48 protein-coding genes and 2 riboswitches (2 of these 50 running past the window's edge) are annotated in these 55,288 nt (G+C 69.7%); of the genes, 15 read left to right on the forward strand and 33 right to left on the reverse strand.

Features of this window, described 5'->3' with window-relative positions:
• Positions 1-354, reverse strand: the 5' portion of a protein-coding gene (locus MLJ35_RS00275) for a type II secretion system protein (protein ID WP_243286864.1). It extends 51 nt beyond the left edge of the window; the window shows 354 of its 405 coding nt (coding positions 1-354); it begins with the start codon at positions 352-354; its stop codon lies beyond the left edge, outside the window.
• Between the two features lie 105 nt (positions 355-459).
• Here MLJ35_RS00275 and MLJ35_RS00280 point away from each other — a divergent pair, with 105 nt between their 5' ends.
• Together MLJ35_RS00280 and MLJ35_RS00285 are read left to right on the forward strand one after the other, a co-directional pair.
• The gene (locus MLJ35_RS00280) at positions 460-1,473 is read left to right on the forward strand and encodes a guanosine monophosphate reductase (RefSeq protein WP_243382015.1); all 1,014 of its coding nucleotides are present in this window, start codon (positions 460-462) and stop codon (positions 1,471-1,473) included.
• A 46-nt stretch (positions 1,474-1,519) separates the two neighbouring features.
• Positions 1,520-1,996 (forward strand): DinB family protein, encoded by a 477-nt coding sequence (locus MLJ35_RS00285; protein WP_243382017.1) that lies wholly within the window; start codon positions 1,520-1,522, stop codon positions 1,994-1,996.
• Here MLJ35_RS00285 and hppD read toward each other — a convergent pair.
• The 4 genes from hppD to MLJ35_RS00310 all read right to left on the reverse strand — a co-directional run bounded on the left by hppD (position 1,993) and on the right by MLJ35_RS00310 (position 8,352).
• Entirely contained in the window at positions 1,993-3,102 is a 1,110-nt protein-coding gene (gene hppD / locus MLJ35_RS00290) for a 4-hydroxyphenylpyruvate dioxygenase (protein ID WP_243382020.1), read from the reverse strand. The genes MLJ35_RS00285 and hppD overlap by 4 nt on opposite strands.
• 179 nt (positions 3,103-3,281) lie before the next feature.
• The gene (infB, locus tag MLJ35_RS15750) at positions 3,282-6,395 is read right to left on the reverse strand and encodes a translation initiation factor IF-2 (protein ID WP_275976275.1); all 3,114 of its coding nucleotides are present in this window, start codon (positions 6,393-6,395) and stop codon (positions 3,282-3,284) included.
• 57 nt (positions 6,396-6,452) lie between these two features.
• Entirely contained in the window at positions 6,453-7,781 is a 1,329-nt protein-coding gene (gene nusA / locus MLJ35_RS00305; RefSeq protein ID WP_243319517.1) for a transcription termination factor NusA, read from the reverse strand.
• Between the two features lies 1 nt (position 7,782).
• A complete protein-coding gene (locus tag MLJ35_RS00310) occupies positions 7,783-8,352 on the reverse strand; it encodes a ribosome maturation factor RimP (protein ID WP_243319520.1) in 570 nt (189 codons plus the stop codon).
• Between the two features lie 243 nt (positions 8,353-8,595).
• On the opposite strand from MLJ35_RS00310, the gene folD reads away from it, so the two are divergent.
• Entirely contained in the window at positions 8,596-9,510 is a 915-nt protein-coding gene (gene folD, locus MLJ35_RS00315) for a bifunctional methylenetetrahydrofolate dehydrogenase/methenyltetrahydrofolate cyclohydrolase FolD (protein WP_243382022.1), read from the forward strand.
• 14 nt (positions 9,511-9,524) lie between these two features.
• Here the strand turns inward: folD and MLJ35_RS15755 are convergent, their stop codons facing one another.
• Complete coding sequence (locus MLJ35_RS15755; protein ID WP_275976276.1) at positions 9,525-9,656, reverse strand: hypothetical protein; 132 nt, start codon at positions 9,654-9,656, stop codon at positions 9,525-9,527.
• Between the two features lie 160 nt (positions 9,657-9,816).
• The gene (locus tag MLJ35_RS00320; protein WP_243382024.1) at positions 9,817-10,575 is read right to left on the reverse strand and encodes a 3-oxoacyl-ACP reductase family protein; all 759 of its coding nucleotides are present in this window, start codon (positions 10,573-10,575) and stop codon (positions 9,817-9,819) included.
• Between the two features lie 46 nt (positions 10,576-10,621).
• On the opposite strand from MLJ35_RS00320, the gene MLJ35_RS00325 reads away from it, so the two are divergent.
• The gene (locus tag MLJ35_RS00325) at positions 10,622-10,930 is read left to right on the forward strand and encodes a 4a-hydroxytetrahydrobiopterin dehydratase (RefSeq protein ID WP_243319526.1); all 309 of its coding nucleotides are present in this window, start codon (positions 10,622-10,624) and stop codon (positions 10,928-10,930) included.
• A 15-nt stretch (positions 10,931-10,945) separates the two neighbouring features.
• On the opposite strand, the gene MLJ35_RS00330 is transcribed toward MLJ35_RS00325, so the two are convergent.
• The 3 genes from MLJ35_RS00330 to MLJ35_RS00340 form a co-directional block, all read right to left on the reverse strand.
• Positions 10,946-11,389: a hypothetical protein gene (locus MLJ35_RS00330; RefSeq protein WP_243382026.1), complete on the reverse strand. Its 444-nt coding sequence runs from the start codon at positions 11,387-11,389 to the stop codon at positions 10,946-10,948.
• Between the two features lie 34 nt (positions 11,390-11,423).
• Entirely contained in the window at positions 11,424-13,244 is a 1,821-nt protein-coding gene (locus MLJ35_RS00335) for an RluA family pseudouridine synthase (RefSeq protein ID WP_243382028.1), read from the reverse strand.
• Positions 13,245-13,376: 132 nt separating this feature from the next.
• Complete coding sequence (locus MLJ35_RS00340; RefSeq protein ID WP_243382030.1) at positions 13,377-16,175, reverse strand: M16 family metallopeptidase; 2,799 nt, start codon at positions 16,173-16,175, stop codon at positions 13,377-13,379.
• 215 nt (positions 16,176-16,390) lie between these two features.
• Here MLJ35_RS00340 and MLJ35_RS00345 point away from each other — a divergent pair, with 215 nt between their 5' ends.
• Genes MLJ35_RS00345 through MLJ35_RS00355 form a run of 3 tightly spaced genes read left to right on the forward strand, consistent with a single transcriptional unit; the run spans position 16,391 to position 17,751 of the window.
• A complete protein-coding gene (locus tag MLJ35_RS00345) occupies positions 16,391-16,864 on the forward strand; it encodes a hypothetical protein (RefSeq protein ID WP_243382033.1) in 474 nt (157 codons plus the stop codon).
• Positions 16,861-17,379 (forward strand): permease, encoded by a 519-nt coding sequence (locus MLJ35_RS00350; protein ID WP_243382035.1) that lies wholly within the window; start codon positions 16,861-16,863, stop codon positions 17,377-17,379. Before MLJ35_RS00345 ends, MLJ35_RS00350 begins: the two co-directional genes overlap by 4 nt.
• Before the next feature lie 21 nt (positions 17,380-17,400).
• Positions 17,401-17,751, forward strand: coding sequence for a PadR family transcriptional regulator (locus MLJ35_RS00355; RefSeq protein WP_243382037.1), 351 nt, complete (start codon positions 17,401-17,403; stop codon positions 17,749-17,751).
• Here MLJ35_RS00355 and MLJ35_RS00360 read toward each other — a convergent pair.
• Positions 17,718-18,347 carry a uracil-DNA glycosylase family protein gene (locus MLJ35_RS00360; RefSeq protein WP_243382039.1) on the reverse strand — a complete coding sequence of 210 codons (630 nt, stop codon included), beginning with the start codon at positions 18,345-18,347 and terminating at the stop codon, positions 17,718-17,720. The genes MLJ35_RS00355 and MLJ35_RS00360 overlap by 34 nt on opposite strands.
• 109 nt (positions 18,348-18,456) lie before the next feature.
• On the opposite strand from MLJ35_RS00360, the gene MLJ35_RS00365 reads away from it, so the two are divergent.
• Positions 18,457-19,707, forward strand: a complete 1,251-nt coding sequence (locus tag MLJ35_RS00365; RefSeq protein WP_243382041.1) for an FG-GAP repeat domain-containing protein — start codon at positions 18,457-18,459, stop codon at positions 19,705-19,707.
• Between the two features lie 7 nt (positions 19,708-19,714).
• On the opposite strand, the gene MLJ35_RS00370 is transcribed toward MLJ35_RS00365, so the two are convergent.
• Both MLJ35_RS00370 and MLJ35_RS00375 read right to left on the reverse strand, forming a co-directional pair.
• Positions 19,715-20,305, reverse strand: a complete 591-nt coding sequence (locus tag MLJ35_RS00370) for an isochorismatase family protein (RefSeq protein ID WP_243382043.1) — start codon at positions 20,303-20,305, stop codon at positions 19,715-19,717.
• Positions 20,306-20,321: 16 nt separating this feature from the next.
• On the reverse strand, positions 20,322-22,364 hold the full coding sequence (locus MLJ35_RS00375) for a M13 family metallopeptidase (protein WP_243382045.1): 2,043 nt from the start codon (positions 22,362-22,364) through the stop codon (positions 20,322-20,324).
• A gap of 163 nt (positions 22,365-22,527) precedes the next feature.
• Between MLJ35_RS00375 and MLJ35_RS00380 the strand changes: the two genes are divergently transcribed.
• Entirely contained in the window at positions 22,528-25,821 is a 3,294-nt protein-coding gene (locus MLJ35_RS00380; protein WP_243382047.1) for a S41 family peptidase, read from the forward strand.
• A gap of 45 nt (positions 25,822-25,866) precedes the next feature.
• Here the strand turns inward: MLJ35_RS00380 and MLJ35_RS00385 are convergent, their stop codons facing one another.
• On the reverse strand, positions 25,867-26,805 hold the full coding sequence (locus MLJ35_RS00385; RefSeq protein WP_243382049.1) for a DUF4126 domain-containing protein: 939 nt from the start codon (positions 26,803-26,805) through the stop codon (positions 25,867-25,869).
• Complete coding sequence (locus MLJ35_RS00390) at positions 26,805-27,059, reverse strand: GlsB/YeaQ/YmgE family stress response membrane protein (protein ID WP_243382051.1); 255 nt, start codon at positions 27,057-27,059, stop codon at positions 26,805-26,807. Before MLJ35_RS00390 ends, MLJ35_RS00385 begins: the two co-directional genes overlap by 1 nt.
• A 13-nt stretch (positions 27,060-27,072) precedes the next feature.
• On the opposite strand from MLJ35_RS00390, the gene MLJ35_RS00395 reads away from it, so the two are divergent.
• On the forward strand, positions 27,073-27,621 hold the full coding sequence (locus tag MLJ35_RS00395) for a YidB family protein (protein WP_420843014.1): 549 nt from the start codon (positions 27,073-27,075) through the stop codon (positions 27,619-27,621).
• A 12-nt stretch (positions 27,622-27,633) separates the two neighbouring features.
• Here the strand turns inward: MLJ35_RS00395 and MLJ35_RS00400 are convergent, their stop codons facing one another.
• On the reverse strand, positions 27,634-28,191 hold the full coding sequence (locus MLJ35_RS00400; protein ID WP_243319556.1) for a hypothetical protein: 558 nt from the start codon (positions 28,189-28,191) through the stop codon (positions 27,634-27,636).
• Between the two features lie 240 nt (positions 28,192-28,431).
• Between MLJ35_RS00400 and MLJ35_RS00405 the strand changes: the two genes are divergently transcribed.
• A complete protein-coding gene (locus MLJ35_RS00405) occupies positions 28,432-28,662 on the forward strand; it encodes a hypothetical protein (RefSeq protein ID WP_243382055.1) in 231 nt (76 codons plus the stop codon).
• Between the two features lie 21 nt (positions 28,663-28,683).
• Here MLJ35_RS00405 and MLJ35_RS00410 read toward each other — a convergent pair whose 3' ends face one another.
• From MLJ35_RS00410 to MLJ35_RS00430, 5 genes are all read right to left on the reverse strand, one after another.
• The gene (locus MLJ35_RS00410; RefSeq protein ID WP_243382059.1) at positions 28,684-30,027 is read right to left on the reverse strand and encodes an aspartate kinase; all 1,344 of its coding nucleotides are present in this window, start codon (positions 30,025-30,027) and stop codon (positions 28,684-28,686) included.
• On the reverse strand, positions 30,024-30,959 hold the full coding sequence (gene metA, locus MLJ35_RS00415; RefSeq protein ID WP_243382061.1) for a homoserine O-acetyltransferase MetA: 936 nt from the start codon (positions 30,957-30,959) through the stop codon (positions 30,024-30,026). The genes MLJ35_RS00410 and metA overlap by 4 nt, the downstream gene beginning before the upstream one ends.
• A 15-nt stretch (positions 30,960-30,974) precedes the next feature.
• The gene (locus MLJ35_RS00420) at positions 30,975-32,279 is read right to left on the reverse strand and encodes an O-acetylhomoserine aminocarboxypropyltransferase/cysteine synthase family protein (RefSeq protein WP_243382064.1); all 1,305 of its coding nucleotides are present in this window, start codon (positions 32,277-32,279) and stop codon (positions 30,975-30,977) included.
• Between the two features lie 121 nt (positions 32,280-32,400).
• Positions 32,401-32,509, reverse strand: a riboswitch (SAM riboswitch).
• Positions 32,510-32,608: 99 nt separating this feature from the next.
• Positions 32,609-33,265 (reverse strand): hypothetical protein, encoded by a 657-nt coding sequence (locus MLJ35_RS00425; RefSeq protein WP_243382066.1) that lies wholly within the window; start codon positions 33,263-33,265, stop codon positions 32,609-32,611.
• A gap of 240 nt (positions 33,266-33,505) precedes the next feature.
• Entirely contained in the window at positions 33,506-33,805 is a 300-nt protein-coding gene (locus MLJ35_RS00430) for a hypothetical protein (protein ID WP_243382068.1), read from the reverse strand.
• Between the two features lie 217 nt (positions 33,806-34,022).
• Here MLJ35_RS00430 and MLJ35_RS00435 point away from each other — a divergent pair, with 217 nt between their 5' ends.
• The gene (locus MLJ35_RS00435; RefSeq protein ID WP_243382070.1) at positions 34,023-34,505 is read left to right on the forward strand and encodes a hypothetical protein; all 483 of its coding nucleotides are present in this window, start codon (positions 34,023-34,025) and stop codon (positions 34,503-34,505) included.
• Positions 34,506-34,529: 24 nt separating this feature from the next.
• On the opposite strand, the gene metH is transcribed toward MLJ35_RS00435, so the two are convergent.
• The 10 genes from metH to MLJ35_RS00485 form a co-directional block, all read right to left on the reverse strand.
• Positions 34,530-37,952: a methionine synthase gene (gene metH, locus MLJ35_RS00440; protein ID WP_243382072.1), complete on the reverse strand. Its 3,423-nt coding sequence runs from the start codon at positions 37,950-37,952 to the stop codon at positions 34,530-34,532.
• Between the two features lies 1 nt (position 37,953).
• Entirely contained in the window at positions 37,954-38,241 is a 288-nt protein-coding gene (locus MLJ35_RS00445; protein WP_243382074.1) for a 2Fe-2S iron-sulfur cluster-binding protein, read from the reverse strand.
• 128 nt (positions 38,242-38,369) lie between these two features.
• A complete protein-coding gene (locus MLJ35_RS00450; protein ID WP_243382077.1) occupies positions 38,370-40,226 on the reverse strand; it encodes a bifunctional homocysteine S-methyltransferase/methylenetetrahydrofolate reductase in 1,857 nt (618 codons plus the stop codon).
• A 69-nt stretch (positions 40,227-40,295) separates the two neighbouring features.
• A riboswitch (SAM riboswitch) is annotated at positions 40,296-40,400 on the reverse strand.
• Positions 40,401-40,473: 73 nt separating this feature from the next.
• On the reverse strand, positions 40,474-41,916 hold the full coding sequence (locus MLJ35_RS00455) for a glycosyltransferase family 2 protein (protein ID WP_243382079.1): 1,443 nt from the start codon (positions 41,914-41,916) through the stop codon (positions 40,474-40,476).
• Positions 41,913-43,064, reverse strand: a complete 1,152-nt coding sequence (locus tag MLJ35_RS00460; protein ID WP_243382081.1) for a HEAT repeat domain-containing protein — start codon at positions 43,062-43,064, stop codon at positions 41,913-41,915. The genes MLJ35_RS00455 and MLJ35_RS00460 overlap by 4 nt, the downstream gene beginning before the upstream one ends.
• A 12-nt stretch (positions 43,065-43,076) precedes the next feature.
• Positions 43,077-43,481, reverse strand: a complete 405-nt coding sequence (locus MLJ35_RS00465; RefSeq protein ID WP_243319581.1) for a response regulator transcription factor — start codon at positions 43,479-43,481, stop codon at positions 43,077-43,079.
• A 20-nt stretch (positions 43,482-43,501) separates the two neighbouring features.
• The gene (locus MLJ35_RS00470) at positions 43,502-45,199 is read right to left on the reverse strand and encodes a tetratricopeptide repeat protein (protein WP_243382083.1); all 1,698 of its coding nucleotides are present in this window, start codon (positions 45,197-45,199) and stop codon (positions 43,502-43,504) included.
• On the reverse strand, positions 45,196-47,322 hold the full coding sequence (locus MLJ35_RS00475) for a hypothetical protein (protein ID WP_243382086.1): 2,127 nt from the start codon (positions 47,320-47,322) through the stop codon (positions 45,196-45,198). Before MLJ35_RS00475 ends, MLJ35_RS00470 begins: the two co-directional genes overlap by 4 nt.
• A 274-nt stretch (positions 47,323-47,596) precedes the next feature.
• Positions 47,597-48,559: an alpha-ketoacid dehydrogenase subunit beta gene (locus tag MLJ35_RS00480; protein ID WP_243319586.1), complete on the reverse strand. Its 963-nt coding sequence runs from the start codon at positions 48,557-48,559 to the stop codon at positions 47,597-47,599.
• Positions 48,556-49,557, reverse strand: a complete 1,002-nt coding sequence (locus MLJ35_RS00485; protein ID WP_243382088.1) for a PLP-dependent cysteine synthase family protein — start codon at positions 49,555-49,557, stop codon at positions 48,556-48,558. Before MLJ35_RS00485 ends, MLJ35_RS00480 begins: the two co-directional genes overlap by 4 nt.
• A 262-nt stretch (positions 49,558-49,819) precedes the next feature.
• On the opposite strand from MLJ35_RS00485, the gene MLJ35_RS00490 reads away from it, so the two are divergent.
• Complete coding sequence (locus MLJ35_RS00490) at positions 49,820-50,374, forward strand: hypothetical protein (protein WP_243382090.1); 555 nt, start codon at positions 49,820-49,822, stop codon at positions 50,372-50,374.
• 160 nt (positions 50,375-50,534) lie between these two features.
• Complete coding sequence (locus MLJ35_RS00495) at positions 50,535-50,786, forward strand: MerR family transcriptional regulator (RefSeq protein ID WP_243382092.1); 252 nt, start codon at positions 50,535-50,537, stop codon at positions 50,784-50,786.
• A 147-nt stretch (positions 50,787-50,933) separates the two neighbouring features.
• Here MLJ35_RS00495 and MLJ35_RS00500 read toward each other — a convergent pair whose 3' ends face one another.
• The gene (locus MLJ35_RS00500) at positions 50,934-51,437 is read right to left on the reverse strand and encodes a hypothetical protein (RefSeq protein WP_243382095.1); all 504 of its coding nucleotides are present in this window, start codon (positions 51,435-51,437) and stop codon (positions 50,934-50,936) included.
• A 1,877-nt stretch (positions 51,438-53,314) separates the two neighbouring features.
• Here MLJ35_RS00500 and MLJ35_RS00505 point away from each other — a divergent pair.
• Positions 53,315-54,997: a DNA repair protein RecN gene (locus MLJ35_RS00505; protein WP_243382097.1), complete on the forward strand. Its 1,683-nt coding sequence runs from the start codon at positions 53,315-53,317 to the stop codon at positions 54,995-54,997.
• A gap of 57 nt (positions 54,998-55,054) precedes the next feature.
• Here the strand turns inward: MLJ35_RS00505 and MLJ35_RS00510 are convergent, their stop codons facing one another.
• Positions 55,055-55,288 carry the 3' portion of a M4 family metallopeptidase gene (locus MLJ35_RS00510; RefSeq protein ID WP_243382099.1) on the reverse strand. 2,193 nt of this gene lie beyond the right edge of the window, so the window shows 234 of its 2,427 coding nt (coding positions 2,194-2,427); the start codon falls outside the window, past its right edge; the stop codon is at positions 55,055-55,057.

A 55,288-nucleotide genomic window follows, 5' to 3' on the forward strand; every position in this document is an offset into this window, starting at 1 on the left:
GCTGCGGACGCGCCACACGCCCAGGTCGGCATCAGGATTGTCGGGATCCGGGGGCTCTGTTTCGAGCTGCCAGGTGTCCCGGGACTGGGTCATGGGATCCCAGGGGATGTCCCGCAGGTAGCCCAGCTCCCGGAGGGGCGCCAGGCTCGAGGGGTACTTGCCGCGATCCGCCCGGTACTGCTCGAGGGCGTGGTTGATCTGGAACAGGTTCTCCTTGAGGACGGCCTCACGGGCCACGGTCGTCTTGTACCGGTAGCCCACCAGACCGATCGTGGCCAGGAGGGCCAGGATGGTCATGACGACCAGCAGTTCCATCAGGGTGAACCCGCGCTGGCGGGAGGGGACGAGGCGCATGGCATTACCTTAGCGCAGCCCAGGCCGGCCGGGGGGCGGTTGCGGGATTGCCCGGGCCCGGACGGCAGGATCGACGTATGCTGGGCCCGTCCGGAAGGGGGCCCCATGCCCGAAACCGCCATCACCTTCGACGACGTTCTCCTCATTCCGGCCTACAACCATCACGAGTCCCGGCGGATCGTGGACATCAGCATGACCGACAAGACCGGGAGGCTCCGGCTGGAGCTGCCCGTCCTGACGGCGAACATGGACACGGTGACCGAGGAGGCCATGGCCGACTTCATCGGCGAGCGGGGCGGCATGGGCGTCCTCCACCGGTTCATGTCCGTGGAGGAGAACGTCGCCATGTTCCGGCGCTGCCGCTTCCCCACCTTCGTCTCCGTGGGCACCGCCGAGGCGGAGATGGAGCGGGTGGAGGCCCTCCGGGACGCCGGGGCCCAGTACTTCTGCGTGGACGTGGCCCACGGCCACGCCAAGTACGTCGGCAAGATGGTCAAGCGCATGCGGGCCATCCTGCCGAACGAATGCATCATGGCGGGGAACGTGGCCACCTATGCCGGGGCGGACTACCTGGCCAGCGTGAAGGCCGACATCGTGAAGGTGGGCATCGGCCCCGGCAGCGTCTGCACCACGCGCATCAAGACCGGCTTCGGCGTGCCCCAGCTCACGGCCATCAAGGAGTGTTCCCGGGCGGACCGCTCCATCGTGGCCGACGGGGGCATCCGCACCCCGGGAGACGTCGTGAAGGCCCTGGCCTTCGGCGCGGACTTCGTGATGATCGGCGGCATGCTGGCCGGAACGCGCCCCACGCCGGGCGAGCCGCTCCTGGACGCCGCGGGAACGCCGACCCGCAAGGTGTACCGGGGCATGGCCAGCCAGGAGGTGGCCGACGACCACCTGGGCGGGCTCACCGGCTGGAAGACCGCGGAGGGCGTGGCCACCGAGGTCCCCTATCGCGAAGACGAGGAGGAGATCCTCGCCGATATCGTGGGCGGCCTGCGCTCGGGCCTGACCTATGCCGGCGCGAACACCATCCGCGAGCTCCAGCGGAAGCTCAACTACGTGCAGGTCTCCCCCGCCGGATGGGTTGAGGGGCTGCCCCACAAGACGCTGCGCTGAGGCGCCAGGGGGCTGGCATGCTGGGGGCACCTTGCCTGGAGGTGACGTGTCCCGCGAGATCGAGCTGATTCTCCTGAGCCTCGACCAGGCCTACGACCGCAAGTCCTGGCACGGGTCGAACCTGAAGGGCGCGGTGCGCGGGCTGGACGCGGAGGCCGCCTCCCGACGCCCGGCCCCCGGCCGGCCCTCCATCCAGGAGCTGGTGGTCCACCTGGCCTACTGGAAGTACGCCGTGCTGCGCCAGCTGGCCGACCTCCCTCGGGGTGCCTTCCCCCTCAAGGGGTCGAACTGGTTCCCGCGGGGGGACGCCGATGCGACCCAGTGGAAGGTGGACCTGGCCTTGCTGGATCGCATGCACCGGGACCTGCGCGCCGCCGTGGCCGCGCTGGACCCCGCCGATCTGGACCGCCCCTCCGCCAAGGCCCAGTACCGGATCCGCGACCTCATCCTTGGCACCGCCGCCCACGACCTCCACCATGGGGGCCAGATCCAGCTCATCAAGCGGCTGGGGACGCCGCGTTAGAGCACGCCCCTCTTCTTCTGATCCAATTCAATGGAGTCGTACAGGGCCTGGAAGTTGCCCTCGCCGAAGCCCATGTTCCCCCGCCGCTGGATGATCTCGAAGAACAGCGGACCGATCTGGTCCTCGGTGAAGATCTGCAGGAGGTAGCCGGTCTCGTCGCCGTCGATCTGGACGCCCAGTTCCTGCACGGTGGCCAGATCCTCCCGCACGGTGTAGCCGCTCGCCGCGATGCGCCCCGGCAGCAGCTCGTAGTAGGTGTCGGGAACCCGCAGGAACTTGAACCCCTGGTCCCGCAGGGTGCGCAGGGTGTGGAAGATGTCGTTGGAGGAGAGGGCGATGTGCTGCACGCCCTGGCCCTTGTGGCGGTTCACGTACTCCTGGACCTGGCTCTTCTCGTCCGTGGGCTGGTTGATGGGGATGATCACCTGGTTGTTGGCGCTCTGGACCACCTTGGAGTCGAGGCCCGTGCCCAGGGCGCCGCGGATGTGGAACTCGCGGGTGACGACGAAGCCGTAGACGCGCTCGTAGAAGTCCACCAGGGCATCCATCTCGGCAGGGCCCACGTTGTTGGTGAGGTGATCGACGCGCACCAGGCCGGGATCGCAGAAGGCCGGGGCCGGGTCGGGCGCGAGCCCGGGCCAGAAGGAGGCCAGGTTGCCTGTTCGTTCCACCAGGAAGTTCCAGACGTCGCCCACGCCCTGGATGGCCGCGAAGCGGAGTGTGCCGTCGCCCAGGGTGTGCGTCTCGGGCTCTCGCATGACGCGGGCGCCCTGGGCGCGGGCCTGGGCCATGGCCACGTCGAGGTCGTCCACCAGGAAATTCAGCGCGCAGACGCCCTCTCCGTGCGCCTGGGCGTAGCGGCCGGCCGGATGAGAAGCCATGGCCTCGAAGATGAGGATGTCCATGCGCTGCTGGCGCAGGTGGACCATCCGTCCCCAGGCGTGGGATCCGCTGGCCACGCGGGCGAACCCCAGACCGCGGTAGAGGGGTTCCAGGCGCTCGACGGAGCCGGTCAGCTGGAAGTGGTCGATGCGCTGCAGCCCCATGGGATTGCCGCCGGGTTTCCGGTTGGAGGGGGCGGTCAGGGCGAAGCTGGGAGCGGGCATGGAAACCTCATCGGAGCAGACCGCCCAGTCTGGGCCCGGGGGAGCGTGACGGGGGTCACATAAATGATGTTTACCCCAATGTATTCAATATTTAAACACCATTGAGTCAATTATGGAAATCAATAAAAACGGGCCCGCAAAGCGGGCCCGTTTCCGATCTGCGCGAAGCGCGGATCGCCTCAACTCAGTGACGTCGCGATCACCTTCTCCTTGCTGAAGAACTCGAGGATGTCCCCTTCCTTCAGCTCGTCGAAGCCGTCGAGGGAGATGCCGCAGTCGAGGCCGTTCTTCACCTCGGTCACGTCCTCCTTGAAGCGCTTGAGGTTCTTGATGCCGCCCTCGAAGAGGACCTCCTCGCCGCGCTTCACGCGGACCTTGTTCGCCTTCTGGACCTTGCCCTCGGTGACGAAGGACCCGGCGATGACGGCCTTGCCGATCTTGAAGAGCTGGCGAACCTCGGCCTGGCCGTGGACAGTCTCCTTCTCGGTGGCGTCCAGCATGCCGACCATGGCCTGCTCGACCTCCTCCGTGACCTTGTAGATGATGTCGTGGAAGCGCAGGTCCACGCCCTCCTCGTGGGCGAGCTCCTCGGTCTTCTTCTCGGCCCGGGTCTGGAAGCCGATGATGGTGGCCTTGGAGGCCTCGGCGAGGAGCACGTCGTTCTCGGTGACGGTGCCGGCGGCGCTGTGGATGATGCGCACCCGGACCTTCTCGGTGCTGAGACGCTCCAGCTGGCCCACCAGCGATTCGACCGAGCCCTGGGTGTCCGCCTTGATGATGAGGGGCAGTTCCTTGACCTGGCCGTCCTTGAGGGTGCTGAACAGGGTCTCCAGCGTGGCGCGCTGCTTCTGCTGGGCCGCCTGCTTGGCCTTCTCCTGGCGGAAGGAGACGATGGTGCGGGCCTTGCCCTCGTCCTCCACCACCTGGAAGTTGTCGCCGGCGCTGGGCACTTCCTCGAAGCCGAGAATCTGCACCGCGGTGGACGGCTCGGCCTCGGTGACGCGCTGGCCCAGGTAGTCGAACATGGCGCGGACGCGGCCCATGGTGGCGCCGGCCACGAAGATGTCGCCGGCCTTCAGAGTGCCGCGCTGCACGAGCACGGTGGCCACGGGGCCGCGGCCCCGGTCCAGGCGGCCTTCGATGATGGACCCGGCGGCCGGGCAGTCGTAGACGGCCTTCAGCTCCTTGAGGTCCGCCACGAGGAGCAGCGTCTCGAGCAGGTCATCGAGGCCCTGCTGGGTCTTGGCGCTGACGAGGACGGCCGGCACGTCGCCGCCGTAGGCCTCGGTCTGGACGCCGTACTGGAGCAGGCCCTGCTGGACCTTGTCCGGATTGGCGCCGGGCTTGTCGATCTTGTTGATGGCGACGACCAGGGGGACGTCCGCGGCCTTGGCGTGGTTGATGGACTCCACGGTCTGGGGCATGACGCCGTCGTCGGCGGCCACCACCAGGACAGCGATGTCCGTGACCTTGGCGCCCCGGGCGCGCATCTTGGTGAACGCCTCGTGGCCCGGCGTGTCGAGGAAGACCACCTTGCGCTTCTCGCCGGTGTTCGGGTCCTTCACGGCCACGTGGTAGGCGCCCACGTGCTGCGTGATGCCGCCGGCTTCGCCCGCGGCCACCTTGGTCTTGCGGATGGCGTCGAGCAGCGAGGTCTTGCCGTGGTCGACGTGGCCCATGATGGTGACGACCGGGGGACGGGACAGCTTCTCGCCCGCCACCTCGCCGGACTCATCCGCGGCGATCTGCACGTCCTCCTCGAAGGAGACGATGTCGGCCAGGTAGCCGAACTCGCGGGCGATGTCCTTGGCCATCTCGGTGTCGAGGGGCTGGTTGATGGTGGCGAAGATGCCCCGATGGAGCAGCTTGGCGACCACATCCTTGGCGGGCCGATTGCACTTCTCGGCGAGTTCCTTGACCGTCACGCCTTCGGAGAGCATGACGATGCCGATCTCCTCCTCGATGTACTCGCTGGCGACCTGCTGGGCGCGGGAGCGGGGCTGGCGGAGCTTGAGGTCGAGTTCCTCCTCCTTGCTCCGGACGTAGCCGCCCTTCTTCTTCTTTCCGCCCACGTGGGCGCCGCGACCGGGGCCCTTCTGGCTGTTGGGGTCGATGGGGCCCGAGGCCGGGATGGAGGGGCCGCGACCGGGGCCGCCGGGGCGGGAGCCCATGCCGGGACGGCCGGGGCCGCCGGGACGGGGACCCATGCCAGGACGGCCGGGACCGCCGGGACGGCTGCCGGGACCGCCCGGACGACCGCCGGGGCCGCTGGGGCGGCTGCCGGGCGCAGGGCGCGCCTGGGGCAGCTGGATGTAGCGGGCAGGTTCCGTGGACCGGGGCGCCGGGGCCGGGGTGTCCGAGGTCTTGATGCGGCTGAAGCCCTGGTCCGGGCGCAGCTCGGTGATGGCGGGCGGAATGTAGGGACGCCGGCTGGGGGTCACGGGGGCGGGGGCGTCGTGGCGCACCTCGCCGCGGCCCGTGTTGGTGGCCATCTGGAGAACGGCCTTCTCCTTCTGGGGCATGCCGGAGCGCTGGACGTCCCGAGGCGCGGGGGCCTGGCCGGGCCGCTGGACAATGGGCCGGGCGCCCGCTTCGGGGCGGGGACCGGAGCCCTGGGCCGCGGAGGGCTGGGCCGGACGCTGGGGCGCCGGGGCGCCCGCGGGCCGGGTGGGCGGAAGCTGGATGTAGCGGGCAGGCTTCTCTTCGCGAGGGGCGGGCGCGGCGCCCGTGGACACCTTCAGGCGGGAGAAGGTCTCCTTCGGCGCCTCTGCCTGGGCCGTCTGGGCCTCGGCTGGGGCTGGCGCGGCGGCCGGAGCCGTGACGGCCGGAGCTGCGGGCGCGGCCGGAGCGGGCACCGGAACCGGGGTGGGCTCGGCCGACTTCGTCTGGGGGGCGGGCGTGGCTGCGGGCGTGGCGGCAGGGGCCGACGCCTGCGGCTCGAGGCTCGGTTCGGGCTGGGGCTCGGGCCGGGCTTCAGGCTTCGGCTCGGCCTTCTTCACCAGCACGGCAGGCGCGGCCTTGGGGGCCTCGACCGGGGGCTCGGGACGGGGGGAGACCGGAGCGGGCCCCTTCACCACCTTCACGGCGGCGGAGGGCTTGTGCAGCGCGAGGGGGGGCGCGTCGCTCTCTCCCTTGTGCTTGCCCTGGAAGGCCCGGCGCAGCTGGTCCGCCTGGTCATCGGTGAGGTTGGAGCTGTGGCTCTTCCCTTGGAGGCCCAGACGCTTCTCGCAGGCCTCGATGACCTCCTGGTTGGCGACTCCGAGCTCTTTGGCGAGTTGGTTGATACGCAGCATGTAAGGGGATTACCTCGGCCTGGGGGTGGGAAACGGGAAGGGCTGCAGGACTACAGCCTACTCCCCGAAGTACGCCTGCACGGCATCGATGAGACGGAAGGCCAGATCCTGATCCATGCCTTCCACCTGCATGAGCTGCTCGGCAGTGACAGTGTAAAGGGATTTGGCATCGGAATAGCCCGCGGCGGCCAGTCGGTCGGCGAGGGCGGCGTCCAGCCCCTCGGCCTGGATCTCGTCCAGCAGGGTGGAGGCGGGGGCGGCGGCTTCGGCGGCGGGGGCCGCCTCGGCGCCCATCTCCGGGAGGGCCAGGCCCATGGCGACTTCGGCCTCGCGGCGCTTGTCGGCCTCGCTGCGGACGTCGATGTTCCAGCCCGTGAGCTTGGCGGCCAGGCGGACGTTCTGGCCCCGCTTGCCGATGGCGACGCTGAGCTGCTCGTCGTCCACCACCACCTCGACCCGGTGGGCCTCGGGGTCCACCAGGTTCACCCGGATGGACTTGGCGGGGTTCAGGGCGTTGGCGATGAACTGGGCCGCGTCATCCGAGAAGCGCACGATGTCGATCTTCTCGTTCTTCAGCTCGCGGATGATGGCCTGCACGCGGCTGCCCTTGAGGCCCACGCAGGCGCCCACGGGATCGACATCCGGATCGAGGCTGTGGACGGCCACCTTGGCGCGGTCGCCGGCCTCGCGCACGCAGTTGCGGATGACCACGGTGCCGTCGTGGATCTCGGGCACCTCGTTCTCGAAGAGCTTGATGAGCAGCCGCGGATCCGTGCGGCTGACCTGCACCTGGGGATCCTTGGCGCTGCGGTCGACGCTCACGATGACGACCTTGATGCGCTGGCCCTTGTCGAAGCGGTCGCCGCGCAGCGCCTCGGAGCGGCGCAACATGGCCTCGACGCGGTCGATTTCAAGGATGATGGCGCTCTTTTCGAAGCGCTTGACCTCGGCCACCACCACCTCGCCGATGCGATCGGCGAACTCGGTGAAGATGCGCTCGCGTTCGGCCTCGCGGACCTTCTGCACCAGCACCTGCTTGGCGGCCTGGGCGGCGATGCGGCCGAGCTGGCTGGTGTCCTGGGGCAGCCAGAGGGTGTCGCCCTCGGCCGCGTCCGGGTTCAGCGTCTGGGCTTCCGCCAGGCTGATCTCCAGGTCCTCCTCCTCGACCTCGGCCACCACCTGCTTCAGGGCGTAGACGTGGAACTCGCCGGTCTCCCGGTCCATCTGGGCCTGGAAGTTGCCGTAGAAATCCTGGGCATTGAAGAACTTGTCCGCGGCCTTGGCAAGGGCTTCCTCCACCGCCGCGAAGACATCTTCCTCGTTGATGCCCTTCTCGGCGGCGATCATCTTCACGCTGTCGAAAAAGGTCGTTGCCACGTTCGCCATCTCAGGCCTCCTCGTCCTCGACGGCGCTTGTCTCTACGCCATCGGCATCGGGTACTTCAGTCAAACGGGCGGCCAGGTGCTTCGGCCGCGGGGTCTTGTCCTCATCGAAGGGCGCCAGGCGCGCCTTCTGGATGGACTCAAGGGGAATGCTCTTGAGGACGCCGTCCTCTTCCAGGGTGACGCTGGCGCCCTCCACGGGGCCGATCCAGCCCTTGAAGCGCTTCTGGCCGTTGATGGGCGCGGCGGTCTGAACGCGGCAGAGCCGGCCTGCGAAGCGGCGGAAGTGCTCGGCCTTGACCAGGGGGCGCTCCATGCCTGGGCTGCTGACCTCGACCCCGAGCTTCTCCCGCAGGTCGGGGAACTCCACGTCCATCCAGAGCAGCAGGCCCTCATGGGCGGCGGTGCAGTCGTCCAGGGTGACCCTGCGGCCGCTGGTGGCGCCGTCCAGGTGGTCGATGTAGAGGCGCAGCACCTCGTCCCGGCCTTCGCGGGCCAGCTCCAGGTGCACCAGCTCGTAGCCCAGCAGGGCCAGCTGACGCTCGAGGAGGGGTTGCGCTTTCTTCAGATCCACGAAGGCTCCGGGTCAACAACAAAAAAGGTGGGCCGAACCCACCCAGTCTTGGCACCCGAGTCCGGGAGGCCATGGCCGAATTGACCTATGAGTCTAGCGCGATGTGCAAGGGTTCTCAAGGCCGGGAACGCATCCGGGGGTGCCGGGCCCCGGCCCTCGGCGGGCCCGCCCTCGGACGGGCGGGCTGGCTGGTAGGCTGGATTGGGGGCTGGCGGGCCCCCTTTTACCCGGGAAGGATGGCCCATGGCTCAGGTGCTGGACGGCAAGGCGCATGCGGACCGCATGCTGGAGGTGGTTCGTCAGGGCGTGGAGGCCCGGCTGGCTGAAGGGAAGCGCGCCCCGGCCCTGGCCGTGGTGCTGGTGGGCGACGATCCCGCCAGCCACGTCTATGTGCGGAACAAGTCGGCGGCCTGTGCCAAGGTGGGCATCACCTCCCTGGAGCACCGGCTGGCCGCGGACACGCCCCAGGCCGTGCTGGACGACCTCATCGACCGCCTGAACGCCGATCCCGGGGTGGACGGGATCCTGGTGCAGCTGCCCCTGCCCAAGGGCCTGGATTCCAAGCGGGCCCTGCACCGCATCAGCCCCGCCAAGGACGTGGACGGCTTCCACCCGGTGAACCAGGGCCTCCTGCTGGAGGGCCTGCCGGGCCTGCGCCCCTGCACGCCCAGCGCCTGCATGTCCCTCCTGGCCCACCATGGCCTGGAGCTGAAGGGCCTGCGGGCCGTGGTGCTGGGCCGCAGCGAGATCGTGGGCAAGCCCATGGCCCTCATGCTGCTCGAGAAGCACGCCACCGTGACCATCGCCCACAGCCGCACCAGGGATCTGCCCGCCGTCTGCCGCGAGGCGGACCTGCTGGTGGCCGCCGTGGGCAAGCCGGGCCTCGTGGAGGGCTCCTGGATCAAGCCGGGCGCCGTGGTGGTGGACGTGGGCATCAACCGCGTGGACGACCTCGTCCTGGGCGAGCGTATCTTCGCCGCCGAGCCCAAGAAGCTGGAGACTCTGATGGCCAAGGGCGCCGTCCTCTGCGGCGACGTGCGCTACGGCGAGGCCATGCAGGTGGCCTCCGCCGTGACCCCCGTCCCCGGCGGCGTCGGCCCCCTCACCATCGCGGGCCTGCTGACCAACACCCTGCAGGCGGCCAACGCGCTGTCGTAACTGGGTCGAATGGCTTAAAGGCGGAACGCGAAGAGCGCGAAGAAAAAGGCAAGGGCGCGAAGGATGTCCATCGCTTCGTTGCAGGACATCCGGGCCTTCGGCCCCAGGTCGCGCACGGCGCGACCTGCTTCACGGGCGGCGGCCATGGCGGCCCCCAGAAGCCGCCCGGAGCCGCCGCCCGTGAAGGGATGTCCGGGGTGGGTCGGGCCCCATTCGCGTCCTTCGCGCGCCCGAAGGGCGTTTTCGCGCCATTCGCGTTCGTCTTTTTCGTCTAAAACCGCGCGTTGACGGGGGCTGCCTTCCAGGTCACGGGCAGAGCCCGCCATCCACGTTGATGATTTGGCCGCTCATGTAGCTGGCCCAGTCGGAGCAGAGGAAGGCCACGACGCTGGCGACCTCCTCGGGCTCGCCTTCGCGCTTGAGGATGGTGGGGGCGAGGAGGTCGCGCTTGGCCTCCTCCGAGACGTCTGCCGTCAGCTCGGTGTGGATGAACCCGGGATTCACGGCGTTCACCAGGACGCCGAAGGGGGCCACCTCGCGGGCCAGGCTCTTGGTGAGGGACATGACGGCACCCTTGCTGGCGCCGTAGTTGGTCTGGCCGGCCATGCCGATGATGCCGGTGGGACTCACGATGTTGACGACGCGCCCCCACTTGCGGGCCATCATGCCCCGCACAAAGGCCTTGGTGGCGTACACGGTGCCCCGGAGGTTCACGTCCATGACCTCCTCCCACTTCGCGTCGCCCATGAGGATGAAGGGGCCATCCTTCCGCGTCCCGGCGTTGTTCACGAGGATGTCCACGGGTCCCAGTTCGGCCTTCACGCGGTCGGCGGCAGCTTCCAGCTCGGCCTTCACGCGGACGTCGGCCAGCACGGCCATGGCCCGGCGGCCCATGCCGCGGACCTCCGCCGCCACGGCCTCTGCCAAGTCCTGGTTCTTCTGGGCGTGCACCACCACGTCCGCGCCCCATCGGGCCAACTCCACGGCGATGGCCCGGCCGATGCCCCGGGAGGAACCGGTGACGAAGGCGATGCGGCCGAGCAGGGGTGGCTGGTTGAAGGGCATGGCGCGATTCCAGGGCAACGGATTAGGATGCCCCATGGGGGAAAGCATGTCCAAGGATCTGGTCAGCCCTGACGCCATGGAGGCCTTCCTGAAGGCGCATCCCGACTGGGTCGCGCAGGGGGATGCCCATGGCTTGACCCTCCGGCGCCGCTATGTTTTCTCCGCCTACCCGCGAGGCCTGGGCTTCGTCATGGCCGCCGCGGAGCATGCCGAGAAGGTGAATCACCACCCGGACCTGACCCTCGGCTACCGCTGGGTCGTGGCGGTCCTCACCACCCATGTGAGCCGCGGGGTCACCCAGCGGGACCTGGACTTGGCCGAGGCCCTGGACCGGATGTACCAGGAGCACATCTAGGCCGGAGACACGGTCTCACTGCGCCGGTGAGGTTCGGGGCGGTGGATTGAACCGCTCCTGCATGGACTGCACCTTGGTGAGGTCCAGCTGCTGGGGGTTCGAGGGATCCGACGCGACCAGCTCGCTCAATTCGATCTTCCCGTGGCTGGGCGGCGGGGCCGCAAAGGCCCGGATCAGGCGATCCCGCAAAGCCTTGAGGGTGAGGTTGAAGGCCTCGCGCCGAGGTGTGTCCTGGTAGGCCAGATCCCACACCTCCACCGTGGCCCCAGCGTCACCCCGCTGGGGGGCCCGCAGGGGCTGGGGGGCTGCGTGCAGGATCAGGCTGTCCCAGCACCCGGGATGGACGAGGCGGAGATGCACGATGGGATCGGTGCCCAGATCCGTGCGCAGATCCAGAGTTCCCACCTCCTGGGCCGCCAGGAAGGGCGTGAGGATGACACCGAGCCAGCAGAGGCGCATGGAAGAGGGGTGAGCCGAGTCGGGAGGCAGTTCCTCAGGACTTCCGGGGCTTGGGTTTCCCGGTACGCGGACCGAGCTTGCTTGCGGGACGTCCACCGGGGCCTTCGCGGCGCGGGCCTGCCGGGCGGCTGGTGGCGCTGTAGCTGCGGCGCGGACGCTCGTCGCCCTCGTCATGGCGGGGCCGGGCCGGGCGGTTGCCGGGGGTGAAGGGACGGCGGGGCCGCTCGTCGCCTTCGTCGCGCCGCGGGCGGGCGGGGCGCTCGGCGGAACCGAAGCTGCGGCGCGGACGTTCGTCGCCCTCGTCACGGCGGGGCCGGGCCGGGCGGTCGCCGGGGGTGAAGGGACGGCGGGGCCGCTCATCGCTGTCGTCGCGCCGGGGGCGGGCGGGGCGCTCGGTGGAACCGAAGCTGCGGCGCGGACGCTCGTCGCCCTCCTCACGGCGGGGCCGGGCCGGACGGTCGCCGGGGGTGAAGGGACGGCGGGGCCGCTCGTCGCTGTCGTCGCGCCGGGGGCGGGCGGGGCGCTCGGTGGAGCCGTAGCTGCGGCGCGGACGCTCGTCGCCCTCGTCACGGCGGGGCCGGGCCGGACGGTCGCCGGGGGTGAAGGGACGGCGGGGCCGCTCGTCGCTGTCGTCGCGCCGCGGGCGGGCGGGGCGCTCGGTGGAGCCGAAGCTGCGGCGCGGACGCTCGTCGCCCTCGTCACGGCGGGGCCGGGCCGGGCGGTCACCGGGGGTGAAGGGACGGCGGGGCCGCTCATCGCCATGGATGGGGCGTGGGCGGACGGGCGCTTCCCGCTCATCGAACCGCTTGGCGCGGGCCACGCGCTTGAGCTTGTGGTCGCGGCTCTCGGTGGGCTGGAAGATGCCCTCCTCGCCCTTGGCGCCCGTGGCGGCGCGCTGCAGGCGGGCGGAATTCCGCAGGGCCTTGAGGGCCGCCTCCATGTCCGCGGGCATGGGGGCCGTCACCGTGACCTGCTCCTCGGTGACGGGATGCTTGAAGCCCAGCAGCTCGGCGTGGAGGGCCTGGCGATCCAGCAGGGGGCTCTCGGTGCCGTAGACCTGGTCGCCCAGCAGGGGGAAGCCGCGGTCCGCGAACTGCACGCGGATCTGGTTGCGGCGGCCGGTCTCCAGGCGCACTTCCACCACGGTATGACCGGGCAGACGCTCGATCACGCGGTAGTGGGTGACGGCCTCCTTGGCGCCGGCGGGCATGCGCTTGCCGCCGCCGGGGCCCTTGCGGACCTTGGCCACGGACATCTTCAGGGACTTGGCGTGCTCGATGAGGTGACCCGCCAGGGTGCCGCTGTTCTCCGGCAGTTCGCCCACGAGGATGGCGAAGTAGACGCGCTGGAGGCGGTGCAGCTCGAAGTGCTTCTTGAGGCCGTGCAGGGCCTCGGGGGTCTTGGCGAAGACCAGCACGCCGCTGGTGAAGCGGTCGAGGCGGTGGACGATGAAGAGGTTGAACCGCTTGAAGCCGCGGCGGCGGTAGGACTCGGTGATGGCTTCCGCCAGGCTGGGCTCTCCGCCTTGTTCAGCCGGCACCGTCAGCAGGCCCGCGGGCTTGAACACGAAGAGCAGGTGGTTGTCCTCCCACAGCGTCTCGTAGGGGCCGGAATTCAGCTTCTTCGGCGCCGGCAGCACCTCGTAGGTGAGCTCGGGATCGAAGACCACCTTCACCGTGTCCCCGGCCTTGAGCCGGTGGCCGTGCTTCTCGGCGGTCTCACCGTTCACCGTCACGCAGCGCCCGTCGATGAAGCCCTTGGCCTGCCGGTGGCTGATGACCATCACCTTGTGCAGCTCCGAAGCCAGGGCCGCGCCCTCCTGCTCCGCCTGCCATTCCCGTTCGATGCGTGCCATGGCGACGCCCTCCGTCATCGCCCCCCGTCACTGTCAACGCCGAGCGGACATCCAGAAGACCATGAAACGCTTTCCCCACCTAGCAAAATGGGGAGCGGCTCGCCGCTCCCCATTTTGCTGGCGCGGGGAAGACTACTTCTTTGAAAAGTCTCCCGCCTTCACGATGACGAGCTTGGCGGGGTCCAGGTGCTTGCGGAGCGCGGCGTTGACCTCGTCGAGTCTGAGGGCCTGGACCTTGGCCTCCAGCTCCGCCTGGAAGCGCACGGGACGGTCCAGGTAGAGGGAGGTGTTCAGCCAGCCGGCGATCGCGCGGTCGTCCTGCCGCTCGGTCTGCTCGCCCTGCAGCCAGGTCTTGCGGGCGAAGTCCAGCTCCTCCTGGGTGAAGCCGTCCTTCAGGGCCTTCTGCAGCTCCTCCTGGAAGGCCGCCTCCAGCTTTGCCGCGTTCTGGGGCGCGTAGATGGCGTAGGCCTGCCAGGAGGTCACGGGATCCTGGCTGCTGACGTTGGCGTAGGACCCGGCCCCGTAACTGAAGCCCTCCTTCTGGCGGAGGCGATCACCGAGGCGGTTCTTCAGGGTGCCGCCCCCAAGCATCTGGTTGGCCATGAGGAAGGCCGGGTAGTCGGGGTCCGTGTCCTTCATGGCCCAGCGCTCCACGGCCAGGAAGATGGCCATCTGCTTGTCAGGCGTCTCCAGGACCTTGGACTGGCCGGGGACCTCCTTCATCCGCGCGGGGATGCGCTCGTAGGCCGAGGCGGATTTCCAGGCGCCGAAGAGGTCGGTCACGAGGGCCTGGAGTTCCTTGGCGTCGAAGTCGCCGGAGGCGGCGAAGGTGGCGTGGTCCGCGCCGTAGAAGGCGGCGTGGAAGGCCTTGAGGTCCTCCACCTTGGCCGCCTTCAGGTCCTGGATCCGGGTCTCGAGGGACCGGTAGGCCGAGGGGTGGCCGGCGGGGTAGGCGTCCAGGGTCTGGCCCAGGAACTCCATGGCCTTGGCCTGGGGCTCCTGGCGCTGGGACTCGATGCCCGTGGTCTGCTGCTTCACGAGGGTGTCCAGCTCGGAGGCGGGGAAGGCGGGTTCGCGCAGCACCTCGGCCACGAGCTTCAGCGTGGCGGCCAGGTTCTCCCGGGGCACCTTGATCCGGGCATTGGCGGACGTGGCGCCGCCCGTGACCATCACTTCCGCCTTCAGCCGGTCGAAGGCGTCGGCGATCTCCTGGCGCGAGTGCTTGAGGGTGCCGCGCATGAGCATGGCGCCCGTGAGGTCCGGCACGGCCTGCTTGTCCCGCAGCGTGGACTCCTGCCCGAAGCGCAGGGTGAGCTGCACCGAGGCCATGCTGCCCTTGGTCTTCTTGGACAGCAGGGCGCCCTTCAGGCCGTTGGGAGCGGTGAAGCGCAGTGTGCGGCGGTCCACGTTCTCCGGGGTGGCGTCGAAGGCCTCACCCTGGGCGATGGTCTGCTTGCCGGTGTAGCCCTTCACGTCCGCCGCGACGTCGGGCACGCCGGGAACCTCGGTGCGGTCCGGCTTCTCCGTGGGGAGGTACTCCCCGAGGGTGCGGTTGCTGGGCTTGAAGTACGTCACCGCGGCCTTCTGGACCTGCTCGAGGGTGGCGGACAGCGTGCGGTCGCGATCCAGGAACCACTCCCGCCAGTCGCCGGTGGCCATGGCCTCGCTGAGGCTGATGGCCATGTTCTTGGTGTTGGAGAGGGTCTGGTCGATGCCCTTCTGGACCTGGGCCTTGGCGCGGTCCAGCTCGGCCTGGGTGAGGGGGGTGTCCTTCAAGCCCTCCACCTCGTGCAGGAGAACGGCCTTCACCTTCTCCACGTCCCCGTCCTTCGGCAGCATCACGCCGAACATCTGGAGGCCGGGCTCGTAGGTGGAGAAGGAGAGCGGAAAGACCTGGGCCGCGAGCTTGGTCTCCACCAGGGCCTTGTAGAGGCGTCCGCTGGGCGCGTCCGTGAGGATGGCCGCCGCCAGGTCCGTGGCGCTACGATCCGCCTGGGCGGAGGGGGGGACGTGGTACCCGGCCACCAGGAGCGGGGTGCCGCCCACGCGCCGGATGGTCACCAGCCGCTCGCCGTCCTGGACGGGCTCCACGGTGTAGGTGGGCTCCAGGGTCCGGGTCGGCTTCGGCAGCCGCCCGAAGGTGGCGTTGACGTAGGCCAGGGTCTTCGGTCCGTCGAACTGTCCCGCCACCATCAGGACCGCGTTGTCCGGCTGGTAGTACTTCGTGTAGAAGGCCCGGAGGTGGGCCACGTTCACATGCTCGATGTCGCTGCGGGCCCCGATGACGGGCTTCCCGTAGTTGTGCCAGTCGTAGGCCGCGGACATCACGCGCAGGATGGTGGTGCGGAAGGGGCTGTTTTCGCCGGACTCGAACTCGTTGCGGACGACGGTCATCTCGCCGCTCTTGCCGTCCTTCCCCCAGAGCGTCTCGGCCGTGAAGGTGCAGTTCAGCATCCGGTCCGCTTCCAGATCCAGCGCCTTCTTCAGGTTCTCCTCGGAGGCCGGGAAGGAGACGTAGTAGTTGGTGCGGTCGAAGTTGGTGGTGCCGTTGGCGTCGCCCCCCAGCTCGTTGAGGATCTTCCAGGTGTCCGGCCGGGCCTTCGTGCCCTTGAAGAGCATGTGCTCCAGCAGGTGGGCCATGCCCGTCTCGCCGTAGTGCTCCTGCCGGCTGCCCACCAGGTAGGTGATGTTGGTGGTGATGGTGGGCTTGCTCGCGTCGGGATAAAGGAGCACCCGCAGGCCGTTGGCCAGGCGGTACTCGGTGATGCCCTCCACCGTCGTCACCTGCATGGGCGCGGCCAGATTCGACGGTTTGGCGACCTTGGCCGCGGCGGCTTTCTGGGGCTTGGCGGGCTTGGGGGCGTCCCCCGCCACCAGCGCCATGGCCAGGGCCCCACAGAGGGGCAGCATCAATCGACGGGAGAAGGGCATGTGACCTCCAGGTTGTGAAAGATTCCCGATGGGAGACCCTCAGATTACGCGGCATGCAGAGATGCGCTTGTTAAGAAATGTTTAGCTCTGGCCCGAGGTTCCACCCCTCGGGCCAAGGCCGGGCAGGAGGAAGGTTGACAGGAGGGGCAGAAGGAATCATGTTGATGCATCTAGATGTCATAAACATCTAGATGTTCAAAATGGAGTCATCCCTCATGTCTTCCCTCATCCTGCTTGCGCTGGCCTTGTCCGGCCTCCTCCTGTCCGCCCGGAAGGACCGGGCCCGTACCCGCAAGGCCATGGAGGCGGCGTGGCGGTCCTGGCTCGGCCTGCTTCCGTCGCTCCTGGGGCTGACCGCGGGCATCGGGCTGGCCACGGCGCTGATCTCGCCTCAGGCCGTGGCGCGCCTGTTCCAGGAGCACGGGGCCGCGGGCTTCTTCCTCCTGTCAGGCCTGGGCGCGCTGATCACGATCCCATCGCCGGTGGCGTACCCCCTGGCGGGGACGCTCCACCGCATGGGCGCCAGCCTTCCCGCCCTCGCCAGCTTCATCACCACCCTCACCATGGTGGGGCTCCTCACCGCGCCGCTGGAGGTCAAGGCCTTCGGCCGGGCGTTCACCTTCCGGAGGCAGGCCCTGAGCCTGGTCCTGGCCCTGACCATCGGGGCGACCATGGGGGTGCTGCTGTGAGCCGGACCTGGCGTCCCGTCCTCTGGATTCTGGCGGCCGTTGCGGCGGTCCACCTCGGTCTGGCCTGGTGGGTCCCGGGCCTTGCGGTCGCCTCGGCCAAGGGGGGCCTGCGGGGCTTCGGCCAGATCCTGGCCATCCTGCCTGCGGTGCTGGTCCTCCTGGCCCTGTTCGACGCCTGGGTTCCCCGGGCGGTGGTGGAGCGGAGCCTGGGGCCAGGAGCGGGCCTCCGGGGGGTGGCCTTCGCCATGCTGCTGGGCACGGCGGCGGCGGGGCCCATCTACGCGGCCTTCCCCCTGGGCCTGTCCCTCCGGGAGAAGGGGGCCCGGACCGCCAACCTGGTCATCTTCCTGGGCGCCTGGGCCACCATCAAGGTGCCCATGCTGATGCTGGAGAGCGCCTTCCTGGGCCCGCGCTTCGCCTTGACCCGCCTCATCCTCACCGTCCCCGGCATCCTCGGCTGCGGGTTCCTCATGGAGCGGCTGGAGCGTCGATCGACGCGCCAAGGAGGGCGCTGAGAGTACACTTCCCTTCATCCCATGCCCGCCGCCCACCGCCACGCCCGCCACCTCCCCGCCTTCATCCTGCTGGCCCTCGCGGACGGTCCCCTGCACGGGCATGCCATCCGGGGAGCGCTCCACGCGCGGTTCACGGACTTCAAGGGCGATCCCGGTGCCATCTACCGGACGCTCCAGGCCCTGGAAGCCGCAGGGGAGGTGACGGCCCACTGGGACACGGGCACTCGCGGCCCCGCCCGGAAGATCTACGAGCTGACGCCCCTCGGCTGGGAGCGGCTCGGCTTCTGGGAGACGGACATCCGCCAGCGGCTTGGCTTCCTCCAGGGCTTCCTGGACGGCTATGCGAAGGTGCGGCGTTCCGGCCGATCCTGATCGAGAAGCCGCCGGAGCCGAGCCTCCCACTCGGCGCGGAGATCCTCCAGCCGCAGGCCTTTCCCCTTGCCCGGCGCGGCCTGCAGCAGACCTTGGGCGCTGGGGTGGGGAAGGGCGTGCAGCTCGAAGGGGGGCGCGCCCTCCAGCCGCGAGAGCACCCACTGCGCCCGTTTCCCGAAGGCGATGACGCGCAGGGTGGAAGCGCCACTCTGCGAGGCCCGCACCAGCTCCGCCTCCAGTCGAGCCAGGTTGGCCGGGTCCAGCAGGTCGCGGTTGGAGGGGGCATGGAAGTGCTCACCATCCTTCGTGGGGCAGGCGGGGTAGGCGTTGCTGAGGGCCGTGCCGATGAGGCGTGGGGCCAGGCCCAGGACCTTGAAGCGGGCTCCGTCCCAGTCTTCCCAGGCCGCCGCAGGCACGTCGGCCCGGTGCGTGGCCATCAAGGCTCGGTAGACGGTGACGCCCGCGCCGTCGCCCCAGAAGGGAAGGCCCGACTGATCCGCGCCCCGGGGCCCGGGGGCTTCGCCGAAGAGCATGACGGAGACCGGCCCGGCGTCGGGAAAGAGGGCGGGGACGGGTCGACCTTGAATGCGGGGCATGGCGCTTCCTGAAGGCGTACATTCTGCAGTGGTCCCGCCGCGTGGAGAACGCCCTTCCACCAGAGGCGGGCTGCGGACCCGGACCAGAAAGCTCAGGGGGAGGTGGATCGTGGGGCGACTCGCGGAGAACCTCGAGAAGGGAGCCGCCCTGCTGGCGGGAGCGGCGGCCCTGCTGCTCGGACCGGCCTGCGGGGGCGGTGGCGGAAACGGGGAAGTGGCGATCCCGCCCTTCTGGGTCTGGGGCCAGGTGGTGGTGGCGGACCTGAACAGGGACGGCCGGGCGGATGTGGCGGTACCCGCCACCCTGATCGACGGCGGAACGCACCGGAGCAGCGTGCAGGTCTTCCTCCGGGACGCGGCGGTCGGGTTTGCCGCGCCGGCCGCCTACCCCCTGGCCTTCGATCCCTGGGGCCTGGCGGCGGGAGACCTGGACGGGGATGGACGGCCGGATCTCGTCGTGGCCATTCCCGCCTCCACCCCCCCGCAACTGAACACCCCGGGGGACAGTGGCGGGCTGATCGTGCTCCGGCAGGACCCCGTGAAGCCGGGGCGTTTCCTCCCTCAAGCCTGGATCCAGACCGGTGGGGCGGCGGAAGCCGCAACGGTGGCGGATCTGACGGGAGATGGCCGGGCGGACCTGGCCGTGGCGGACGGGGTGCGTGTCAACGGCCGCATGCTCCTGCTGGCGCAGGCTCCGGACTCACCGGGCGCCTTCCTGCCGGCCGTTCCCGTGTCCGTGGCGGCCGGGCAGGGGTTCAGCGACCTGGTGGCGGCGGATGTCGATGGCGACGGCCGATCGGACCTGGTGCTGGCGGGCTCGGGCGGCGTGGCCCTGCTCCTGCGGCAGGCGGGCGGAGGCTTCGCGCCGCCGATCTTCCTCGCCTCGGGGCAGCGGATCGATGGGGTGGCGGTGGCGGATCTTGATGGCGACAGCCGGATGGACCTGGTGGCGGCGAACCCCGGGAACGTCACGGACGGCGGCCGGGGCGGCGCCAGCGTGACGGTCTTCCTGCAGACCCAGCCCGGCGCCTTCGCCGCCACGGCCATCCCGGTGGCCGACGGGGCGCGCCAGGTGGCGATCGGAGACCTGAATGGCGACGGCCTGCCGGATGTGGCGGCGATCTCGCTGGTCTACCAGTCCCTTTCGGTGCCCTCGAAGGTGACGATTCTCCTGCAAACCGCCGCCAGCCGGGGCGCTTTCACAGTGGGCGCCGTCATGGACGGGACTGGGTCGTCCAACTTCATCGCGCTCGGCGATGTGGATGGTGATGGCCGCACGGACGTGGTCCTGAACGAGGGGCCCAGCGTGATGGTCCAGACGGCGCCCGGTGTCTTCGGCTCGCCTCGGGCGCTGCGCTGAAGGGTGCTCAGCCGGGCTGCCCTTCCTTCATGAGCGCGGACAGGGCCTTGAACTGGGGGTGGTTCTTGTCCCGGGCCCACTCGAAGGCCACGGATTCGTGGTTGGTGAGCGTGGCGCCGGCGGCGGCCATGCGGTCCAGCGCGTGGCGGCGGTAATCCTCGCCCCGACCGCTGACGGCGTCCCAGCAGAGGTGCACCTCGTGGCCGGAGGCCAGCAGCTCGAGCACGGTCTGCATCACGCAGACGTGCGCCTCGATGCCCGCCACCACGATCTGGCGCTTCTCTCGGGCCAGGTGGGGCCGGGCCTGCTTGAGCAGGGCCTCGAAGCCGGCATCGCCGCAGCAGCCGAAGGCGGTCTTCTCCAGGAAGAACTTCGGCGTGGCCAGAGCGTCGTAGGTGGCGCGGATGCTCTCCTCGGTGGGGCCGATGCCCTTGGGGTACTGTTCGGTCAGCACCACGGGCACCGCAAAGAGGTCCGCCAGGCGCATGAGGCGGCGCGTGGCCTCCAGCACCAGGGCCGGCCGGTGGACCATGCCCACGAGCTTGCCCTGGAGATCGATCACCACGAGGATGCTGCGGCTGGAATCGAGCAGGGCCATGGGAACCTCCTGGGGTCTACCAGATCTTCACGCGGTCCGCGGGCGCCAGGTAGAGCTTCTGGCCCGGCTTCACGCCGAAGGCGGGATACCAGGCGTCCAGGTTCCGGACGGTGTAGGGGCGGAAGGAGGCCGGGGCGTGGCCGTCCGTGAGGATCTGCTGGCGCAGCTGGGGCTCGCGGGTCTTCTCGCGCCAGCTCTGGGCGTAGCTGAGGAAGAACTGCTGGTCGCCGGTGAGCCCCTGGACCACGGGCGCCTCCTTGCCCTTCAGGGACAGGCGGTAGGCGTCGTAGGCGGCGGCGAGGCCGGCCACGTCCGCGATGTTCTCTCCCAGGGTCTGCTTGCCCTTGATGTGCAGGCCCGGGAAGGGCTCGTAGGCGTCGAACTGCTTCACTAGCTGGTCGGCGGAGGCCTGGAAGTGCTTCAGGTCCTCGGGCGTCCACCAGTTTTCCAGCTTGCCGGAGGCGTCGAAGAGGGAACCCGAGTCGTCGAAGCTGTGGCTGATCTCGTGCCCGATCACCGCGCCGATGGCGCCGTAGTCCATGACCATGGGCCGCTTCGGGTCGAAGAAAGGGGGCTGCAGGATGGCCGCGGGGAAGTTGAGGGCGTTCATCACCGGCAGGTTCACCGCGTTCACGAGCTGGGGATTCATCACCCACTCCGTGCGGTCGATGGGCTTGCCGAGCTTGGCCAGGTTGCGGGCGTACTCGAAGCGCTCGGCCCGGTCCGCATTGCCGAAGGCGTCGCCCGGCACGATCTTCAGGCGCCGGTAGTCGCGCCAGCGGTCCGGGTAGCCGACGCTCACCTGGAGCGCCTCGAGCTTGGCGAGGGCCTTGGCCTTGGTGGCGGGGGACATCCAGTCCAGGTGCTCGATGCGGACACGGAAAGCATCCTTGATGTTCGCCACCATGCGCTCGGCCCGGATCTTCTCGGAGGGGGGGAAGTACTTCGCCACGTAGGCCTTGCCCACGGCCTCGCCCAGGGCCTGGTTGGTGAGGTCCACGGCCACCGTCCAGCGTTCCCGGGGCTGGGAGGCGCCGCTCAGCACCTTGCCGTAGAAGGCGAAGGACTGGTCGCGCACGGCCTTGGGCAGGACCGGGGCGGCGTGCTGGATGGCGTGGAAGGTCAGGTAGTCCCGCCAGACGCTCAGCGGCACCTCGGCGGTCAGGGCGGACAGTCCCGTGACCGCCCCCGGCTGCCACACCACGAACACGCTCGGCTTCGTCAGGCCTGCGGCGGCGAAGAAAGCCTCCCAATCCAGGCCCGGCGCCTTGGCGGCGAAGTCGGCGCGGCGCCAGTGGTTGTTCCCCTTCGGGATGTCGCCGGATTCCTCGCGGCCCAGATGGGCCTTGGCCATGCGGGTTTCCAGGTCCACCACCGCCGTGGCGCGTTCAAGCACGCCAGAGAGTCCGGCCTGCTTCAGCATGGCCGCCACGTGGGTGGTGTACTGGGTGCGGACGGCCGCCATGCCCTCGGAGGGGTCCAGGTAGTAGCTGCGCTCGGGCAGGCCGAGTCCCCCCTGGACGAGGAAGGGGGCGTACTGGTCGGGCTGGTCCAGGTCCTGGGCCACCCAGAGGCCGAGGAAGTTGGCTGTGTGGTAGTTGGTGGCGTTCAGCAGGTCCACGTCCGCCCGCAGCGTCGAGCCCAGGTAGCGGGCCAGCTGGGTGCGGTCCTGGATGGCGGCGATGGCCTTGAAGGTGGGCCCGAGGGGTGACAGGCCCCTGGCCTCGATCCGCTTCTGGTCCATGAAGCTGGCGTAGCAGTCGCCGACCTTGCGCAGCTCGGATCCTGCGGGGGCCTGGGCGGCTCCCCGGATCAGGGCGGCGGTGCGGCGGTCGGTCAGGTCCGCCACTTCGCGTCCGACCCCGTAGGATCCCCGGTCCGCTGGGATCTCGGTCCGCTTGACCCAGGCCCCGTTGGCGTAGGCGAAGAAGTCGTCGCCAGGCGCCACGGTGCGGTCCATGCCCGCCAGGTCGAGCCCGTGGGGCGCCGCCTTGGGAGGGGCCGCCACCAGGGCGGGCACGGCCAGGCAGAGGGCGAGGGGGGGCAGGCATCGGCGCATGAAAGATCCTCGGATCCTGGGGGCGGGACGGCGGTCCCGCCCGGGGCGAGGGGACATGATACTCACCCTGGCCCGGACCGGCTGCCGCCTTGACCCGGTCCGGGGGCTGGGGGCATGGTGGAGGGGCTTGTCCCCATACCTCGTCTTGCTATGGAGGGTTCCCGTGCCCCTGCGATCCGCCTCCCTCAGCCCCCTGGCCCTGGTCATGGCCGCAGCCCTGGTCCAACCCCTCGCGGCGGTGGACCTTCAGGACACCCGGCTCCTGGCCAGCCCCGCGACGAGCGGCCGGCTGGTGGCCTTCCTCTACGCGGGGGACCTCTGGACCTGCGCCCCGGACGGTGGCGCGGCCAAGCGGCTCACCACCCGGGGCGGCTGCGCCGGGACCCCGAGGTTCAGCCCGGACGGGGCCTGGATCGCCTACACCGCCACCCTGGAAGGCAACACCGACGTGTGGGTGATCCCCTCCGCCGGCGGCGAGCCGCGGCGCCTCACCTGGCATCCGGGCGCGGATGTCGTGCAGGACTGGACGCCGGACGGCAAGGCCGTGCTCTTCACCTCGGCCCGCTCGGTCCATACCACCCGGCACACCCAGCTCTTCACCGTGCCCCTCGAGGGCGGCATGCCCACCCGGCTGCCCATCCCCAACGCGGCGCGCGCCACCTACTCGCCCGACGGCACCCACCTTGTCTACAACCCGCTCTCCGACGCCTTCCGCCAGTGGAAGCACTACCGGGGCGGCACGGCCTCGAGGCTCTGGATCTACCGCGCCAAGGATCACGAGGTGGAGCAGATCCCGCAGCCCCAGGATCAGCCTCAGGGCCGCTGCAACGACATCGATCCCATGTGGATCGGCGGGAAGGTCTACTTCGTCTCCGACCGGGCCGGCGAGTTCAACCTCTTCAGCTACGACCTGTCCACGAAGGCCGTGGCCCAGCTGACCCACCACACGGATTTCCCCATCCAGGCCGCCAGCCACGGCGGAGGCCAGATCGTCTACGAGCAGGCCGGATGGCTGCACCGCTTCGATCCCGCCACCGGCCGGACCACCCGGCTGAAGGTGGCCGTGGCGGCGGACCTCCCGGAAGCCCGCAGCCGCTGGGCCTCCGGATCGCGGTGGATGGGAGACCTGGCCCTCTCTCCCTCCGGCAGCCGCCTGGCGGTGGAATACCGCGGCGAGATCCTGAGCGTGCCCGCCGAGAAGGGCGATCCCCGCAACCTGACGAACACCCCGGGGGCCCACGAGCGCCACCCGGCCTGGTCGCCGGACGGCCGCTCCATCGCCTACCTCTCCGACGCTGGCGGCGAGTACGCCCTGAAGGTCGAGCCCCAGGACGGCAAGGGAGAGACTCGCACCTACGCCCTGAAGGGGGCGGGCTTCTACGACCTCCTGAAGTGGTCGCCGGACGGGAAGAAGATCGCCTACACGGACAACGCCCTGGTCCTGCGCATCCTCGACCTGGCGACAGGTGCCGTGAAGACCGTGTCCAGCGAGGTGCTCTACACCCCCGGGCCCATCCTGAACCACAGCTGGTCGCCGGACTCCCGGTACCTGGCCTACACCCGCAACACCGAGTCGGGGATGCTCCGCCTCCACCTCTATTCCGTGGAGGAGGACAAGTCCACCCCCCTGACGGACGGCCTGGCCGATGCCAGCGATCCGGTCTTCGACCGCAGCGGGAAGTACCTCTACTTCACCGCCAGCACTGACGCGGGGCCTGTGCGGGACTGGTTCGCCCAGTCCAACAACGACGCTGCCATGCGCGGGGACCTGTACCTCATGGTGCTGGCCAAGGACACGCCCTCGCCCCTGGCCAAGGAGAGCGACGAGGAGCCGGAGGCCGCCAAGGCCGAGGAGAAGGGGCCCAAGGGTGAGGAGAAGAAGAACGGGGCGAAGCCCGAGGTGAAGGTCCGCATCGACTTCGACGGCCTGGCGGAGCGGATCGTGCCCATCGCCGCGGCGAAGACGGCCTACTTCACGGACCTGGCAGCGGGCGAGGCCGGCACCCTCTTCTACCTTCGCCAGGCGGGCGGCTCCAATCGCTTCAACCGCGACGAGCCCATGGCCCTCTGCCGCTTCGACCTGAAGAAGCGCGAAGAGACCGTGATCGCGGAGAAGGTCGATGGCTACGACCTCTCCGCCGACGGCAAGAAGGTCCTCACCCGGCTGCGGGAGACGGTCACCGTCCTCCCCGCCACCGGCAAGCCCGAGCCCGGCAAGGGCAGGGTCCCCCTGGATGGCCTGCAGGTGAGGGTGGAGCCTCGGCAGGAGTGGGCCCAGATCCTCGACGAGGTTTGGCGCATCAACCGGGACTTCTTCTACGCGCCCAACATGCACGGCGCCGACTGGAAGGCCATGAAGGCGAAATACGCCACCTTCCTGCCCGATCTCGCCACCCGCGCCGACCTCAATCGCGTCGTCCAGTGGATGTGCTCGGAACTGGCCGTGGGCCACCACCGGGGAGGGGGCGGCGACCTGGCGGACACCGGCAAAACCGTGCCGGGAGGACTCCTGGGGGCGGACCTGGAGGTGGCGAACGGCCGCTACCGTCTCGCGAAGATCTTCGGCGGGCTCAACTGGAACCCCGAGCTGCGCTCCCCCCTCACGGAGCCCGGCGTGAACGCGAAGCCCGGCGAATACCTCCTTGCCGTGAACGGGCGCGACCTGAAGGCGCCCGAGAACCTCTACGCGCGCTTCGAGGGCATGGCCGGAAAGCTGGTGGAGCTGAGCCTCGGCCCCGATCCCACGGGCAAGGGCGCCCGCACCGTCTCCGTGGTGCCCGTGGCCAGCGAAGCCGCCCTGCGCAACCGCGACTGGGTGGAATCGAACCTTCGCAAGGTGACCGAGGCCACGGACGGCCGCGTGGCCTATGTCTACGTGCCCAACACCACCACCCTGGGCCACACCTACTTCAAGCGCTACTTCTACCCCCAGGCCCAGCGGGACGCCATCATCGTCGACGAGCGCTACAACGGCGGGGGGCAGGTGGCCGACTACTACATCGACCTGCTGCGCCGGCCCTTCATCGCGATGTGGGCCACGCGCTACGGCCAGGACCTGAAGACGCCCCAGGCCTCCATCCAGGGGCCCAAGGTCATGCTCGTGGACGAGACCGCCGGCTCCGGCGGCGACCTGCTGCCCTGGATGTTCCGCAAGTTCGGGATGGGCCCTCTCGTGGGCCGGCCCACCTGGGGCGGCCTCGTGGGCATTCTCGGCTTCCCGTCCCTCATGGACGGCGGCCGCATCACGGCCCCCAACCTGGCCATCTGGACGGACAAGGGCTGGGTGGTGGAGAACGAGGGCGTGGCGCCGGACGTCGAGGTGGAGCAGCTTCCGAAGGACGTCATAGCCGGCCGGGACCCCCAGCTGGAGAAGGCCCTCGAGCTGGTGAAGGCCGAGCTGAAGAAGAACCCGCCGCGGAAGCTCCAGCGACCGCCCTATCCGGTGCGGACGAAGTAGGTTCCATCCCCTGCAAGCCCTGCAAGCCCTGCCGGCCCCGAGGCTTCACGCCTCCGGGGTCGGCAGCGCATGGCGCCAGTCCCGTCCCACCAGCAGGACCTGGACCTTGCCATTCCCGAGGAACATGGCGGTATCCCAAAGAAGCCCGGGGAGGGTGCGGGCGGGACCGGCGGCGGCATCGAAGGCGAGGCTGCGCGTCCGGAACCAGCGCCGGTAGACCAGGTGCCAGCTCCCGCCCGCCTGCACGAGGAAGGCGCCGTGGAACCGTGGCAGACCCTTCACCCGCCGGGCGAAGCAGGGCAGGATCTCCGTGGGGCGGGTGGGCGCCAGCTCCAGGGCCTTCAGCTCCGCCCAGAGGGGGACCTCGTCGCGGCTTCCGCGCCCCACCAGGGAGCGCACCGCGCCACGGAAGCCTGTGAGCACGAACACCAGGGCCCGCGCCAGCAATGGCACGAGGAGGGCCGTGGCCACCAGCACCGCGCCGAGCACGGGCAGGGCGATGGCCGGGTGGCTGTAGGCCAGGGCCAGGAGGCCGACGACACCCAAGTCCTCCGCCACACTGAGGACGCCGTGGCTGGTGGGCTCCGGCGCGGTGTGGGCGAGGAGCCGTACCCCCATCTTGCTGCCGTGGGTGCCCAGGGCGATGGCGCCGCCCGCCAGCAGAGCCAGCACCTTGGCCACGGGATGCAGCTCGCCCGCGGCCCCGAGAGCCAGGAGGGCGCCGCCCAGGGGTCGGATGAAGGTGTGCAGGCCGTCCCAGATGGGCGTGACGAAGGGCACCTTGTCCGCCAGGAACTCCAGGAGAAACAAAAGGGCCGCGGTCCCCAGCACCACCGGGTGGCTCAGGACAGCCAGATCCGGGGGCAGGCCGTGGATCCAGCCGTAGCGCTGCCCGGCGCCCACCAGGAGCACCGTGAGGTAGAGGTTGATGCCAGAGACCGTGGAGAGGCCGAGGATGGCCGCAAGCGTCTGAAGCGGTCCCATCAGGCCGTGGCCCGCTTGTAGACGTGATAGATCCCGAGGAGGATCACCGCGCCCACCACCGACATGAGGAAGCCCGCGCTCTGGCCCGGCTGGTAGTGGCCCACCGCGCGCCCGATCCAGGTGCCGAGGAAGGAGCCCGCGATGCCGAGGATCATGGTGATGATCCAGCCGCCGGGGTCCTTGCCGGGCATGAGGAGCTTGGCCACGGCACCGGCGATGAGACCGATGATGCAGGTCCAGATGAGGTGGAGCATGCAAGCCTCCCCGATGGGTTTGGTTGATGTCGCAGCCACCTTAGGCTTCGGGTCAGGTGCGGTCAATCGCAAAACCCAGTACACATCACGCCGAGATGCCTTGAAGCCAGGGCTTGCGGAACGCAGGAGCGGAGTGGAACCTGGGGCTCCACTTCCCGAGGAGGATGTCATGGGTCTGCTGGACATGGTGGGCGGTCTGCTGGGACAGGGCGGTCAGGCAGAAGGCGGCAACCCGCTCCTGGGGGCCGTCATGGGTCTCATCCAGAACCATCCCGGGGGCCTCCAGGGCCTGCTGGGCCAGTTCCAGGAGAAGGGGCTGGGTGACCAGGTGGCCTCCTGGATCGGCACGGGGGCGAACCAGCCCATCAGCGCCGAGCACGTCCAGGCCGCGCTGGGCTCCGATCAGCTGCAGCAGCTGGCGGGCCAGCTGGGGATCTCCCACGGCGAGGCCGCCTCGGGGCTGGCGAATCTCCTGCCCCAGGTGGTGGACAAGCTCAGCCCCCAGGGCAGCCTGCCCGAGGGCGGGATCGGCACGGACCTGCTGAAGAAGTTTTTGAGCTAGGAGGGCCGAGGCCTACATCCGGAGCGCGGTCTCCGCGGCCGTGGCGTCGCGTGCCTTCAGGTGGTCGAAGACGATCAGGTACCACCCGATGGCCGCGAGGATGGCATGCCGGAAGCGGGCAGGGTGCGTCGTGTCCAGTTCCACGTCGCCCTGCTCGTAGCCGGGGAGGGAAGTGACGTCCCGGCCCGTGCGGGCATGGAGGCGCACCAGAGGCATGCCGCTGAGATCCGCAAAGGTCCCGCCGGGGCCGACCCCGTGATGCCAGATCCAGTCGAAGGCCGCGCCATCCTCGAATTCCAGGCGCCCGTGCCGGAAGGCGTGAGGGTGGAAGGTGGCGAGGTTCACCTTCCCGCCCTCCTCCCGCAGGGTCACCACCGGGTTCATCACGCCCAGGTGCTTGAGGGTCCAGGTCCCTTCGGCTGTCTCGACGCGGGCCAGGATGCAGCCTTCGTCCATGAAGGTCATGGTGGCGAAGACCTCCTGCTCCACGTGCAGTTCAAAGCTCCTGGGATTGGCTCCGGATCGCCGCCATTCCAGGATGTTGGTGGTGGATTCGCTGAGTGACCTCATGACCTGCCCCCAGTTCCCGCGGGGAATGCGTCCGCGTACGGGAAATGTACGTCCGATGGGAGAACCGGGTCAGAGGGCGTGGCGGGAAAATACAGGTTGGATTGAGGCGCTGTATGGATTGGGCCATGACTCGGTTCTCCCGTCGCCCGGACCGACCGGGGCGGAGGGGGCACGGCGAGACCAGGCGGTGGTGGCGCGGGGGGTGGAGAGCCCTATCTTTAGAATTCACAGAGGAAAGTGATGACCTGCGAGACACGGGGCGACCGGCGCCATTCGCCGGAAGTGCGGAAAGACGAGGCGCGAGGGGCCCTTTGGTCCCTGCCGGATGGTCACCGTCTGCCCAACCTGGTGGACGCGGCGCCCCTCCTGCTGGCGGATCCCGCCCATCCCGCCCGCCTGCGCCCCACGGACCTGGAACACCCCGAGGATTTCCACATGCGCCTGACGGCCTGGCTCCTGCGTCAGGGCTGATACGGGACTGCGAAAATCCGGTCAGGACTGGGTCTGGAGGCTGTCCAGAACGCAGCGGCCATGGAGGCGGGGAATCAGGTCAGTCAGCCGGGCTTCGGGGACCAGGAAGGCGATGGAGACGGTGCTGCCGCCCGTGAGAAGTCCGCCTACGGGCTCCTGCCCCAGGGTCGCCAGGTGGCGCAGGGCGGCCAGGGGATCGGCCCGCAGGCCTTCCCCCACGAGGGCCACCACGGCCCATCCGCCTTCCAGGTCCGGGCCTTCGGCGGCCAGGTCCGCCAGCACCTTGGCCGCCGCAGCCGTGTCCGGCCGCACGGCCAGCAGGGTACCTGCCGGGCTGGACACCAGCCCGAAGCGCAGGGCTCCGGCCTCCTCCAGTCGCCGGGCGGCCTCCAAGGGCGGTTCCAGGCCATCCGAGGCCGGGAACCGCAGGAGGCTGAGACCTTCCTTGTACGCCACGGAGGTGACGGCGCCCGGCGTCCGCGCGGGTGGCACGGGCAGGATCTCCGTGCGGGAGGCCGCGGGCCGCAGCGTGTTGGCCACCACCAGCCGGAAGCCCGCCCGGCCGCCGGGAGCCAGGGAGTCCGCGTGCAGCACCTTGGCTCCGAAGGCGCTGAGGGCCTCCGCTTCGCCCAGGCTCATCTGGGGGATGGGCTGGGCTTCGGCCACCAGGCTGGGGTCCGCGGTGAGCACCCCGTCCACATCCGTCCAGATCTGCACTTCGGTCGCACCCAGGGCCTCGCCCAGCAAGGTGGCGCTGGTGTCCGAGCCGCCCCGGCCCAGCGTGGTGGTGTGTCCCTCGGCCGTGGCGCCCAGGAAGCCCTGGGTGACCCAGAGGGCGCCGGCGGCCAGACCCTCGCGCCAGGGCCCGGCGGCGGCGCGCAGGGCCGCGAGCTGGGGCCGGGCTTTGCCGAAGCGGGCATCGGTCCGCATCACCTCCCGCACGTCCTTGAAGGACCCGCCGAAGCAGAGGGCCGCCAGATGAGCCGACAGCGTCTCGCCCAGAGCCAGGGCCGAGTCGCGTCCCCGGGCCGTCGCCTCGCCCAGCATGGCCATGCCCGTGAGCAGCTGGTCCAGCCGCTCGAAGAGGGGCGTCCAGGCCGGCCGGACCTCGGCCCAGAGGCCCAGCTCCGAGGCCACCTGGCGGTGCCGGTCCCGCAGGGCGACCAGGTGCTCCCGCGCACCGGGCAGGTCGCCCCGGCCCGCCGCGGCGCAGGCCTCCAGGAGGCTGTCCGTGGTGCCCCTCAGGGCCGAGACCACCACCAGGCCGCCCGAGGGGAGCTCGTCACGGACGATGGCGGCCGCCCGGCGGAGCGCGTCGGCGCTGCCCACGGAGCTGCCGCCGAACTTGAGGACCTTCAGGCTCATGCCCGCCCCCCTGCCGCCGGCAGGGCGTCCGCCTGGAAGGGGACCTCCTGATAGACGGCGTAGTTCAGCCAGTTCGAGAAGAGGAGGTTGGCGTGGCTCCGCCAGCGCACCAGGGGCTCGCGGGTGGGGTCGTCGTCCGGGAAGTAGTTCCGGGGGATGCCGGTGGGCAGGCCCTTGCCCAGGTCCCGGGCGTACTCGCCCTGGAGGGTGCCGGGGTCGTACTCCGAGTGGCCGGTGACGAAGACCTGCCGCCGGTCCGCGGACTGCAGCAGGTACACGCCAGCCTCGTCGGACTCGGCCAGGAGCATGAGCCGCGGTTCCGCCAGGACGTCCGCCCGGCGGGTCTCTGTGTGCCGCGAGTGGGGCGCGAAGAACACATCGTCGAAGCCCTGCACCAGGTGCTCCTGGCGCGCGTTCACCCGGTGGGGGAACACCCCGAACTGCTTCTCGGCCAGGGGATGCTTGGGGATCCCGTAGTAGTGGTGGAGGGCCGCCTGGGCGCCCCAGCAGATGAAGAAGCTGGAGAAGACGTTCGTCCGGGCCCAGTCCAACAGCTGCGCCAGCTCCGGCCAGTAGTCCACCGCCTCGAAAGGCAGCGTCTCCACGGGGGCGCCGGTGACGATGAGCCCGTCGAAGGCCTGCCCGCGCACGTCCGCGAAGGACACGTAGTGCTCCAGGAGGTGCTCCGAGGGGGTGTTCTTCGCTTCGTGGGAGGCCATGTGGAGCAGCGTCACCTCCACTTGCAGGGGGGTGTTGCCGAGCAGGCGCAGGAGCTGGGTCTCCGTGGCGATCTTGGTGGGCATCAGGTTGAGGATGGCGATGCGCAGGGGGCGGATGTCCTGATGGAGGGCGCGGCGTTCCTCCATCAGGAACACGTTCTCCACCTCCAGGACGCCGCGGGCGGGCAGGGTGTCTGGGATCTTGACGGGCATAGGGCGAAACCTCCTCTAGGCTTTCGCCAGGGCCTGGTCCAGGTCCGCGATGAGGTCGTCAATATGCTCGAGGCCCACGGAGAGGCGGATCAGGTCGTCGGTGACGCCCGTGGCCGTGCGCTCCTCCGGGGAGAGCTGCTGGTGGGTGGTGCTCGCGGGATGAATGATGAGGCTCTTGGCGTCGCCCAGGTTGGCCAGGCGCGAGAAGAGCTGTACGGCGTCAATGACGGCTCCGCCGGCCTTCAGCCCGCCCCCCGATGCGGCGGGTTTGAGGCCGAAGGTGAGGATGCCGCCGAAGCCGGCGCCCTTGCGGAAGTACCGGGCCGCGGCGGCGTGGTTCGGGCCGCCGGGCAGGCCGGGGTAGTTCACCCAGGCCACCTTGGGATGCTTTTCCAGCCACTGGGCCAGGGCCAGGGCGTTGGCGCCGTGGCGCTCCACGCGCAGGTGCAGGGTCTCGATGCCCTGGAGGATGAGGAAGGCGTTGAAGGGGCTCAGGGCGGCGCCGGTATCGCGGAGCCCCTCGATGCGGGCCTTGGTGATGAAGGCCGCCGGGCCGGCGAGGTCCGCCAGCACAGCGCCGTGGTAGGCGGCGAAAGGCTCGGTGAACTCGGGGAACGTGCCGCCCTTCCAGTCGAAGGTGCCGCCGTCCACGATGATCCCGGCCACGGAGGTGCCGTGCCCGCCGAGGTACTTGGTGGCGCTGTGCACCACGATGTCGGCGCCCAGCTTGAAGGGGTTCAGCAGGTAGGGGCTGGGCAGGGTGTTGTCCACGACCAGCGGGATGCCCGCCCCATGGGCGATGGCCGCGATGGCCTCGAAGTCGGGCACGTCCAGCTTGGGGTTGCCCACGGCCTCGATGTAGATGGCTCGGGTCTCCGGCCGCAGGGCGGCGCGGAAGGCCTCGGGCTTCGTCGAGTCCACGAAGGTGGTGGTGATGCCCGTCCGGGGCAGGGTGTTCGACAGTAGGTTGTAGGTGCCGCCGTAGAGGTTGTTGCCGGCCACGATATGGTCGCCGGACCGCAGCAGCGTCGTGAGGGCGAGCGTGATGGCCGCCTGGCCCGAGGCCGTGGCCAGGGCGGCGATGCCGCCCTCCAGCTGGGCCACGCGCTGCTCCAGCACGGCGGTGGTGGGGTTCATGATGCGGGTGTAGATGTTCCCCGGCACCTCCAGGTTGAAGAGGGCCGCGCCATGCTCCGTGCTGTCGAACACGTAGCTCGTGGTCTGGTAGATGGGGACAGCCCGGCTCTTGGTGTCCGAATCCGGGCTGTGGCCCCCGTGGAGGGCGAGGGTCTCGAAGCGGGGGGTGGGGCTGGCGCTCATGGCGTCTCCTGGAATGGGAAGTTGGATAGGCCGAGGCCTCGTCTGTCCAAGCAAGTCCAGGAAAAGCAAAAGGGGCCCGATTGCTCGGGCCCCTTCGATGATTGCGTCAGTTCGACACAGCTCGACATCTCTCCGCGCTTGATCGCTCACGCGCGGCAGGAATTGGCACCTTGCTTTCGCAGGTTGCCAAGGTTTCACAGGGCCCGTCCCTCCACCTTTCTGGATAACTCGCTATGGAACTGACAAGGATCTCGTAAGAGAACGGCCCCGAAGGGCCGGTGGAGAACAGTAACGCTGGGCAACCTGCTTGGCAACCCCTTTCGTTGTCTTCACAGAGGCACCGGCTCCTTCCGCTTCGTGGGAGCTGGGCCGGGCGCAGGGGAGGGATCGACCGACGTGGCCGGCCTGGCCGGCCTGGCTTTGGGCGCCGGTGCGGATTCGACCGTTCTCAGGGCCTCCTCCAGCGGCAGGATCCTTCCCCCTTCAGAGGTGAAGGCCTGGGTCGGCTCGATCACCTTGAATCGGCGGATGGTGAAGGGCTTCTCCTCTTCCACCACCAAATGGTCGAAACGGGAATGGTCCACTTGGGTGAAGCGGGCGGTCGCGGGATCCAACCTCAGGAAGCACACATCATCCTTCCAGCCCACTTCCTTGTCGGCCGGCACGGGCCAGAAGCCGGACTGGATGAGTTCCGCCTTCCGGAGCTGAGGGAGCTTGGACCAGGCCAGGTCGATGTCCGCGCGGTCCTGGGGGAGGAACACCTGGGTCGGGACCAGGATGGCTCCGTCCCCATCGAGAAAGGCCCGGCCGAACAGGGAGGGATTCTGGAATTCTCCCGTGTCCTTGCACAGGGTGATGCCGGCCGCGCCCCAGACATTGGTGTGGATCAGGTCCACGGACCAGGGTTCCGTGCCCACCCGCACCCGTACCGCCTTCCCCGTTGCCGTCAGGAGGTAGAAGGCATCGCGGGAAAACGCGGCCGTCATGCGCGCATCGCTTCCGACCTGCACCTCCAGGAGTTGCGCGGTCTCCCCGGTCAGCAGATCCACCCGGACCAGGCATTGGGATACGGCCCCGCCCTTGGGAGGCGAGGCTGATCGAGACCCTGCCTTGGCATCCCGGCTCACCTGGAGGAAGAGGAGGCGGTCTTCCCATGCCCCCAGGAGTTCCCAGCTTTCCCCCGGCTTGGCGGGGAGGGCCTTCGGTTCAGTCCAGGTCCATCGCCGTTACCCGGCATCGGTGAAGAAGGGCTTTCCCGAACGGGCCACTGGATGGTGGTCTTCCGTGAATCCGACCTGGTAGACCTTGGACCCGTCCCAAGCCACTTCCATGCGCCCCAGGGGCTTCAGGCCGGGCCGGAAGTCCGGCAGGTCCCGGACCTGAGCGAGCCTTGACTCCGCGGTGGTTCGCCGCAACACCTGGCCTTCCAGGACGACCTCCTGCCGATCCGCCAAGCCCACGACGGATTGCCCGGGGAGCGCCCGCGCGGCGAGCAGCAGACATCCACCCATCGAGGCCAGCTTCATGGCCACCTCCCACGCCCGATCACCCGACCATTGGATCATGGCCCGACGTGCCCCAGCCACGATCGCAGCGCGGGCCGTTCGTACCCTCACGCCCGGTTCCTCATGGCCCGCTGCGCATTCCCTTCGATGCCCGGAAAGGTCACCTCTGCCACACTGCTCTTCTTGGCAGGATCCGCCCACTGCGAGGGCCGCCTGCCCCGGAATGGGGGGCCTCACCATGCAACGCCGCTTCGCCGCTTTGATCATCGCCCTCCCGGCGGTTGTCTCCATGGGCTGTACCAAGCCAGATCTGGATGTGACGAAGCTCAGGGTGGGGATGACCAAGAAGGAGGTGCTCGAACGCGTGGGAGGCCCCTCCAAGACGACGGTCGCCAACGACACCGAAGTGCTTGAGTACGAGGCCTACGATCGGTACGGAGCCATCAAGATCAACAGCCGAACCCAGTACGTCCGTCTCGTGAATGGTCGGGTGGACGCCTTCGGAACCCAGGAGGACCTGAAGGCTGGGCGGCCCTCCCCGCGGGCGAAGGAGACCCGGGTGAAGGCCGCCGATGAGCGAGCGGCTCTGCCTGCCCCGCCTGCATTCGATCTGCGCACGGAACTGGAGAAACTGGAGAAGCTCAAGAAGGATGGACTCATCTCCGAGACGGAGTTCCAGGAGCTTCGCCAGAAGGTCATGGACAAGGCCCGAGCCCAGTAACCCCCCACCCTGGAGGAAGTCGGGTCAGGCGGAGAAGTACCGCGCCTGGGGATGCCAGGCCACGAGGGCGCTGGTGCTGTACTCGGGGTCCATCTGGTGGCTGTCGCTGAGGTGGACGCCGATCTCCGCGCCGCGCAGCAAGTCTAGGATGGGGCCATTGCCTTCCAGGTCGGGGCAGGCGGGGTAGCCGTAGGAGTAGCGGGAGCCCTGGTAGCCCTGGGCGAAGAGGGCACGGCCCGGCAGGTCCCTGTGGTGGATGCCCAGCTCCCGGCGGATGCGGGCGTGGACGCGCTCGGCGTAGGCCTCCGTCAGCTCCGTGGCCAGGCCGTGGAAGGCGAAGTAGTCCGCGTAGCCGTTCTCCCGGTAGAGCCTGGCCGCGTGGTCCGCGGCGGCCTGGCCCAGGGTGACGAGCTGGAGGGCCAGCACGTCGGTGGCGTCCGCCCGGAAGAAGTCCGCGATGCAGAGTCTCCTTCCTGCGCCCTGGCGCGGGAAGCCGAGCACGGCGAGGGTCCTGGAACGGTCGCCGGGATCGAGCACCCGCAGCGCGTCCCCCTCGGCCCGAACGGGGAAATAGCCGTAGCGGGCCTTCGGCTGGAAGACCGGGTCGGCCGCGAGGCGCTCCTTCCAGCGCGCCAGCTGGGGCTCGGCCTTGTCCCGCAGCACGGCCGCGAAGGCCTCGGCGCCCTGGCTGCCCTGGCTGAAACCCCAGCGGTTGCGGACCAGGGCGAACTCGTCCAGGTGCTCGAAGAGGTCCACGGGCGCGTCGGCGATCTCCCGCACGCCCCAGAAGGGCGGCTCCGGGGAGGGCGCGTCATGGCGCACCCAGCTGCTCTGGCCAAGTTCCGTCAGCGGGACTGAAGCACTTCCCCGCTTCAGGATTCTGATATCTCCAGCCGCGGAAGCGGCCGGCGCAGGTGCCGGCACGCTGACTTCCCCCGCCACCAGCGCCTGCATGTGCCGCAGGCCCTCGAAGGCATCCTCCGCATAGAGCACCGCGCCCGAATAGGACCGGCGGCAGTCACCCTCCACATAGTCGCGGGTGAGGGCGGCACCGCCGAGGATGACGGGCACCCGCTGGGCCTGCTCCTCCAGGAAGCGCAGGTTCTCCTTCATGATCACCGTGGACTTCACCAGCAGGCCCGAGAGGCCGATGGCGTCCGCGGGCCAGGCCTCCAGCTCCTTGAGGATGGACTCGATGGGCTGCTTGATGCCCAGGTTCTTCACCTCGAAGCCGTTGTTGCTGAGGATGATGTCCACCAGGTTCTTGCCGATGTCGTGGACGTCGCCCTTCACCGTGGCCAGGAGGATGCGGCCTTTCTGGTAGGTGGACTCCCGGGGCAGGTGCGGCTCGATGCGCTTGATGGCGGCCTTCATGGCCTCGGCGCTCTCCAGCACGAAGGGGAGCTGCATCTCGCCGGAGCCGAAGCGTTCGCCCACCACCTTCATGGCGCCCAGCAGCACCTCGTTGATGAGCTTCAGGGGATCGTGGTCCTTCAGGGCTTCGTCCACATCGGCCAGGATGGCCTGCTTCTCGCCATCGAGGATGCCGCGGTGCAGGCGCTCCAGCACAGGCAGGTCGGCCCGGTGGTCGTCGGCGAGGGTGGCCTTGCGGTCGCTGAAGCGCGCCAGGACGGCCTTGAGGGGGTCGTAGCCCTCCGAGCGCCGGTCGAAGATCAGGTCCTCGACCATGTGGCGCTCCTCGGGGTCGATCTTCGCGACGGGGAGCACCTTCGAGGCGTTGAAGATGGCCATGTCCAGTCCGTGCTTCACGCCGTGGTAGAGCATGAGGGCGTTGAGCACGTGGCGTGCCGCGGGGTTCAGGCCGAAGCTCACGTTGCTCACGCCAAGCAGGGTCATCACGCCCGGCAGCTCGGCCTTGATGAGCCTCAGGGCCTCCAGGGTCTCGACGGCGGAACCTCGGAACGTCTCGTCGCCGCTGCCCAGCGTGAAGGTCAGCGGATCGATGATGAGGTCGCCGGCATCCATCCCGTACTCGCCTACCACGAGAGCGTGCAGCCGCTTCGCCACGGCCAGCTTCTCCTCCCGCGTCTTGGCCATGCCCCGCTCGTCGATGGTGAGGCCCACCACGGCGGCGCCATAGGTCTTGCACAGATCCAGGATCTTCCGCGCCTTGCCCTCACCATCCTCGAAGTTGATGGAGTTCACCAAGCACCTGCCGGGGCTGCGCTGGAGGGCCTTCTCGATGACCGGAACCTCGGTGCTGTCGATGACCAGGGGCAGGGTGATCTGGGAGACCAGGCGGCCGAGCAGCTCGTCCGCGTCGCGCACCTCGTCGCGGCCCACGTAGGCCACGCAGAGGTCCAGCAGGTGGGCGCCCTCCTTCTGCTGCTCTTTCGCCAGGGCGATCATGCCGTCCCAGTCCTCTGCGGCCAGCAGGTCGCGGAACTTCTTCGAGCCGTTCGCATTGGTCCGCTCGCCCACGATGAGAGGCGCGGGCTCCTGCTTGAGGGCCACGCTCTGGTAGAGGCTGGCGGCGCTGCGCTCCAGTTTCGGCGCGCGTTCCGGGGGACTCAGCTTCTCCACCCCGGGGGCCAGGGCGCGGATGTGGTCCGGCGTGGTGCCGCAGCAGCCGCCCAGGATGGCGAGGCCGAACTCCGAGGCCGCGTGCAGCACCTTGGGAGCGAAGGCCGCCGGATCCAGCGGGTAGACCACCTGGCCGGCCACGTTCTCGGGCAGGCCCGCATTGGGCAGGCAGCTGATGGGAAAGGGGCTGGCCTCGCAGAGGGTCTGCAGGTGCTGGTGCATTTCATCGGGGCCCGTGGCGCAGTTGAGGCCCAGCACGTCGATGCCCAGCGGCTCCACGCTGGTGAGCACGGCGGCGATGTCCGAGCCCACCAGTAGCGTGCCCGTGGTTTCCACGGTGGCCTGGACCCAGAGCGGAATCCTGCGCTGCTTGGCGGCCATGGCCTCCCGCGCGGCGCGCACGGCGACCTTGATCTGGCCCAGGTCCTGGCAGGTCTCGATGAGGATGGCGTCGGCGCCTCCGTCCAGCAGGCCCTCCATCTGCACGCGGTACGAGGCCAGCAGCTCGGCGTAGCCCACGTGGCCCAGCGTGATGAGCTTGGTGCCGGGGCCCACGGAGCCGATGACGAAGCGGGGCCGGTCGAAGCTGCGGGCCACCTCCTTCGCCAGCGATGCCGCCTGCACGTTCAGGCCGTAGGCCTTGCCTGCCAGGCCGAACTCGCCGAGCACAAGCGGGTTCGCGCCGAAGGTGTTGGTTTCCACCGCATCGGCGCCCGCGTTGAGATAGTTTTCGTGGATCTCGCGGATCCACTGGGGCCGCCGCTCGGTCAGCAGGTCCACGCAGCCCTCCAGCGCCGGGCCGCCGTAGTCCTCCACCGTGGGCGTGCGGGCGAAGATCTGCGTCCCCATGCCGCCGTCCAGCAGCAGCACCTTGTCGCGGAGGAGCGTGTCGAGGGAGGTCATGTCACAGTCCCAGATAGTCGATGGCCACGTCCCCGTGGACAGTCACCTGGCAGGCGAGGCGCTGGTCGGCCGGCGCGTCCAGGCCCTGGAGGAAGTCGCGTTCCTCCGGGCCCGGGTCGCTGCAATGGTGCAGTCCCTCCGCGACGCGCACGCGGCAGGTGCCGCAGGAACCGGTCCGGCAGCCGAAGGTGATGTCGGCCCCTGCGGCGTCCGCGATCGCCTGCAGCGGCGTCCCCTCCGGCGCCTCCACCAGCAGATCTTCCAGCAGGAAATGGACCTTCACCGACATGCGGATCTCCCGTCGGAAAGAAAAACGCCAGCCGCAGAGAACGCGGAGATCGCAGAGAAGAACCTGCTTTGTCTTTCCTCTGTGCGCTCCGCGTTCTCTGCGGTGAAATGCTTTTCCAAAGGTCTCATTCAGTCCTCCCGCTTGGGCAGGAGCGGCGCCACGAGCTCGACCTGCCCGAAGGGGGCGCTGAGCTGGAGGCCGCGGATGCGGGGGCGGATGGCCTCGATGGTCTCCTGGGCGATGGCCAGGCCCTCCTTGACCTGGTCTTCGGTTGTGGCCCACCTGGCCATGCGGGTGAGCAGGGCGGGAGGCACGAGGACACCGGGCACCTCGTTGGCCATGAACTCGGCGTTGCGCAGGCTCTTGAAGGGCCAGATGCCGGCGATGACGGGCAGGCCCGGCGCCACGCCCTCGGCGAAGTCCAGGAAGCGGAAGAGACTGTCCGGGTCGAAGACGGGCTGGGTGATGGCCCACTGGGCGCCGGCCTCCACCTTGTAGCGGAAGCGGGCCCTCTCCCGTTCCGGATCCGGAGCCACGGGGTTGGCGCCCACGCCCACGCTGAAGGAGGTGGGCTTGCCGATGCTGGCGCCGCCGAGGTCCAGGCCGGTGTTGAGGCGCTTGAGCATGTTCACGAGGCCGATGGCGTCCACGTCGAACACCGCCGTGGCCTGGGGGTAGGGCCCCAGCTTCGGGGGGTCGCCGGTGACAGCCAGGATGTTGCGCAGCCCCAGGCCCGCGGCCCCCAGCAGGTCGCTCTGCATGCCCAGCAGGTTCCGGTCCCGGCAGGCGTAGTGGAGGATGGTCTCCACGCCCACCTGCTGCTCGATGATGAGGGCCGTGGCCAGGGCGGACATGCGGGCCATGGCCCGGGGGCCGTCCGGCACGTTGATGGCGTCCACGCCCAGGGCCCGGCACTGGCGGGTCTTCGCCAGGAGCTTGTCGTACTCCATGCCCTTGGGCGGCACGAGCTCTACGGTGTGGGTGAACTCGCCCTGGGCGAGCTTGAGGCTGAAGCGGCTCCGGAAGGCGAAGGGGACCTCGGGCTGGGGCTGCTCGTGGGGCTTCAGTTGGTAGCGCCCCCCGGCCTGGACGAAGGCCCGCTCCTGGCGGAAAGCCCCCCGCATGGCGCGGATGTGGGCGGCCGTCGTGCCGCTGCAGCCGCCCACGGCGCGGGCGCCGCCGGCCAGGGCCCGGGCCGCGAAGCCGCCCAGGTACTCGGGGCTGGCCCCGTAGATCAGGCGGCCATCCACCATGTGGGGCAGGCCGGGGTTGGGCAGCAGGACGATGGGCCGGGTGGTGACGCCCTTCAGGTGCTCCAGCAGCCGCAGGTGCGGTGCGGGGCCGTTGCCGCCGATGAGGCCCACCAGGTCCGCGCCCCAGGTGTCGAGCTGCTTGATGAACCATTCCGGTTCCGCGCCGAAGAGAGCCTGGCCCTCGTCGTTGGTGGTCATCAGGGCGGCGAGGGGCAGGCGGCCGACCTCCTGGACGGCGAGGATGGCCTGGTGGATCTCGTTGAGATCCTCGAAGCCCTCCAGCACGACCAGGTCGGAACCGGCCCCGACGAGCGCCTCCGCCTGCTCGCGGAAGAGGGCCCGGGCCTCCTCGAAGGAGGTGGGCCCCCAGGGCTCGATGCGGACGCCCAGGGGGCCGATGCAGCCCGCCACCCAGGCGCGGGCCTGCTGCTGGGCGATGGCCTGCTTCGCCAGGGCCACGCCCTCGCGGTTGATGGCATCGAGCTGGCCCTCCAGGCCCCGGGCGGCGAGCTTCAGCCGGTTGGCGCCCCAGGTGTTGGTGGTGAGCACCTGGGAGCCCGCGGCGAGGAACTCGCCGTGGATGGCCAGCAGCAGGTCCGGCGCCTTGAGGTTGCACTCCTCGAAGCTGCGCTGGAGCGTGATGCCCCGGTCATGCAGGGCCGAGGCGGTGCTTCCGTCGAAGAGGAAACACTCGCCCTCGTCGAGGGCCTGCCGGAAGGTGGGTTGGGTCATGGATGCGCCTGGTGGTGATCAGGGCAGTCTTCAGCGGCATCCAGGGGGTCTCGGGTCAGTCCGGGTCGTTCGGTATCTTCCCCCCGGGATACGCCGGGGGCAGGAATTGGCACCTTGCGTTCGCAGGTTGCCAAGGTTTCACAGGGCCTTTCCCTCCACCTTTCTGGATAGCGCTATGGAGTGCCAGGGGCACTCATGGGGACTGCCAAAGATCGAGGAACCAGCATGGTCTGACCACGCCCGTCCGTCAAGCCAGGGGCGGCGGGGAGGCCCCGTCCTCGGCCGGATGGGCCGTGAGGCCCTTGCGCTTCAGGTGGCCCCAGCTGTCCTTGCCGCGGATCCAGTCGAAGGTGCCCCGGAGTCGCCACCAGAGGGTCAGCTGCCGGTACCCGAAGTTCTCGGCCACCGCCGCGAACAGGAGCAGGCCCCAGGCTTTGAGGCCCTGATAGCGATGGCCGCTGATCTCCTGGAGCACCACGGCCACCACGGAGTTCAGCACACCCAGGAGCAGGGCCACGTAGATGAACAGGATCGCGAAGGGGGTGTTGAGCGAGTGGGTCCAGACGGACCAGGCGAACAGGAGGTAGCCGCCCACTTCGATGATGGGGGCCAAAGCCTCGAAGAAGATGAAGTAGGGCATGGAGAAGAAGCCGATGCGCCCGTACTTCGGGTTGAAGCACATCTTCCGGTGCCGCCAGAGGGTCTCCAGCAGTCCGCGCTGCCAGCGGTTCCGCTGGCGGCCCAGGCCGTGGAAATCCTCGGGCACTTCGGTCCAGCACACCGGATCCGGCACCAGGGTGATGTGATGGGGCCGTTTCCACTCGCGCAGGCAGCGGTGGAGGCGCACGACGAGCTCGAAATCCTCGCCGATGGTGGCAGTCTCGAAGCCCCCAGCGGACACCACCAGGTCCTTGCGGAAGACCCCGAAGGCGCCGCTGACGATGAACATGCTGTCCATGGAGGCCAGGCCCACGCGGGCGAAGAGGAAGGCCCGGAGATACTCCACGATCTGGAAGCGCGCCAGCCAGGAACCGGGCAGGAAGATGCCGCGGATGCCCATCGGGGTGACCTTGCACCCGTTCACGGGCCGCACCACGCCGCCGGAAGCCACCATGTCGGGACGGTCCATGAAGGGCCGGGCGATGCGGAGGAGGGCATCGTTCTCCAGGAGGCTGTCCCCGTCCATGCAGCAGACCAGCGGGTAGCGGGCCAGGTTGATGCCGCAGTTCAGGGCGTCCGCCTTGCCGCCATTGGCCTTGTCCACCACCACCAGGTTGGGCACGTAGGCGCTCTCGTAGATGCCGCGCACTTCCTGGGTGGGCAGCAGGTGGCGCACGACCCTCTGGCTGGGCTGGAGCTTGAAGGCCTTGACCAGGCGCTCCAGGGTGGCGTCCGTGCTGCCGTCGCTCACCACCACCACCTGGAACTCGGGGTAGCGCAGGCTGATGAGGCTGTTGACGCTGGGCACCGCACCGGCCTCCTCGTTGTAGACCGGGCAGATCAGCGTGATGGGCTTGTAGTGGCTGGTCTCGAAGGCCGTGTCGAGACGGTCGATCCTCACCGCATCCAGGTAGCTGCGGATGGAGAAGAAGGCCCTGAGGATCAGCGACAGGTTCGTCAGCTGCATGGCCAGGTAGTAGAGGAGGATGCCCCACTCGGCGAAGGCCAGGATGAAGGCGCGGAAGGTCACAGATGCCCCCGTTCATCGGCCCACTCGAGCCGCTCCCGGGCCATGTCGCGGGCGAAGCGGTCGGACGCGGGATCCTCCGCCAGCCAGGACAGGGCGGACACGCCGGAGTGGCCGAGGTCCACGAGGCTCTGGGCGGCGTTGCGGCGGACTTCGTAGACGGGGTCGGTCATCAGCGGGAGCAGGTCGGGAACGGCCGAGGGGCCGCCCAGCACGCCCAGGGCCCGGGCCACCTGGGCGCGGATCTCCCAGGCGGGGCTTGCGGCGAGGCTCAGCACCCGCGGGTAGACCTCCGGGTCCGCCAGGATGATGAGGGCCTTGAGGACGGAGGCCCGGAGGTCCACGCTCGGCACGTCCAGCAGCCACAGAAGGCGCGGGAGGGACTCGCGGTGGCGGTGGGAGCCCACCAGCAGGGCGTAGAGGATCCAGGGCTCCGGGTTCTGGTTCGGCGACTCCAGGTTCTCCTTCATCCAGGGCAACAGGTCCGGCCCGAATCCTTCGAGCACCCGGAGGAGCCGCTCCCGCTGGTAGAGCTCTTCGCGCATGACCCAGGCCAGCACTGGCGCGGCGAACCGCAGGCTCCGGCTGTGGGTCAGGGCCTGGGCCGCCGTGTGGGCCACGAAGGGGACCGGGTCATCGAGCAGGGGCAGGACCTGCTCCAGATAGCCCTCCATGCGGATGCCGGGCTTCCACCGCCAGGGGCGCTCCGTCACCGGGGGCGGCGCGTGCTCCGCCGGTTCGTCCAGGCGGAAGACGGAGATCTCCTTGGCCGCCTGGGCCCGGACGTTGGGATCGCGATCCTTCAGCCGCTGGGGCAGGGACGCGTGGAGGCCCATGCTCAGGTAGAGCTCCCGGAGCAGCTCGAATTCCTGCCCGGCGATGGTGGACTGGTAGCGGGCGAGGAAGTCCCGGAACAGCCAGCGGTCGGCCCAGGGGACCGGCCCGAAGGATTCGTGCTCGAAGCCCCGCTTGAACAGATAGTCCGTGAGCTGGGTCTCCCAGGCCTGGTAGCAGGCGATGCGATGCCGGTTCTGGCGGTCCTTGCGGTACTGCAGGACGGTGCCCACCAGCACCAACCCGCCGGTCAGTGCCAGCAGGCCGAATGTCGCCCAGCGGAGGATGGGCAGCAGCAGGTCGTGGGGAAAGGGCATGGACAGGATGGCTCACCCCACCCGGTGGGAGCGTTCGTAGAGCCGCCAGAGCCGCTCCACCATCACCTGGACCGAGATCGGCTTCGCCATGTAGTCATCCGCGCCGGCCGCAAGGCAGCGCACCATGTCCTGCTCGCTGTGGTTGCTGGAGAGGAGCAGGATGGGGATGCGGCCCTTGGGCGGCGCGAGGTCCCGCACCTCCTGCACCAGCCGGAACCCGTTCATGGCGGGCATCATGAGGTCGGTGGTGATCATGTCGACCTGGTCGCGGTGGAGGATCTCGAGAGCGTCCATGCCGTTGGCGGCCACGAGCACCTTGAGCCCCTCCATCTCCAGGCGGACCTGGATGATCTTCGCGGTCGCAGGGTCGTCTTCGACCACCAGGATCGTCGTTTGGGCTGGCCAGCGTCGGGTCATCGGAAAAAGTCTACCCCTTTCTACCAGAACCATCGATTCCCTCGGATCCGGATCCCGAACCGGAGGGTGTGGTCGCGGTAGCTGGTGGGGTCCGTGGGATCGGCGATGGGCAGGCCCGCCACGCTCTGGCTCCAGGAGGCGAAGAGGGTGGCGGCGGAGCCCCCGGGCGTCCAGGTTCCCGCCAAGGTGTAGCCCCAGGTGAACTGGCTGGCGGTCCGGTTCACCACCTGGCTTCCGCCCCACCCGTCGAGGGCCACCTCCCAGCGCTCCTCGCGCCGCGCCGAGACACCGGCGGTGGCGCCGTAATAGCGGTAGCGCTCGGGGTTGAAGAACCCGATGCGGAGGCTCTGGTCCTGGTCGATGAACCGGGCGGCGAGCCCCGCGCGCCACTCCCCCCACTCGATGGGGAACCGATGCCCCGCCTCTGCCCGGACGCCCGTCCGGGCCGCGCCGGGGGAGAGGAACGCTCGCTCCAGGGACAGAGCCGCATGGTCAAGGGTCTGGTTGAAGACCCAAGTCCCGCCCAACCCCCAGGTCCGGGTGAACGTGCGGAGGTCCACGGCCCGGGGGGTGGCCAGGTTCGGCGCGAAGGTGTGGGACAGCACCAGGTTCAGGCCCGGCGCCGCACGCCAACCCAGGGCCAGGCTGTGGAAGCCCGCAGCGTCCCCGCCCACGTCATCCACCCGGCCCACCTGGGCCGAGGCCGTGACCCGCGAGCCCAGGGGATGGCTGAGGCCCAGGGACCATTCTTGCGGCTTGCGCTTCGCCTGGCCGCTCTGGTCCAGCAGGTCGAAGCTCGCGCCGGCCCGGAGGCTCCCGTCGAAGAACGGCACCGCCGCGTCCACCCGCCGGGCCTGGGCGCGCAGGCCCTCGTTGGAGTCCGTGCGGGTCTGGGAGAGCTCGATCCAGGGGCCCTGGGCGTCGGCCAGGCCGCGGAGGCGGGCCTGGGCGTCCTCGCGCACGTCCGGCTGGTCCGCCAGGGCCTCGGCGCGAGTCCGCGCCCGGCGGAGACGGCCCATTCGCTGGTCGATCTGCGCCCGGATGAGCTCCGCTTCGGAGCTCTGGACATCCTCGGATCCGAGGCCGCCCAGGCGCCGCTCGGCCGTTTCGGGATCGCCGGCCCAGAGGTCCAGCTGGGCCAGCCCCAGGATCGCCTGGCGGTTCCCCGGCGTCCGGGCGAGGGCCTCCTGATAGGCCCGGCGCGCCTGGCCGTGCCGCCCGCGCCAGCCGAGCACCCGGCCCCGGAGCAGGTGGAAGTCCGTGTCGGCGGGATGGGCCTGCAGCCAGGCGTCCGCCATGGCCAGGCTCTGGTCCATGCGCCCGTCCCAGCTCAGGTAGGTGGCCGTGTCCAGGGTGGCCTGGCGGTCGCCCTTGGCCACGTGGGGCCGGAGGATCTCCACGGCCTCGCCGAAGCGTCCGGACCAGGCGGTGACCCGGGCCAGCACCGGCTCGGATTCCGCCGCCAGCTCCGGATGGACCTCCCGGTGGCGCTTCAGGTCGCGGATGGCCTCGTCGAACCGCTTCATCCAGCTGAAGGTCCGGGCTCGCTCGAGGAGGGCGTCAGGCTGGTCCTTCCAGACCTCCAGCATCCGGGTGTACACCGCCACGGCCTCGGGGAACCGCTTCTGCGAGCGCAGCTCCCGGGCCTGCTTCAGGAGCGCGGCGGCATCCGGAGCCGGGGCGGGCTCCTGCATGGCGGGCGGTGCGGGATGGATCATCGGGGCAACCTCGGTTCGTCGGGGGTGGCGGCCAGGGCTTTCTGATAGATCGAGAAGGACAGCTTGCGGAAGCGATGAAAGGTCGGCCGGCTCCAGGCCCGCCAGGTGTAGAGCGGCGGCACAGGGATGGCGCCGCGGACGGCGGCGGGGAGGGTGAGGTGGAGGGCGCTGGGACCTTCTCCGAGCGGTTTGTCGGCATCCACGATCGCCAACACGAATCTGAACCCAGGGGTTTTGGAAGATTCCAGGGGGCCGCCGGTTTTCCACCCGGGATCGTCCAGCACCATCCGCTGACTCGGATCCGTGACCTGGATCAGCGTCCAGGGGATGCGCGCCTCGATGAACCCCCGGCCGTCGGGGGCGAGGCCCGCCTGCCATTCGGCACGGGAGTCGTAGGCTGGATCGGCGCGGTCCTGGGTTCCCTGGCGAAGCCAGCCGATCTCCGTGGTGTGGCCCGGGAACTGCGTTCCGTCGCGGCCGATCCGGGGATGGTTGCTCTTGGCCGTGGGCATGAGGAAGCGGCCCGCCTCGTTGGCCACGCTCTGATAACGGTGATGGGGCAGGGGCCGGTAGTCGGGGACGGCGTAGGGGGCATCCACGAACACCCCCGTGTGGTCCGTCCCCTGGAAGAGGGCCACGAACTCCAGGCCGGCCTCGCTGCGCGGGCTGGCCACCCAGGGGAGCCGGTGGTCGCCCCGGCGGGTGTCCACGGTGTCGAGGCCCACGAGGATCGCTTCCTTCGTGAAGTCCACGGGGCGCGGGAGGAACAGGCCGAGGTGGAGCCAGCCCTCGTCCGCCACGGCCTTCAGGGAGAGCCCGTCGGCCTCGAGGTATGCGGGAATCCGGGCCCAGTCGCCCGCCTTGCCGTCGATCAGGATGGATGGTCCCTTGGCGCCGGGCCGGTAGGCGATGAGGCCGTAGTTCTCCTCGGCGTCCATGGCGTTGTACCAGAGCGGCTTCCGCTCGAAGGGGCGCTCGAAGGGCAGGGTGAGCCAGTTCTTCTTGAACCACTCGTCGATCCAGGCGAAGAGCACGCCCCCGGCGCAGCCCGCGTCGTAGATGTCCTGCTGGAGCCGGGCATCCTGCTCGCCCTGCTCGCGCTCGCCCTGGCCGCCGTGGGTCAGGCCCTGGGGCTGCCAGTGGGCGACGATGCGGGAGGAGGGCACCCCGAATTCCGCGATGAGCACCGGGTGGCGGGCGTGATGCCTCACCAGGTCGGCGAGGTAGCCCGAGTAATGGCTGGGGCCCAGGTGATCCCGGGCCTGGGCGTAGCCGGGATCCAGGTTCATGAAGTCGGGGTAGTACGGGTAGACGTGGTAGCTGGCGAAGAGCCCGGCCCTGAGCTGTGACGTGCCCTCGAACTTCTCCATGTCCAGGCTGGCGGCGTCCTCGTTGTCGGGCTCCGGGTTCGGGGCCTCCACCGCCATGCCGAGCTTCTGCCGCAGGGCGCGTTCCTCCTGCTCCGTGGATTCCGTGATGTGGAAGAGAGGGTCCAGGGTGGGCCAGTTGGTGAAGGCGATGGGACGCTGGGCCTGGAACCGGTCCCACTCCTCGGCGAGGAAGTAATCCAGGCCCTGGGCGAGGAACCGCTCCATGGCGTGGCCCTCCCGCACCATGACGAAGCGGCCGGTCCAGGTCGAGGTCCCCGAGTGCTGGCGGTTGAAGGCCACCACGCTCGAAGACTCCCATTCGCGGCCCAGGATGACGGCCAGGGTCCAGGGGCTGACGTCCGCGCCAAAGCTGCCGCTGGCGCGGCCCGGGCGGGCAGGGATGCGGGCCTGGCCGTGGAGCACCCCGGCCACGTCCCGCATCTCCCGGTGCCAGGCCGCGAGCCAGGCAGGATCCAGGAAGTCATGGCGGGGGGGCAGCTCGGTCCAGACGCCGTGGATGAGCCGCATGGGCTTCCGGGCGCCGAGGTTGTAGGCGCGCAGGGCCTCGTAGAACGCGGGCGGATGGATGGTGTAGACGCGGATCGTGTTGAAGCCTGCCTCCGCCATCTCCCGGATCCACCCGTCGTAGGTGGCCCGGTCCGGGAACTCGCTGGGGTGCCGGCCGGGAATGGCTGCGCCCAGGTTCACGCCTTTGACGTAGAAGGGCCGCCAGCCGCCCGCGCCATCTGCCACTTCCAGCCGACGCTCGTGGGCGCGTGCCGGGATCAGGGGCTGGGAGGGGCGGGAGACCGGACGCGGAGGGTTGGCCCGAGGGCGGGACGGAGGCGCCGGGGCCGCCGACAGGGGGGCTTCACCCCCCGGGAGACCCAGAGAAAGGGCGAGGCCAATCATCTTTAGGGCTGGTAAAGGCCGAATCATCTGCTTCATTAGAGCGGGAATTTACCGTTCGCGAGCAGAAAATCACAGGCAGGGCCTTTGATCAGGGGGGAGGGTTCTCCGAGGGGACCTACCAGGCCAGGAGACGGTCCAGGGCGGATCGCAGGGCTTTCGTCCCGGGCAGGTGGGCGGCCTCCAGGGGGGGGCTGGCGGGGATCGGCGTGTCCGCGCCCCCCACCCGCAGCACCGGGGCGTCCAGCCAGCCGAAGCAGGTCTCGCCGATGCGGGCGGCCAGCTCGGCGCCGGGGCCGTAGGTGAGGCTGGCTTCGGTGAGCACCAGGACGCGATGGGTCCGCTTCGCGAGCGCGGTGATGGCCTCGTCATCCAGGGGCCAGAGGGTGCGCAGGTCCAGCACGGCCACGTCCAGCTCCGCCACGGCTTCCAGCGCCACGTGCTGGGCGGCGCCGTAGGTGATCACGCAGGCCTTCGAGCCGTCTTTCCGCAGGGCGGCTTCACCGAGCCGGGCCGTGGGGGCCTCGTCCCATTCGTCCTTGAGGCGGCGATAGAGGTGCTTGTGCTCGAAGAACAGCACGGGATCGGGGTCGTCGATGGCCGCGCGCAGGAGGGCGTAGGCATCGCGCACGGTGCCCGGCGCCACCACCTTCAGGCCGGGGCTGCCGAGGAAGTGGCCCTCGGGGTTCTGGCTGTGGAAGGGTCCGCCGCCGTTGCCGGCGCCGGAGGGTCCCCGGAACACGGCAGGCACGGTGGCGCCCCAGCGCCAGTGGGCCTTGGCCGCGAAGTTCACCATGAGGTCGGACGCCAGCAGGGCGAAGTCCATGAACTGGAACTCCGCCACGGGCCGCTGGCCCATCAGGGCCGCGCCGATGGCGGCGCCGGCGATGGCCTGCTCGGAGATGGGCGTGTCGATCACCCGGTCCGCGCCGAAGCGCTCCAGCAGACCCTCTGTGGCCCGGAAGGCGCCGCCGTAGGTGCCGATGTCCTCGCCCAGGCAGCAGACGCGGGGATCGGCCTCCATGGCGTCGAAGAGGGCCTGGCGGATGGCGTCGACGTAGGTGCCCGAGAAGGCGGTCATCCCTCCGCCTCGAGCAGGCCCCTCTCCGCGAGCCACGCGTCGTTGAAGATGCTGCTGAGGTAGCGGCCCGCCCCGTCGGGGAACACAGTCACGATTCGCGCCGGGTGGTCCATGGGCGGCAGCTTGGCCGCCACCTGCCGCACGGCCCACAGCGCGGCGCCGCTGGAGCCGCCGCCCAGGACGCCCTCCTCCTTCACCAGCCGCCGCGCGTGGTGGAAGGCGTCGCGGTCCGTCACCTGGAACATCTCATCGATGAGCTCGAACTCCATGGTCGGGATGAGGAACTCGTCGCCCAGGCCCTCGATCTTGTAGGGCCCGGCTTTCAGTTCCTTCTCGCCGCGGAAGTGGGGCGTGAAGACGGACCCCACGGGGTCCACGGCCACGACCTTAATCTTCGGATCCTTCTCTTTCAGGTAGCGGCCCACGCCCCCGATGGTACCGCCGGTGCCGGCGCCGGCCACCAGGACGTCGATGCGGCCCTCCATCTGTTCCCAGATCTCCGGTCCCGTGCCGGCGTAGTGGGCGGCGTTGTTCTCCCGGTTGCCGTGCTGGTCCGGGAAGAAGCAGTTCGGCGTCTCCCGGGCCAGGCGCGGTGTGATGTTGTTGTAGCTGTCCGGGTGCTCCGGCGGCAGGCTGGTGTCCACCTTGTGCACCTGGGCGCCGAGCGCCAGCAGCTGGTTCAGCTTTTCCTGGCTGATGGTGTCGCGCACGACGACCTTGAGTTTGTAGCCCTTCTGGATGGCCATGAGGGCCAGGCCCATGGCCGTGTTGCCCGAGGAGTTCTCGATGATGGTGTCGCCGGGCTTCAGGCGGCCGTCCCGCTCCGCCGCCTCGATCATGTGCTTGGCGATGCGGTCCTTGCTGCTGCCCATGGGGTTCAGGAACTCCAGCTTGGCGAAGACCTCCGCCGGAAGGTCCGACACGACGCGGCGCAGCCGCACCAGCGGCGTGTTGCCGATGGCCTCCAGGACGCTGCCGCAGGGCTTCCGGTACTGCATGGGTTCCTCCGGGAACCAGTATGCCCGGAGGAGGTGGAGGCTCCGGGCTGGTTCGCCCGTCCAAAGGCCTTGCCGAGGCAGGTGGGTCCTGGATCTCCAGGGGGAAACCCACCTGGAAGTCGCAGACCGCCGGGGAATGAGGTGCCTTGCATCACTTTGCGGTGCTTTGGTGCTTGATCCCAGGGGCCACCTTCCAAATTCTGATCGCGCGAATCCCCATTCACGAGCGATCGACCGCTCATGACCGGAAAGGAGCCTCTTTATGAGAAAGAGCTTGTTCGCCATCGCCATCGCTCTGGTCGCCGCAGCGGCGGCACCGGCCCTCCGTGCCCAGGACTTCGTCTCGGTGAGGGGCCTGGGCCAGGCCATGCTCCCGTCGGTCGTGCACCTCCATGAGAACGACGGCTGGGGGGGCACCATGTACCTCACCCTGGACGGCAAGGAGGTGCTGGTGGGCGTCTTCTCCGGCCAGGACGGGGAGGTCACCTGGCACGGACCGGAGGGGCTCAATGGCATCGGCAAGGGCGGCACCCTCACCTTCGCCTTCAATCGGCAGCCCGACGGCACCTACAAGGACACCTTCACCACCTTTGTTGTGAACGGCAGCTTCCCCTCCCCCAAGGGGCAGCTCGGCTTCGGTACCTACCAGGGCTCCCACCGGATCGTCTCCGGCACCGGCCGCTTCGCCAACACGTCCGGAAACATCCTGGTGACCGGCGCCTTCGTCTGGTTCCCCCTGGCCGGCGGCACCCAGGAGCTGGGCTACTTCAACCCCGAGGTCTCCGGCGTGCTCACCAACGTCGCGCCTCCGGAGTAGGCCGGCGGGACGTGACCAGCCTGGGCGCCATTGAAATCGAGTCCACATGTTATGAAATAACGGGTGAGTCCCATCGACAGAAAAGCCTTTTTCTGTCAGATTGCCCGTGCATCCAAGCTGTTTCAGGGCAGTAGGTGACACGGTCGGGAGGAGGAGCGGCATGGCCCCTTCAGGCGACACCCCGGGCGGCGCCAGGATGGGGGAGGTGTGCCTGCGCTCCTGGAAGGAGATCGCCGCCTATGCGCAGGTGAGCGTGGCCACCGTCCAGCGCTGGGAGAAGTGGGAGCGGCTTCCCGTCCACCGCCACATGCACCGGCGGCTCGGCTCCGTCTATGCCTACCCTTTCGAGATCGATGCGTGGCTGGAGGGCAGGGACCTGTTCGTGGAGCGGCGGCGAGTCGGGGTCGAATAGGCGGGTTCCGGAGGTCGCCTCCGCTGGGAAGCGACCGAGGCTCGCCTTCGCCCGCACCAGGGGTCCGGAGCTGGCCCCAGTGTCGCGGGCGGGGCGGCATTTCCGGTCGCCAGGGCGTTCCCGATGGCGGTGTCCTGGCGTGGCCTCTCAGTGGCAGCGCCTGCAGGATGGCGTGTCGCGAACCGGGATCCCCTTCGGCGCCGGCGTCGAAGCCGGGCGGGGCTTGGGGGCGGGCCGTGTCATGGGGCAGGCTCGGGCCGGGAGATCGGCAACCTGGATGGGGAAGGGGCGCAGGTGATCTTTCAGGAAGTAGGCGGGCACGGCCCGGAGCGCCCGCTCCGCCTCCGCCTTGGAGGCGTACGCCCCCAGGAAGAGCTGGTTGAGGGTCCTCCCGTCTCGCAACTGGAGGGGCGAGATGAAGAGGTCGGGCAGGCCGGAGTAAGCCCAGGCCGCATTTTTGAGGGTGGCGGTCAGCCGGGCCGCTTCGAGCCGAAGGGTCCATTGGCTGGCTGGGAGGGTCGCGAGGTAGGCCCGGCTCAGGTCCAGGGCCCGGGGGATGTCGCCCCTCCTGAGCGCCGCGAGCCGATCAGCCGCAGTGGAACCCGAAGGATCAGCCTTCCTGGGGGTGGCGGTCTCCTGGGCGCGGGGCACGGAAACGGGGGCGGCGCCCTGAGCAGAGGCTGTCCCGTCAGGCGAAGCCGCAGCCACCATGGGGCGGGCTGGTACCGCGGGAGAAGCCGGGCCCTTAGATGGCGCCTGGGACGCGGGCCCTGGCAGGGTCGGAGCGGCGAAGGCCGAGGCGCGGGGCGCGGAAACGGAGGCGGCGCCTTGAGCGGAGGCTGTCCCGTCAGGCGAAGCCGCAGCCACCATGGGGCGGGCTGGTACCGCGGGAGAAGCCGGGCCCTGAGATGGCGCCTGGGACGCGGGCCCTGGCAGGGTCGGAGCGGCGAAGGCCGAGGCGCGGGGCGCGGAAACGGAGGCGGCGTCTTGGGCAGAGGTCGTCCCGCCAGCCGAAGCTGCGGCCGCCATGGGGCGGGCTGGTACCGCAGGAGAAGCCGGACCCCGAGATGGCGCCTGGGACGCGGGCCCTGGCAGGGTCGGAGCGGCGAGGGCCGAGGCGCGGGGCACGGAAACGGGGGCGGCGTCTTGGGCAGAGGCCGTCCCGCCAGCCGAAGCCGCGGCCGCCATGGGGCGGCCTGGTACCGCAGGAGAAGCCGGGTCCTGAGATGGCGCCTGGGACGCGGGCCCTGGCAGGGTCGGAGCGGCGAAGGCCGAGGCGCGGGGCGCGGAAACGGGGGCGGCGCCCAGAGCAGAGGCCGTCCCGCCAGGCGAAGCCGCAGCCACCATGGGGCGGGCTGGTACCGCGGGAGAAGCCGGGCCCTGGTATGGCGCCTGGGACGCGGGCCCTGGCAGGGTCGGAGCGGCGGAGGCCGAGGCGCGGGGCGCGGAAACGGAGGCCGCGTCCTGAGCAGAGGCCGTCCCGTCAGGCGAAGCCGCGGCCGCCATGGGGCGGGCGGGTTCCGCGGGAGAAGCCGGGCCCTGAGATGGCGCCTGGGACTCGGGCCCTGGCAGGGTTGGAGCGGGGAAGGCCGAGGCGCGGGGCACGGAACCGGGGGCGGCGCCCAGAGCAGAGGCCGTCCCGCCAGGCGAAGCCGCAGCCACCATGGGGCGGGCTGGTTCCGCGGGAGAAGCTGGGTCCTGAGATGGCGCCTGGGAGACAGGCGCCGGCAGGGCCGGAGCGGTGGAGAGCGGGGCCCGGGATGCGGCAGGAGGGGATGGGGGGGCGGCGGAGCTGGCACCCCAGGCGTATCCCAGAAGGAGGGAGGCCTGGATCTCCTGGAGCGATCTGGAGGGGAGGCGGAAGATGGCTCGCCCTTCCATCCCCCAGAACAGCGCGGTCCCGGAATGCTGGACGAACCCCAGGGAAGCGTGGACTGTCGTGGTGCGGGTGGTGGTCTGGGTGTAGGTGAGGGCGTCGGTCTCCGAGGATCGGAGGGTTCCCAGTCCCAGTCCCAGGTAGGGCCACATCGCCATGGCCGGGTCCTCGGACAAGGTCGTCAGGAAGCTGGCCGAGAGGGCCTGGTATCGGGGCTTCGCGCCTGGAAGGGTCGAGCTCCTGGTTTCGTACTGGTAGCCGTCGAGGGAGATGCCGTGGCGCTCGCCCTTGAAGACAAGGGTCCCCTGGAGGCCCAGAAGGATGGGGGATCCTGCATTTTCCGGGGGATCGAAGAAGAGCGATCCGGCCCTGATACCCAACCACTTGAACCCGGGGTCACCGGCTTCGGGGCCAGGGCTCGCGGCGAGGCTAATGCCAAGGCCCATGGCCAGGATCGGCTGTAGGCGCATCTGCCTGCCCATCATTACGACCTCCGGGTAAACAAAGCGTCAGGGTAACCCAAGAGGCTCTTCCAAAATTATCCTTGTTGATCACAACTTGCCCGATCCAGGGGGCGGGCGGAGCCTGGAGGGCGGAACCGAGGTATATCGGGCGGACTTCATGCCTTCCGCCGCCCCGGTAGACTGATCCGATGCTCTCATCTCTTCGCATCCAGAACCTGGCCCTGGTCGAAGACCTGTCCCTCGATTGGGGGCCGGGCTTCACGGTGCTCACGGGCGAGACGGGAGCGGGCAAGTCCCTGCTGGTGGATGCGCTCTCGCTGCTGGTGGGCGCCCGGGGCGACGGGGAGCTGGTGCGGCACGGCGCGGACCGGGCCACGGTGGAGGCCGTGGTGGAGGGCCGCTTCGAGGCCTGGCGGGCCTTCCTGGTCGAGCGTGGCCTGCCCGAGGAGCAGCCCGTGGTGCTGCGCCGGGAAGTGGGGGCGGGCCGCAGCCGGGCCTGGATCAACGGAGCCAGCTGCGCCCTGGCGGACCTGCGCGAGGCCGGCCGCCTCTGGATGCGCCTCACCAGCCAGCACGACCACCAGTCGCTGCTGGGCGAAGACCGACATCTGACGCTCATCGACGAGGTGCTGGGAATCGAGCCCGCCCTGGAGCCGCAGGCGACGGCGGTGCGTGAGGCCGAGGCCGCGCTGAAGGCCCGCCGGCGCAGCGAGGCCGAACGCGAGCAGCGCCTGGAGCAGCTCGCGGAGGCCCTGGCGGATCTGGAGAAGCTGGCGCCGAAGCCCGGCGAGTGGGCCCAGCTCAAGTCCGACCGCGAGCCCCTGCGCCATGCCGTCCACCTGGAGCAGGCCTTCCGGGAAGCCGCCGAGGCCCTTGACGCCGGCATTCCCAAGGTGGAGCTGGCCCACAAGGCGCTGGTGCGTGCGGTGACGCACTGGCCGGATGCAGTCGCCGAGCAGGATCGCCTGCGCTCCGCCGTCCTGGAGCTGGAGGACCTCCTGGCCCTGGCCCAGGACCAGGCTTTGCGCTGGTCCCAGGCCGGCGCCGATCGCATCGAGGCCATGGAGGCCCGCCTCGCCCTCTACGAGCGTCTGGCCCGCCGCCATCGCTGCGAGCCCGAGGACTTGGCCGCGCGCCAGCAGGCGCTCAAGGACGAACAGCGGGCCCTGCTGGCTGGCGATGTCTCCGTGAAGGAGCTGGAACAGGCCCTGACGAAGGCCGCGGAGGCTTACCGCCAGCTGGCCGAGGTACTCCATGGTCGCCGGTCTGAGGCCATTCCCAAGCTGGAAGCCGAAGTCCAGAAGCGGCTGGGCCGCCTGGGCATGAAGGGGGCGCGGATCCAGCTGCGGCTCGTCCTGGCGGAGGAATCCGGCAGCCCCGTCCAGCAGAGCGGCCGGCCCGTCCGCGTGGCGGCCCAGGGCTTCTCGGCCCTGGCCATCTGGATCGAGCCGAACCCCGGCGAGGGCTTCCGCCCCCTGGCGAAGATCGCCTCCGGCGGCGAGCTGAGCCGCCTCATGTTGGCGCTCGTGGGGGCCGGTCTCGCCCTCGGCGCGGGCGTCAGGGACGGCCTCACCCTGGTGCTGGACGAGGTGGATGCGGGTCTCGGCGGCGAGACGGCCCTGGCTGTGGGCAAGGCCGTGGCGGAACTCGGGAAGGCCCATCAGGTGCTGGCGGTGACGCACCTGGCCCAGGTGGCGGCTCGCGCCGATCGGCACGGACGCCTGCACAAGGAGACCGAAGGCGGCCGCACCCGCAGCGCCCTGGGCTGGGTGGCGGGCGAGACCCGCAATCGGGAGCTGGCCCGCCTCCTCTCCGGCCATCCCGACCGACCGGAGGCGCTGGAGCACGCGAAGGTGCTGCTCGAAGGATGAGCCTGGGCGGATGAAAAAGGGCCGCCCGGAGGCGGCCCTTTCCGTGGTTCGTTCCGACTACTTGACGCTCACGTCGTCGACGACGAAGGAGGTCTGGAGGCTGCTGTCCTCCACGGAGTAGAAGCGCAGGCGGATGGTCTGGCCCTTGTAGGCGCTGAGGCTCAGCGACTTCTGGGTGTAGCCCGTGCCCTTGTTCAGGTTCGAGTAGGTGGCCAGGGTGGCCAGCACGGTGCCGGAGGTGTTGAGGACCTGCACCTTCATCGTGTCGTAGGCGGTGGTGGTGGTGGTCTC

It is taken from the genome of Geothrix alkalitolerans (assembly GCF_022808885.1).
Lineage (GTDB): Bacteria > Acidobacteriota > Holophagae > Holophagales > Holophagaceae > Geothrix > Geothrix alkalitolerans.

Excerpts from the sequence above, each read along its gene's own strand:
- MLJ35_RS00340 (WP_243382030.1), bottom strand. The coding sequence starts at position 16,175 with ATGCCCTTCTCCCGTCGATTGATGCTGCCCCTCTGTGGGGCCCTGGCC.
- folD (WP_243382022.1), top strand. The coding sequence starts at position 8,596 with ATGGCTCAGGTGCTGGACGGCAAGGCGCATGCGGACCGCATGCTGGAG.
- MLJ35_RS00355 (WP_243382037.1), top strand. The coding sequence starts at position 17,401 with ATGCCCGCCGCCCACCGCCACGCCCGCCACCTCCCCGCCTTCATCCTG.
- MLJ35_RS00400 (WP_243319556.1), bottom strand. The coding sequence starts at position 28,191 with ATGAGGTCACTCAGCGAATCCACCACCAACATCCTGGAATGGCGGCGA.
- infB (WP_275976275.1), bottom strand. The coding sequence starts at position 6,395 with ATGCTGCGTATCAACCAACTCGCCAAAGAGCTCGGAGTCGCCAACCAG.
- MLJ35_RS00335 (WP_243382028.1), bottom strand. The coding sequence starts at position 13,244 with ATGGCACGCATCGAACGGGAATGGCAGGCGGAGCAGGAGGGCGCGGCC.
- metH (WP_243382072.1), bottom strand. The coding sequence starts at position 37,952 with ATGACCTCCCTCGACACGCTCCTCCGCGACAAGGTGCTGCTGCTGGAC.
- MLJ35_RS00420 (WP_243382064.1), bottom strand. The coding sequence starts at position 32,279 with ATGAGCGCCAGCCCCACCCCCCGCTTCGAGACCCTCGCCCTCCACGGG.
- MLJ35_RS00485 (WP_243382088.1), bottom strand. The coding sequence starts at position 49,557 with ATGCAGTACCGGAAGCCCTGCGGCAGCGTCCTGGAGGCCATCGGCAAC.
- MLJ35_RS00450 (WP_243382077.1), bottom strand. The coding sequence starts at position 40,226 with ATGACCCAACCCACCTTCCGGCAGGCCCTCGACGAGGGCGAGTGTTTC.
- MLJ35_RS00325 (WP_243319526.1), top strand. The coding sequence starts at position 10,622 with ATGTCCAAGGATCTGGTCAGCCCTGACGCCATGGAGGCCTTCCTGAAG.
- MLJ35_RS00445 (WP_243382074.1), bottom strand. The coding sequence starts at position 38,241 with ATGTCGGTGAAGGTCCATTTCCTGCTGGAAGATCTGCTGGTGGAGGCG.
- hppD (WP_243382020.1), bottom strand. The coding sequence starts at position 3,102 with ATGCCCGCTCCCAGCTTCGCCCTGACCGCCCCCTCCAACCGGAAACCC.
- MLJ35_RS00425 (WP_243382066.1), bottom strand. The coding sequence starts at position 33,265 with ATGACGGCCGCGTTTTCCCGCGATGCCTTCTACCTCCTGACGGCAACG.
- MLJ35_RS00410 (WP_243382059.1), bottom strand. The coding sequence starts at position 30,027 with ATGAGCCTGAAGGTCCTCAAGTTCGGCGGCAGCTCCGTGGGCAGCGCC.
- MLJ35_RS00470 (WP_243382083.1), bottom strand. The coding sequence starts at position 45,199 with ATGATCCATCCCGCACCGCCCGCCATGCAGGAGCCCGCCCCGGCTCCG.
- MLJ35_RS00280 (WP_243382015.1), top strand. The coding sequence starts at position 460 with ATGCCCGAAACCGCCATCACCTTCGACGACGTTCTCCTCATTCCGGCC.
- metA (WP_243382061.1), bottom strand. The coding sequence starts at position 30,959 with ATGCCCGTCAAGATCCCAGACACCCTGCCCGCCCGCGGCGTCCTGGAG.
- MLJ35_RS00390 (WP_243382051.1), bottom strand. The coding sequence starts at position 27,059 with ATGCTCCACCTCATCTGGACCTGCATCATCGGTCTCATCGCCGGTGCC.
- MLJ35_RS00360 (WP_243382039.1), bottom strand. The coding sequence starts at position 18,347 with ATGCCCCGCATTCAAGGTCGACCCGTCCCCGCCCTCTTTCCCGACGCC.
- nusA (WP_243319517.1), bottom strand. The coding sequence starts at position 7,781 with ATGGCGAACGTGGCAACGACCTTTTTCGACAGCGTGAAGATGATCGCC.
- MLJ35_RS00405 (WP_243382055.1), top strand. The coding sequence starts at position 28,432 with ATGACCTGCGAGACACGGGGCGACCGGCGCCATTCGCCGGAAGTGCGG.
- MLJ35_RS00375 (WP_243382045.1), bottom strand. The coding sequence starts at position 22,364 with ATGCGCCGATGCCTGCCCCCCCTCGCCCTCTGCCTGGCCGTGCCCGCC.
- MLJ35_RS00435 (WP_243382070.1), top strand. The coding sequence starts at position 34,023 with ATGCAACGCCGCTTCGCCGCTTTGATCATCGCCCTCCCGGCGGTTGTC.
- MLJ35_RS00385 (WP_243382049.1), bottom strand. The coding sequence starts at position 26,805 with ATGGGACCGCTTCAGACGCTTGCGGCCATCCTCGGCCTCTCCACGGTC.
- MLJ35_RS00465 (WP_243319581.1), bottom strand. The coding sequence starts at position 43,481 with ATGACCCGACGCTGGCCAGCCCAAACGACGATCCTGGTGGTCGAAGAC.
- MLJ35_RS00505 (WP_243382097.1), top strand. The coding sequence starts at position 53,315 with ATGCTCTCATCTCTTCGCATCCAGAACCTGGCCCTGGTCGAAGACCTG.
- MLJ35_RS00370 (WP_243382043.1), bottom strand. The coding sequence starts at position 20,305 with ATGGCCCTGCTCGATTCCAGCCGCAGCATCCTCGTGGTGATCGATCTC.
- MLJ35_RS00320 (WP_243382024.1), bottom strand. The coding sequence starts at position 10,575 with ATGCCCTTCAACCAGCCACCCCTGCTCGGCCGCATCGCCTTCGTCACC.
- MLJ35_RS00460 (WP_243382081.1), bottom strand. The coding sequence starts at position 43,064 with ATGCCCTTTCCCCACGACCTGCTGCTGCCCATCCTCCGCTGGGCGACA.
- MLJ35_RS00430 (WP_243382068.1), bottom strand. The coding sequence starts at position 33,805 with ATGAAGCTGGCCTCGATGGGTGGATGTCTGCTGCTCGCCGCGCGGGCG.
- MLJ35_RS00330 (WP_243382026.1), bottom strand. The coding sequence starts at position 11,389 with ATGCGCCTCTGCTGGCTCGGTGTCATCCTCACGCCCTTCCTGGCGGCC.
- MLJ35_RS00395 (WP_420843014.1), top strand. The coding sequence starts at position 27,073 with ATGGGTTTGGTTGATGTCGCAGCCACCTTAGGCTTCGGGTCAGGTGCG.
- MLJ35_RS00490 (WP_243382090.1), top strand. The coding sequence starts at position 49,820 with ATGAGAAAGAGCTTGTTCGCCATCGCCATCGCTCTGGTCGCCGCAGCG.
- MLJ35_RS15755 (WP_275976276.1), bottom strand. The coding sequence starts at position 9,656 with ATGGCCGCCGCCCGTGAAGCAGGTCGCGCCGTGCGCGACCTGGGGCCG.
- MLJ35_RS00495 (WP_243382092.1), top strand. The coding sequence starts at position 50,535 with ATGGCCCCTTCAGGCGACACCCCGGGCGGCGCCAGGATGGGGGAGGTG.
- MLJ35_RS00480 (WP_243319586.1), bottom strand. The coding sequence starts at position 48,559 with ATGACCGCCTTCTCGGGCACCTACGTCGACGCCATCCGCCAGGCCCTC.
- MLJ35_RS00345 (WP_243382033.1), top strand. The coding sequence starts at position 16,391 with ATGTCTTCCCTCATCCTGCTTGCGCTGGCCTTGTCCGGCCTCCTCCTG.